The 49,049-nt window shown below is 58.4% G+C and carries 33 protein-coding genes; 14 read left to right on the forward strand and 19 right to left on the reverse strand.

Annotation, left to right across the window (positions count from 1 at the left end; genetic code table 11):
* Positions 1–155 precede the first annotated feature (155 nt).
* The 3 genes from PHI30_RS06870 to PHI30_RS06880 all read left to right on the forward strand — a co-directional run bounded on the left by PHI30_RS06870 (position 156) and on the right by PHI30_RS06880 (position 3,194).
* Positions 156–1,190, forward strand: a complete 1,035-nt coding sequence (locus tag PHI30_RS06870; protein ID WP_300025743.1) for an ABC transporter permease — start codon at positions 156–158, stop codon at positions 1,188–1,190.
* On the forward strand, positions 1,187–2,137 hold the full coding sequence (locus PHI30_RS06875; protein WP_300025745.1) for an ABC transporter permease: 951 nt from the start codon (positions 1,187–1,189) through the stop codon (positions 2,135–2,137). Before PHI30_RS06870 ends, PHI30_RS06875 begins: the two co-directional genes overlap by 4 nt.
* Positions 2,138–2,276: 139 nt before the next feature.
* Positions 2,277–3,194, forward strand: coding sequence for an amidohydrolase (locus PHI30_RS06880; RefSeq protein ID WP_300025748.1), 918 nt, complete (start codon positions 2,277–2,279; stop codon positions 3,192–3,194).
* A 162-nt stretch (positions 3,195–3,356) separates the two neighbouring features.
* Here PHI30_RS06880 and PHI30_RS06885 read toward each other — a convergent pair whose 3' ends face one another.
* Both PHI30_RS06885 and PHI30_RS06890 read right to left on the reverse strand, forming a co-directional pair.
* A complete protein-coding gene (locus PHI30_RS06885; protein ID WP_367186351.1) occupies positions 3,357–3,809 on the reverse strand; it encodes a sigma-70 family RNA polymerase sigma factor in 453 nt (150 codons plus the stop codon).
* Positions 3,718–5,418 carry a recombinase family protein gene (locus tag PHI30_RS06890; protein WP_300025754.1) on the reverse strand — a complete coding sequence of 567 codons (1,701 nt, stop codon included), beginning with the start codon at positions 5,416–5,418 and terminating at the stop codon, positions 3,718–3,720. Before PHI30_RS06890 ends, PHI30_RS06885 begins: the two co-directional genes overlap by 92 nt.
* 112 nt (positions 5,419–5,530) lie before the next feature.
* Between PHI30_RS06890 and PHI30_RS06895 the strand changes: the two genes are divergently transcribed.
* Positions 5,531–5,737 (forward strand): hypothetical protein, encoded by a 207-nt coding sequence (locus PHI30_RS06895; protein WP_300025757.1) that lies wholly within the window; start codon positions 5,531–5,533, stop codon positions 5,735–5,737.
* A 156-nt stretch (positions 5,738–5,893) separates the two neighbouring features.
* Here PHI30_RS06895 and PHI30_RS06900 read toward each other — a convergent pair whose 3' ends face one another.
* From PHI30_RS06900 to PHI30_RS06960, 13 genes are all read right to left on the reverse strand, one after another.
* Positions 5,894–11,182, reverse strand: coding sequence for a DUF5057 domain-containing protein (locus PHI30_RS06900; RefSeq protein WP_300025760.1), 5,289 nt, complete (start codon positions 11,180–11,182; stop codon positions 5,894–5,896).
* A gap of 132 nt (positions 11,183–11,314) precedes the next feature.
* The gene (locus PHI30_RS06905) at positions 11,315–11,869 is read right to left on the reverse strand and encodes a type II secretion system protein J (RefSeq protein WP_300025763.1); all 555 of its coding nucleotides are present in this window, start codon (positions 11,867–11,869) and stop codon (positions 11,315–11,317) included.
* Between the two features lie 15 nt (positions 11,870–11,884).
* Positions 11,885–12,376: a type II secretion system protein gene (locus PHI30_RS06910; RefSeq protein ID WP_300025766.1), complete on the reverse strand. Its 492-nt coding sequence runs from the start codon at positions 12,374–12,376 to the stop codon at positions 11,885–11,887.
* A gap of 27 nt (positions 12,377–12,403) precedes the next feature.
* Complete coding sequence (locus PHI30_RS06915; protein WP_300025768.1) at positions 12,404–14,494, reverse strand: hypothetical protein; 2,091 nt, start codon at positions 14,492–14,494, stop codon at positions 12,404–12,406.
* 41 nt (positions 14,495–14,535) lie between these two features.
* Positions 14,536–15,750, reverse strand: a complete 1,215-nt coding sequence (locus tag PHI30_RS06920) for a type II secretion system protein (RefSeq protein WP_300025770.1) — start codon at positions 15,748–15,750, stop codon at positions 14,536–14,538.
* A gap of 40 nt (positions 15,751–15,790) precedes the next feature.
* Positions 15,791–16,447 carry a hypothetical protein gene (locus tag PHI30_RS06925; RefSeq protein ID WP_300025772.1) on the reverse strand — a complete coding sequence of 219 codons (657 nt, stop codon included), beginning with the start codon at positions 16,445–16,447 and terminating at the stop codon, positions 15,791–15,793.
* A gap of 14 nt (positions 16,448–16,461) precedes the next feature.
* The gene (gene pilM / locus PHI30_RS06930) at positions 16,462–18,114 is read right to left on the reverse strand and encodes a pilus assembly protein PilM (protein ID WP_300025774.1); all 1,653 of its coding nucleotides are present in this window, start codon (positions 18,112–18,114) and stop codon (positions 16,462–16,464) included.
* Between the two features lie 126 nt (positions 18,115–18,240).
* A complete protein-coding gene (locus PHI30_RS06935) occupies positions 18,241–19,002 on the reverse strand; it encodes an A24 family peptidase (protein ID WP_300025777.1) in 762 nt (253 codons plus the stop codon).
* 25 nt (positions 19,003–19,027) lie between these two features.
* Complete coding sequence (locus PHI30_RS06940) at positions 19,028–19,483, reverse strand: prepilin-type N-terminal cleavage/methylation domain-containing protein (RefSeq protein ID WP_300025779.1); 456 nt, start codon at positions 19,481–19,483, stop codon at positions 19,028–19,030.
* Positions 19,484–19,565: 82 nt separating this feature from the next.
* On the reverse strand, positions 19,566–20,783 hold the full coding sequence (locus tag PHI30_RS06945; RefSeq protein ID WP_300025781.1) for a type II secretion system F family protein: 1,218 nt from the start codon (positions 20,781–20,783) through the stop codon (positions 19,566–19,568).
* Positions 20,784–20,828: 45 nt separating this feature from the next.
* A complete protein-coding gene (locus PHI30_RS06950) occupies positions 20,829–21,884 on the reverse strand; it encodes a type IV pilus twitching motility protein PilT (RefSeq protein WP_300025784.1) in 1,056 nt (351 codons plus the stop codon).
* A gap of 30 nt (positions 21,885–21,914) precedes the next feature.
* Positions 21,915–23,618, reverse strand: coding sequence for an ATPase, T2SS/T4P/T4SS family (locus tag PHI30_RS06955; RefSeq protein WP_300025787.1), 1,704 nt, complete (start codon positions 23,616–23,618; stop codon positions 21,915–21,917).
* A gap of 142 nt (positions 23,619–23,760) precedes the next feature.
* Positions 23,761–25,110 carry a VWA domain-containing protein gene (locus PHI30_RS06960; protein WP_300025789.1) on the reverse strand — a complete coding sequence of 450 codons (1,350 nt, stop codon included), beginning with the start codon at positions 25,108–25,110 and terminating at the stop codon, positions 23,761–23,763.
* Positions 25,111–25,500: 390 nt separating this feature from the next.
* On the opposite strand from PHI30_RS06960, the gene PHI30_RS06965 reads away from it, so the two are divergent.
* From PHI30_RS06965 to PHI30_RS06995, 7 genes are read left to right on the forward strand one after another with little or no spacing between them, the layout of a single operon-like run.
* On the forward strand, positions 25,501–33,171 hold the full coding sequence (locus PHI30_RS06965) for a non-ribosomal peptide synthetase (protein WP_300025791.1): 7,671 nt from the start codon (positions 25,501–25,503) through the stop codon (positions 33,169–33,171).
* On the forward strand, positions 33,161–34,294 hold the full coding sequence (locus PHI30_RS06970) for a histidine kinase N-terminal 7TM domain-containing protein (RefSeq protein ID WP_300025794.1): 1,134 nt from the start codon (positions 33,161–33,163) through the stop codon (positions 34,292–34,294). The genes PHI30_RS06965 and PHI30_RS06970 overlap by 11 nt, the downstream gene beginning before the upstream one ends.
* The gene (locus PHI30_RS06975) at positions 34,225–35,043 is read left to right on the forward strand and encodes a HAMP domain-containing sensor histidine kinase (protein WP_300025797.1); all 819 of its coding nucleotides are present in this window, start codon (positions 34,225–34,227) and stop codon (positions 35,041–35,043) included. Before PHI30_RS06970 ends, PHI30_RS06975 begins: the two co-directional genes overlap by 70 nt.
* Positions 35,040–36,590: an HD domain-containing response regulator gene (locus tag PHI30_RS06980; RefSeq protein ID WP_300025800.1), complete on the forward strand. Its 1,551-nt coding sequence runs from the start codon at positions 35,040–35,042 to the stop codon at positions 36,588–36,590. The genes PHI30_RS06975 and PHI30_RS06980 overlap by 4 nt, the downstream gene beginning before the upstream one ends.
* Positions 36,587–38,254 carry an AMP-binding protein gene (locus PHI30_RS06985; protein WP_300025802.1) on the forward strand — a complete coding sequence of 556 codons (1,668 nt, stop codon included), beginning with the start codon at positions 36,587–36,589 and terminating at the stop codon, positions 38,252–38,254. Before PHI30_RS06980 ends, PHI30_RS06985 begins: the two co-directional genes overlap by 4 nt.
* Before the next feature lie 16 nt (positions 38,255–38,270).
* Entirely contained in the window at positions 38,271–38,501 is a 231-nt protein-coding gene (locus PHI30_RS06990; protein WP_300025804.1) for an acyl carrier protein, read from the forward strand.
* A gap of 3 nt (positions 38,502–38,504) precedes the next feature.
* Positions 38,505–39,056, forward strand: coding sequence for a 4'-phosphopantetheinyl transferase superfamily protein (locus PHI30_RS06995; protein WP_300025806.1), 552 nt, complete (start codon positions 38,505–38,507; stop codon positions 39,054–39,056).
* A 119-nt stretch (positions 39,057–39,175) separates the two neighbouring features.
* On the opposite strand, the gene PHI30_RS07000 is transcribed toward PHI30_RS06995, so the two are convergent.
* A complete protein-coding gene (locus tag PHI30_RS07000) occupies positions 39,176–39,520 on the reverse strand; it encodes a sigma-70 family RNA polymerase sigma factor (RefSeq protein ID WP_367186352.1) in 345 nt (114 codons plus the stop codon).
* Positions 39,521–39,634: 114 nt separating this feature from the next.
* Between PHI30_RS07000 and PHI30_RS07005 the strand changes: the two genes are divergently transcribed.
* Positions 39,635–40,351, forward strand: coding sequence for a pyridoxamine 5'-phosphate oxidase family protein (locus PHI30_RS07005; protein ID WP_300025808.1), 717 nt, complete (start codon positions 39,635–39,637; stop codon positions 40,349–40,351).
* A 158-nt stretch (positions 40,352–40,509) separates the two neighbouring features.
* On the opposite strand, the gene PHI30_RS07010 is transcribed toward PHI30_RS07005, so the two are convergent.
* The 3 genes from PHI30_RS07010 to secA form a co-directional block, all read right to left on the reverse strand.
* The gene (locus tag PHI30_RS07010; protein ID WP_300025810.1) at positions 40,510–42,048 is read right to left on the reverse strand and encodes an ABC transporter substrate-binding protein; all 1,539 of its coding nucleotides are present in this window, start codon (positions 42,046–42,048) and stop codon (positions 40,510–40,512) included.
* On the reverse strand, positions 42,045–42,860 hold the full coding sequence (gene pgeF, locus PHI30_RS07015) for a peptidoglycan editing factor PgeF (RefSeq protein WP_300025812.1): 816 nt from the start codon (positions 42,858–42,860) through the stop codon (positions 42,045–42,047). Before pgeF ends, PHI30_RS07010 begins: the two co-directional genes overlap by 4 nt.
* Positions 42,861–42,981: 121 nt before the next feature.
* Positions 42,982–45,732, reverse strand: a complete 2,751-nt coding sequence (gene secA, locus PHI30_RS07020) for a preprotein translocase subunit SecA (protein ID WP_300025815.1) — start codon at positions 45,730–45,732, stop codon at positions 42,982–42,984.
* A gap of 345 nt (positions 45,733–46,077) precedes the next feature.
* On the opposite strand from secA, the gene PHI30_RS07025 reads away from it, so the two are divergent.
* Both PHI30_RS07025 and rlmD read left to right on the forward strand, forming a co-directional pair.
* Positions 46,078–47,679 carry an MBL fold metallo-hydrolase gene (locus PHI30_RS07025; RefSeq protein WP_300025818.1) on the forward strand — a complete coding sequence of 534 codons (1,602 nt, stop codon included), beginning with the start codon at positions 46,078–46,080 and terminating at the stop codon, positions 47,677–47,679.
* A 51-nt stretch (positions 47,680–47,730) separates the two neighbouring features.
* The coding region (gene rlmD / locus PHI30_RS07030) for a 23S rRNA (uracil(1939)-C(5))-methyltransferase RlmD (protein ID WP_300025821.1) at positions 47,731–49,049 on the forward strand (1,319 nt) is incomplete at its 3' end.

Consider the following 49,049-nt stretch of genomic DNA (forward strand, 5'->3'; position numbering starts at 1 on the left):
TACTGGGTTGTTTGGTCACTATCCAGTATAAGGAGTCTGAAAGGTTTTGGTAATGGCTTTTTCTTTTGAGCTGAGATTGGCTGTTTCTGCTGGGCCCTTAGCGGCTGTTTCTACTGGGCCCGAACATCGGTGAATTGCGGGGGGACGATGTCAGTGTGAAAAACATCGTCACGACCTCTTTCGAGTATGCGAGAAAAAGCAGCGCCGTAGAAAGCAAGGGCGCGGGAGAGAAAGCGCAAAACGGCTTTTTGCATACAGCCGGCAAGGCGCTGTCCAATCGCGCCACGCTGCCCATTGCCATCATGCTGCTGATTTTCATGATCAATGCATGGATCAATCCCCGCATTGCGTCCTATCGGGGAATCGACATGCTGTACAGCTCCGCGATTCCGTTGGTTTTGATCGCCTTGGGACAGATGTTCCTGGTGATTTCCGGCGGCATCGATATGGGTAACGGAATTGCAGTGGGCTTGACCAATATCCTCTTTGCGTTTGTGGTGGCGGAAAATCCCATCATGGGCACGCTGGGTTTGGCGCTCTTTGTCATTGCTTATGGCGCGTTGGGCGCGTTGATCTATGTAAAGCGGATGCCCGCGATTGTGGTGACGCTGGGTGCTTCCTATATCTGGCGTGGAATCGGACTGATCATTGCCCCCAACCCGGGCGGAGCGGAAGTGCCCTTTATTCGGGCGATCTTTGGCTTCAATTGCCCGCTGATTCCAACGCCCATCGTGATGGCGATTGTTGCGGGCTTTGTCTGCTGGTGGATTGTCAAACGCTCCAAGTATGGTATGATTATCTGTGGAAGCGGCAACAACCCAACGGCCATTTCCCGGGCCGGCTGGTCCCAGATGGTTGCCATGATCGTCACCTACATGCTGGCCGGCGGGATGCTGGTGCTGGCCGGTATGGCAATGAACGATATTTCAAAGGGCGGCGACATCAACTCCACCTCCACTTACCAAATGCTCAGCATCGCAACCATCATTCTGGGCGGCTGCGAATTCACCGGCGGCATTGCATCCCCGGTGGGGATCGTTGCCGCGGCGATGGCAATTTCCAGTATTTCCACCCTGCTCACGATGCTCAACGTTGACTCGAATATGCAAAGCGCGGTTACCGGCCTCATCCTTATTGCAGCGCTGGCGATGAAACTTGTATCAACAGTAAGGAGGGGGAAAAAGGCATGAACGCAACTGTGAAAAAATGGATCGGAAAATCCCCGTGGCTGTGGCCGCTGGTGGGCGCGGCGCTTTTGTGGCTGCTGATCGGCGTGATTACCGGGGGATTGAAGGTTGGCGTTTTAGTAACCAACCTGACGCTGATGAGCTACCTGACGTTCCTCAGCCTCAGCCAGACGGTCGTCATGACCGGGGGAGACGGGGCCATTGACCTCTCGATCCAGTATACGGTGGCGCTGGCCGCCTATCTTGCGTCCCTCTTGATGGCGTCTGTGGGATTGATCCCGGGGCTCCTGATTACCTTGGGGATTTGCGCGTGCGTTGGCGTTGTCAACGGCTTCGTCAATCTCTTTATTAAGGTCCCCCCCATGATTACCACGCTGGCTGTGGGTTACATCGTGTATTCCTGCGTGCTGCTTTTGGCGGCTAAAAATCAGGGAACCCCCCACAAGCAGATTTTGTGGTTTGCGCAAAAGGCGCGCATCGGTGCGTTCTCGCCGATTATCGTGATTTCCGTTTTGGCGGTGGTCGCACTCTACATTTTGATGTACCATACTTCTTACGGGCGGCATCTGCATGCCATTGGACAGAATCGGAAAGCCGCCAAGCTGGCAGGCATCAAGATTGCGCCCACGATCTTTGGCTCCTTCATCATCAGCTCGGTGCTGGCCGGTATCTGCGGAATCATGCTGGGCGGCTATTTTGGCGGCGCCTTTCAGGATATGGGCGTTTCCTATATGCTGACCTCCATCTCCGCAACGGTCATTGGCGGCACCAGTGCCGGCGGCGGAAAATCCAGCGTGATCGGCTCCGTCTGCGGCGCATTCATGCTGACCATGCTGGTCTCCTTCCTGAATGTTTCCCGTCTCCCCGCGGCAACGCAGGAACTCATTCAGGGCGCGTTGCTGGTGTCCATTCTGGTGGTGTCCGTTCCCAAAAAGCAGGTCAATATTTAAAGAATACTCCGCTGCCCCGGAGGGTATGGAGCATTCAGCCTTTCTTGAGATCAATCGAAACTTCACGGTGCCTGCGGCATGTAGATCTTGTTTAAAATCATGTGAGTAGCCTTTGAATTTTAAAATAGGAGGAAAGTATATGCGAGTCGTTGATGCACATGCACATATTTTTGATGTGGTGGCCGGAATCGGCGCCTGCGGTGAGCTGCGGGCGATTGGCAACGGCAGGGTCCGCTGGGCGAATGGCGATGAGATGGATATGATTCCCCAGGGAATGGGTGAGGACCGCTTCACCGCCGATACGCTGGCAAAGCTTTTGAAGGAAAACGGCGTGGAAAAGGCCGTTTTGCTGCAGGGCGGTTTGTACGGCTTCCAAAACGACGCCACGCAGGCTGCGGCACAGGCCTACCCGGACTTGTTTGTGGCGAGCGGCACCTTTGACCCGTTCTGCCTGAAATCTGCCGAGCTGGCGGATCGCCTGATTCACAAGCAGAAAATCTCTATTTTAAAGTTTGAATTGAGCAGCGGCGTTGGTCTGATGAGCATTCACCCCAAATTTGACGTGGATGGAGACGAGCTGGCGGATACGATTTCTATGCTGGAACAGGTGAACGGCACACTGGTTTTGGACATTGGCTGCTATGGTTCCCCCAGTTATCAGCCGGAGGCCGTTGCCAGAATCTCCATGCGCCATCCCGGGCTGCGCATTGTGGTCTGCCACTTGATGGCCCCCGGCCCCAAGGATGGGGAGCACCTGCGCCAGTCGTTGGAGTGCCTGAAGCGGCCCAACGTGTGGTTTGATCTCTCTGCAATTCCCTGGAACATATTCCCCGAACAGTACCCGTATCCCACCGGACAGGGCTTCATTCGTATGGCGAAGGAAATTGTCGGCAGTGAGAAGCTGCTCTGGGGCAGTGATTCGCCCTGCGTTTTGACACGGGACACCTATCCCCGCTTGATGGACTATTTTGCGGGCGCCGGTATTTTCACCTCCAGCGAGCTGGATCAGGTCATGTTCCAAAATGCCGTTACCGCATATCATCTGTCTGTGGGCTGAAATTGACCGGCTGGGCGTCCTCCCCCGTAGCTAAGACGGTATGCCGCACTTGTTTTTTCTGCCCATCTCCCTGCGGCTCCAAGCAAGAACAGCGCCCACATCATGATTTTATGTACGAACCCCGGAGCCTGATGAAAAGATCAGGCTCCGGGGTCCCTCCGCTTATTGCGTGCCTTTTTCAAACGCTTCCCGCAGCTTGCTCAGGGCCTTTGATTCCAACCTGGATACGTAGCTTCGTGAAATGCCAAAGGAGGACGCGACCTCCCGCTGGGTGAGCGGGATGGTCCCTCCAAGACCGTAGCGCAGGCGGATGATCTCCGCCTCCCGCTTGGTCAGGCGGTTTTGGATAAGGGAGTGAAGCTGTATGGCGCTGTCCCGGTCGTGAAGATCTTCCAGCATGGTGTCGTCCACGCCCACCACATCCATCAGCTGCAACACATTTCCCTCTTTGTCGGATTCAATGGAGTCGGATAAGGAGACCTCCCCCTGTAATTTTTTTTGACTGCGGAAGTACATAAGGATCTCATTTGCTATGCGCACATAACGGCTCCGCGCTGCCCTTGCTGCCGCCGGAGACAGTGGCAGCATCGTCGAAGGCCCCCGAGAGGTACACATGAGCCTCCTTGCCGTCCCACACGACCTTTTGAACGCAGGCGCGGATGGCGGCGCGCTGCTGCTCCACAGTCATGGCCTCCAGCGTTTTTTGGAAGGAGTGGAGTAACTCGTAAAGCGTGTCATATGCAAGCTCCAGCGCTTGCGTGCCTGCCGGGAGTTGCTGCATGCGGCGCAGCAGCTGCTGGCGCTGTTCGTGCAGCTGCTGGATCTGCCGCAGGATGTAATCCTCCGCCGCCGTGCCGGCCGCCTTGGTCAAGGAGGACACCAGCGTTTCGATGGCCTGTTCGGCGTCGGCAAGCTGTGCGCGCATAGCTTCCGGATCTTGCGTGCTGCTCTTTTCCCCTTTGGCGAGGTTTTTTTCCCCTCTTTTCAGCTGCCGCATAAGCTCGCTGCGGTCCTCCGGCAGCTTTGCGAGAGCCGCAAGGACCGCCCTGTCCAGCGCGTTTCCGTTTGCGTTTTTACTGTTGCAGCAGTCGCAGCGGCTGCGCTCCTTGGTGGAGCAAAGGTAGGTGTAAATCTGGACGCCATGGGCGTCCACGCGACTTGATAATTTCGGGCGCATGTAGTCGCCGCAGCTGCCGCAAAGCAGCAGGCCGGATAACAGCGCCACGTGACTGCGGGGCTTTCGATAGCTTTTGGACCGGTTTTGCGCCAGCAGCGCCTGTGCCCTGACCCACTGTGCACCAAGAATCAGGCCCTCGTGCTTGCCAACCGAGACGATCCACTCCGACATGGGGCGCGTTTTATTAGCCTTGCCCGCCTTCTGAAGGGTACGGTTATAGGCGATCACACCGTGCTTCCCGTCAAACTCCGCCTCTTCGGAAAACAGGTCCACGGCGTTTTCGGTCAGATAGCGGTAAGCGTCCTCGTCGGCAACCATGTAGACAGGGTTTGAAAGGATTCCCCTGATGGCAAAGCGGGAGAACGCCTTGCCGTTCTTTGTCGTGCAGCCGCTTTGCAAAAGAAAGGCGTCTGTTCGGGTCAGGGAATTGGTCTCCAAAAATTTGCTGAAAATGGTGCGGACGACTTCCACTTCTTCCGGAATGGTTTTCAGCTTGCACGCCTTGCGGACCTTGCCGTCCACGCTGACGCGCTGCACCTGCTCCGAGGCATAGCCCGTGGGCGTTGTGCCGCCAAGCCACCGCCCTGTTTTGGAAAGCTCATGCATGTTGTCCCGAATGCGCTCGGCAATGGTTTCCCGCTCCAATTGGGAAAATACAGAGGCAATATACATCATGGCCCGGCCCATGGGGGAGGAGGTGTCAAACTGCTCTTTCATGGACACGAAGGAAATGTTCAAATCGTTCAGCCGCTGGATCAGCGCCGCAAAATCTCCAATATTGCGGCTGATGCGGTCGAGGCGGTATACAATGATGGCGGAGAGCCTGCCTGCCGCAGCATCCGCCATCATCTTTTTAAAGTGGGGACGGTCCAAATTCCCGCCGGAAAAGCCCTCGTCCTCATAGAGCAAAGCGGACGCGGCGGCGGCTGCCCCCTCGTGGGCGGTGATGTACTGTCTGCAAAGCTCAATTTGGTTTTCGATGCTTTCCCCCTTGCCCGTAAAACGGGATTTGCGGGAATAAATAGCGATTGCCTTTTCATCACACATGCGCCGCACCTCCATTCACTGAAAAAAGAAGCCTGAGAAGAGCCGCGGACATTTCATGGAATTCAAAATACCCGCATAGAATTCATTATCAGATATATGGGAGAGGTTGGCTGTGTATTCTAAGCAAGGGGACAAGACGGTGGGGATTGTTGTGCAGGAAGCGGAGGGGGACGAGGCGGGGGAAGCAATGAAAAAGCGCATTGCCCGGCTCCATGGGGAAGTGATTTTGCACTTTCTTGCAGAGCTGCCCTGCACGGGGGAGGAAAAAACGGCGCTGCTTGAAAGAGCCATTGCCGCGCTGGAGACAAAAAAGAAATGACCCTTTGCGGCAGCGGGAGAAACCGGGCAAAAAGACCCGGAAGCTCCGCCGGGATACGGCGGAGCTTCCGGGTCTTTTGTTGTGATGAAATGGCTTGGAAACGGGTGCATGAGCCGCTTGCGCTCGGACAGGCCGACCTTGCCGCAAAGAGAGCCATCAACACAGCGACAGCAAACCAAGTTTTCGGAGTGTCAGGGTGTTGGAACCAATATAAGACGCCTGATCGATGGTTGTGACGGCTCGAATATAGATCTTCATGCTGGCCCCCGGACTGTTGCCGAAGCGGGTGAGTAAGGAATCCGGAAGGTAGATTTTATACAGGATGCCGCTGCGCAAAGCCGCGTTGGCCACAGCCGTTTCCGTGGAATTGCTTACCTGATAGATCTGCACATCCGATAGAGCGGACGCCTTCACGGTCTCGTCCCCGATGAGTACATCGCTGCCGGATGCATCCTCACAGTAAAGCTCCACGGCGGTCTTCTTTCCGGTGGCGAGGTTGGGATCATTGATCGTGAAATAGACCGCCCGCTCTTCGGAATGGCCCGCATTGACCAGAATGTTTCCGGAGTAGTTATTCGCGTCGGAACTGGTATACTCCGTGGAAAGGAAGAAGGAATCCATGGGGCTTGCGTTGGACGACGTGAACTGAACGGTGGGATTGACTGCCGCGGCGCGGTATGCGGCGATCATGGTGTTGACAAAGAGCTTTGCCTCGTCCCGTGTGACTTCGTCGGGGCGATGCCCGGCACCGGAGTAGGTCACGTTGCCGCGGTTGTAAATGTAGTAATTGTTGATGACGTCGTTTTCCATGTAGTCAAAGCGGCTTCCCGACAGGCAGTACCACACGACAATATCGTCCGAATTCATATTCAGCTGATAGTACTGCTCATGGGTTTTGCCCACAGTGAGGGCGGCGCGGGTGCCCCCGAAATCCGCGGTGTTGAGATTATAGGGGAAGGTGGTGATTTGACCGCGGTTGACCTGAGACACCGTGGTGACTTCGGTTGAACTTTCGGAGGTGGGACAGGAAACCGTTTTGAGGGGTGTTTGCTGTCCGGCACGATTGTTTGAATACCGCAGCAGGGTGAGGGCGGTATAGCCCTGCGTTTCCGGAACGGTGGTTGCGCCGCCATCTCCCGGCTTGTAAGCAATGGAATAGCCCGCGTCCGTCAGCTTCTTGGCCAACGTGGAGTCGAATCCAGAGTAAGCGTTTGCGACGGGGCCGCTTTGGGACTTGTTGTTGATGGGGGAATAGCGGCTGACGCCGTAAACGGGGTCGGTCACGCCGTACCGGTCCAGACCGACGGCGCTGCGGACAACAGAGTTGAAGTAATAGCCCCAGTACCACTGATCCTTATAAATGCTGCTGGTTTTATAAGATTCCGGCAGGTTTACAAAGGAGGTGGTATCGTGGGTAAACAAAACGGCTTTTTTGCTGTCAATATACTGGACCACCGCCTTTGCGCCCATCTCCGACAAGCCATCCTGCGTTTCCTTGTACCCGTAGCCATCGCCAAAGCCGATGATCAGCATGTCGAAGCTGCTGAGGTAATTGTAAAGCTCGGACTGCGTATCCAATTTCCGGTTTTTGTTGGCGTCAAAGGCCAGCTCGCTGGCGTTAAGGGTCCAGTCCGTGCCGTTGATCTGGGAGACGGAGCGGGATTGGATTTGAAGATCGTAGAGACCGTCGCCGCGAAGCTCATCAAACAGCGCGCCGTAAGTGGAGCTTTTGTTGTTGTTTTGCGCTTCCAAAGAAAAGCGGGTCCCGCCTCCCCCGGAGAGAGAGGAAATTTGCAGAATGCGTAGCGTCTGCATGGCGGGACGAATGTAGGTGTATCCGGTCTCGGAGGCGTGAATCTGCTTTGCGCCCACCTTGACAATTTCCAGCTTCCAAGGAATGATGCCGCTGAAGCTGTCAGGAAGGGTCCGTTTCACCGTATAGGTCACTGAACCGGAGGCGGTGGAGGCCATCAACGCATCGGCGTCCACCAGCTGTTTGCCGTCCTGCGTCGTGATGACCAAATCGGTCAGCTCCTCGTCGGACACATAGCGGCCGTCGGCGTTTTGGTCCAGATACAGCTTGCAGGCGTAGCGAGTGGACGTGGGCGTGCTGTCCGTGGGGTTGAGGATTTGGAAGGAATAGCTCAGCGTCTGCCCACTGACAAGACTTTGCGTTCGATTTCCATCGTAGTCCCGGGGCTTACTGCGAAAATCAATGCTGGGTTTGGAAAGATTCAGATACTTTAGGACGGTCTCCCGCTGGCCCATGGCCTCGGACACCGGCATGACGTTGGGCTTGGAGAGAATGTCGCTCAATGTGCCATAAAGAATGGAGCTGTTGTCGATGCGCTCTGCGCTGATGGCGGAGGCAACGGCGGCTTTCCCGGGAATCATGCGCTTGGTCCCCCCGTCCTTCACGGTGCCTGAAAAGCCGCTGGAGACGGTGTAGCGTCCGCTTTCCAGCGAGTTGCCTGCGCACTTTACCACACAGTAGTAGGTGCCATCTTTCAACGGGCCGCTCGTTGTGCCGGAGTTTAGGTAGCCGTTATCACCGTACCAATTGTAATTGATGCTTCTGGAAAATACGGATGGCGTGACGGTAGCGGCTCCGGTAAAGGTCGCACCGTTCTCGCCAATCGCGTAGGTGATGCCAAGAGAGAGGGTGGCGGTGGTGGTGGAGTAGGTCCCCGTAAAGTTGGAGACGGGGTAGCTCCAACTGTTTTGCTTATAAATTTGCGGGCTGTAATACTGCTGCCCGCCAATGGTGACACGACACATGTAGTAGTCCTTGTCATCAAAATAGAAGCGATCGGAATTGGTATTCCCCATGGGGGTCCAGCTTTTGTTCAAGTTTTGCCGGTAATACCACTGGTACGCCGACACAGATGCGCCAGACACGGACACATAATAGTAGTCGTCGTACCAGGCACTCTTGGCAATGGAAATGGGATAAAATGGGGGGGATTTTGTCTCCGGGTCGTCGTCTGAGGTGACCTGCCAGTTGCTTTTCTCCACGGTGATATAGTTGCTGTACACGCTGTAAGAGGCGTCCGCCGTCTGCAGGACGATTTCACAGTAGTAATCCCCCGGTGTGGTGGGGATGTAAGTGGAGTCGGTCTTTCCGGAAATCGATCTGTTCCAATCATCACTGGGCTTTCCGCTATACCACTGATAGCGATAGGTGGCGCCGGGGATGGCATTGGTCAGCTTCGGCACCGCGTATAGCTTCACGCTTCCGTTTGTCTGGATAGCGAGAGCCTGCGCGGTGAATTCCGAGGCAGGCGTTGCGGCGCTGCCGGCCTCCACCAGATTGCCGGCGAGGATCACAGGGAATCCGGAGTCGGCAAAGTTTTTAAGTTCCGTCTCCTTCTTAGCGGTGATATCGTTTCCGGAAAAACGGAACGTGCGGGAGGCGTTGGTATTGACGTTCCCACTGTATGATGAATAGTCGCGGTCCAGCAGACCGGTCAGCCGCAGGTTGCTCTCGTAGAGATCGCCGATATTGGAATAGAGCTTGCCTTTGAGCTTCGGGTCGTTGTAGACCGGCCAGTCATTCTCCAGATAAAATCCGGCGGTGCTGTCTCCGATGTAAACCAAGTCGTATTGCTCGTTGATGTCCTCAATTTTTCCGATAAACTCGGAGGTTGACATGGTGGTGATGTTCACGTCTGCCACGCTGTCGAACGACCCGGTGGGCAGCCAGCGAAACACATTATAGGGGGAGTCGTAATTTGAATTGGCCTGATCGAGGGTTTTCGTCAGCTGGGAGGCGTGGGCGTTGGGCTGCACCTCCAGAATGCGGATGGAATCCTTCACGTTTTGAACGCGCTGCCCACTGTAATTGATGATATAGCGGACGCAGTTTGCCATGGTCACGGCGGTGGGCAGCGGGTCAACGCCGGAGGATTGGCTGCGCAGGAAGTTTTCGTAGCTGATCTCGTCCATCACGGCGAAATAAGGCTCGCCCTGGGTGGCATAGCCGCTGTCAAAAGGCAGGAAAAAATCGGAGGTGACCAGTGCTTTCCGGGTGACGCCGGAAGTGTCCGGAAGGAAGCAGTACAGGCCCCCCTGCACGAAGGCGGAGGACTTGCCCGCCATCATCTGGGCCGCCAAGGCGTTGATTTGGCAGCTTCCGTCCTTTAAGCGCCCGTCCAGCCAGACGGGCCGTCCGTCTTGCAGCGCCTGGCCCACGATGGCGGATTGCTCCGCCGTCAGATCATTGGTTTCCCCGGCATAAAGATCTGCCAGGGAGGCGCCGCCGCGGCTTACATCAAAACCTGCGGAAAGCACAATCAGGTCGGCCTTTTGCAGCATGTTGGTGAGCGTGGCCGGCGCCGTTTCACCCGGCACGACAGAGTAAACCCGAATGGCCAGCCGGGCATTCCTGTCATCAAAAACGTGCTCCAAAAACCAGTTGTTGTTCTGATAGCCGCCGGTGACATAGACGGAGTCATATAAAACGGATACCGCTTCGGCGTCTTCCTTGGGAGTAAAAGAATAGTTGCCCTTTCCGCTGTCCATGAAGGTATATCCGCTGACGGTCATGTTGAAATAACCGTTGCTCTCCTCGGCAAAGCCGTCCGCTTCCGCCCGGTAGGGCGTCCCGGCGCTCCAGACAGCGGAGGGGCGTCCGGTTTTGATGAGAGAGAAGTAGCTCTTTTCCCGATCCAGAGCAAACCCGCCTTGCCCAAGCGTTCCCGCATAGCGCTTGACCTCTATGGGGGAGGCGGAACCGTAGGTGGGGTTGGTGGTATCCTCGGGGGAGATGGTGATATAGAGGGGCTTGCCGATGTAGGCATCAATTTGGTTCAAATCAATGGCTTCAAAGGAAGGATTATAATAATAGAAGCCGTTTTCCTGGGCCGTGGCATAAGAAAACTGCAAAATGTGCTGGACGTGGGTGCCGGACTGGCCGTCCTCCAGCAAAACAGGAGAACTGACCTGATCAAAGGAAGCGCCATCCACGCCTTGAAACTGGAAGCTGCCCCGGACGAGGGTGCTCTCCTGCCGCAGGTTTCCCCGCTGGTCCGTCAGAAACAGCTGTGTTCCGGCGGGACTTCCGTTGTTGGACCAGGGAAAGGCCTCCGCGTAGGGCGCGGCGGCGGTAAGCGGGGTGGTTGCGCCGTCACTGAGAAGGCCGTTGGCCCTCAGATTCTGAAACAGGGAATTGACCCACGCCTTGCGAGCGTCCGGACCGGTCACACCGGCGGAAGGGCCGATGGCTGCGGCCCGGGAAAGCCAGTCCGAGGTAGGCTCCTGCCCCTGCGCATAGTAGCCGACGCTGCCGCTTCCGGATTTCGGGACCACTTCCAGCACCGTGAATACGGATTCTGTCTGCTTGATCGTTTCAATGTGGGATAAAGAGCGGTAGGCCGAAGCGGTCAAGAAATTGGCGCTCAAAAATAGAACTAGGCACACCACCGGCACCCCGGTAAACACAGCCATGCGTTTACGGGAGTGATTCTTCCTCCTGAGGAGTTTCATCAAAACCATTCCTTTCCGTCCATGGAACAGGAAACGTGAATTGCTGTTCTCACTGTCTCCAAAAGTTAACATAGATCTTGTTTTTGATGGGAATCAGGGATATACGGCGTCTAAAAGGTCACTCACGCTGGCGGCGGTGAGGGGCTGATTGCGCAGCGCGACGGACTGACTTCCGGTGTGGGTTTTGCTGCGGCGCTGAAACGTCAATTCCAGATCAGCCAGTTTCACATGATTGGTCTCCGCGCCGGGGCGAAACGATACGGAGAAGGCGCTGACGTGCTCTGCCAGCAGATCCTCGGCAAGAAGCGTGGCGGCATGGGGAGAGTTGCTGCCGTAATAAATGCACTGCTCAGCGCTGTCGTAACGAAAGAGCTTCAGCTCATCGTTGTCCGGATTTTGCGAATCGGTGTTGAGGATCGAGAGCGTGCTGCCGTCCCAAACGATGCCGGTGTTGCAGTCCATCATGGCGTCTTGCAGCTGCGCCATGGCCAGCTGGGATTCGTATTGCAGGCGCAGCGTATAGCCGACCGCGGTATAAGTGCGAGCGCCGGTGGTCATGAAGCCCATGGCGATCAGGGCGATCAGCCCCATGATTGCCACGGAGACAATCAGCTCCACTAAGGTAAAGCCCTTTGAATTCCGTTTCATATCCATTTCCACCTCTCAGGAAACCAGCGTATGATAGCCGGTGGAGGGCGTCAACGCAAGGGTGTAGCTGCCGACGCCGATCTCGGTGCAGCTGCCCGAGGCCGTATTGCCGGATACCTCGTCCAGACTGCGCAGAGCGCCGGTGGTCCGGTCAAACGCCAGATAAAGGGCCGTGTCCGACAGGTTGTAGTCCACGTCGTCGGCGGTGAAGGTGATTGCCGTCTGCGGCGGACCCAGCCGCTCCTGGGCCCGTGAAACGCCGCCGCATTCAATTGTGCCGTAGCACCCGTCGCGCTCGACGTGCAGTTTCAGAACGGGGCTGTCCGCCCCACTGAGTGTCAGCACACGGCATTGGGAGAGCATGGAGTCAATGCTGGCGGCACATTTGCGGTTTTGCGTAGACGAAACGGTGGAAACCGAGACGCCGGTCACCGCGGCTAAAATCCCAACAATGGCGACGACGACGATCAGCTCGATCAGCGTGAAGCCTTTTTGATTGCCTTTCAAGTCCGTCGCCTCCTTGTGATGCGCAGATTAGTGTTTTAACCAATTTTGGAAAGAGACCAATCCATCCAACTTCCAGCTGCCCAAGTTCCCGGTGGATTCGGTGTGTCCGCCACTTCCGATGGCGTCGTTGAGAAAATCGCCGAATTTCAGATCTCCGTTGGTGGCAGAAAACGCGGAGACCACGCCTTCCTCGCTGGCATATACGGATTTTTCCATGGTGATGGCGCCGCCGGAGACGATCAGGCCGCGAAAGTCGCGGGAGACCTGCACATCCCCGGACGCCAGAATGACCCGAAGGGAAGATGGCGTGCTGTCGGTTATGGTGTAGGAATCGTTTACTACAAGTCCCAAAACGTCGCCATCCACATCAAACCACTTTCGGCTCCCGGGGGAAAGCTCGCGCGCAAGCTTGTCCGTGTTCACAATGTACTCGTAGGGGTCACGCGCGGAGGTGGTGACCGGATTGACGGAGAGCGTTTGGCCCAGCTGGCGGAACATGGTGGTAAGCTGGGTGGAGGTCGTGGTCAGGCTGTCCCGGGCGGCATAGCCCCGCAGCTGATAGCCCTCCTGCGACTGATAAACCACATATCCGCTGGTTTGCGCAATGCCGTCCAGCGTGGATAGATCGGTATACATTTTCAAATAGCGGGAAATGTCCCCCTGATTGGCCGCAAAATAGTCCTTAAAATATTGGTTGGCGTCTGCGGTGGAGGCAAATTCCATGAAATAGTACACGATGCGCTGGCTTCCGGCGCCGTTTCGCCGCAGCACGACGGTTTTCGGCGTGATATGGTAATCTGCCAGACTCATAGGCGTGCCGCCAATCGTCCAGAGGGGGGCGTCGGTAAGGGTTGGCGCAGGGATCGGGTCAGAGGCAGCGAGCACGGTGGGGTTCAGGGCAACGCCCTCCAGGTATGCGGGCGGAATCAAATACGCCTGCTGGTTGCTCTTCACGGAAAGAGATTCTCCCATAAGGACCTGTCCGCTGGGTGCGCCGATGGTGGAGGCGGTATCGCTGATGAAGCTGTGCCCCGCCAGCATCAGCCGGCCCGCATGGGAAAGATCCAGCTCGGTATGTTTGCCGTTGACCAGGATCGCGCTGCTTTGAGAGGCGTCCGTAAGGCTCTGGCCGAAACCGTAATAGCTGCCGCCCACCGCTGCGGAGGCATCGTCCCCCTCCAGCGCCAGATCGTCCGCAATATAGGCTTTTCCGTTCAGGGACAGAGAGCCCGCAGTGTTTAAATTGATTCGGTTGGCCCAAAGCGTCGCGTTGTCCGCCACGGTCAGCCGGCTTGCTCCGCTCAAAGGCCCCTCGTCCTTCACGGATACATCACCGCGGCAAATCAGCGTTCCGCCTGTGACGGACAGAGAGCTCTGCGCACCGCTGAGGTCCATGCTGCCGGCATAGGCGCTGCCCTTAATATTCAGTTGGCTGTTGCCGATGGTCTGGGAGAGGGCCGTGCGGGCAATGACCGCAAATTCGGGAATGCCGGAAATGCTGTATTCCGATGCCAGATAATAGAAGTCCGGCATTTTGATGACGAGATCGGAGGTGACATTGCTGGTCAAAAGCGTTTTGGGATTCGTGCAGGAGACCTGAAAATCCCGGAGGAGCATCGTGTCTGAAACCGGGTCATACTGCGCCGCTCCGGCGGACAGGACGGTGCTCTCGGGGTGGGTGAGAAACGTTTTCAGCACATCGGTATTGCAGGTGTGGGTGCCAAGCCGCAGGGGGAACAGCGCGCTGTCCCCGTCTGTGGGGTCCGATTTCCAGGAAAAGACCTCCTCGCGAAACAGCTCGTGAAACTTGTCCGTCAGATTTGCGCCGGTATAGGCCGTGTCGCTGTAATGGACCAGCATATCATCGTAAGCGGCGGCAATGGAATTGCTGACGACCTGCTGAATCCCGGATTGCAGCTCCGTCATTGCGGCGGCGGCGTCATAAAACGTCTCCTTGCCGTGACGGTCCGTGACCTTGATGAGATATCCCGTGTAAGACATGTACAGCAGGGCCGCGCCCAGAATGGATAGGAACATCATACTTACCACGACCATGATGATACTGGAGCCCCGATTGTCTTGAAGCTTGGCAAAAGCGGTTTTCCAAGTTGATTTCATATCCTGCACGCCCCTTTCCTTTTTCCGTCCGTACACGGAAATTATTGCAGCTTTGTGGTGCGGAGACTGTAAACCGGCGACCCGGTGTAGTCTCCGTCGTAGAGATCCACGGTGACTTCATAAATGCGGTTTTCCGGCGCCTTTTTCACTAAATCGCCGGAAAAAGTCCCGTTGACATACAGATAATCGCCTTGATAGATATGGTAGGTGACGCCGCCGATACCGGTTTGTCCGGTGACCAGATTTCGCGCCGCGTTGGAATAGATCAGCGCGCCGTCCGCGGCCTCACAGCTTTGCCGCAGGGAAATGGAGGCGGCGTAGGTGTTTTCCTTCGCTTGAAGCTCGAAGGCCGAAGCGTCGGGGTCCCACTGCTTGACTAAAAACAGGGAGAGGGGAACGTTGCCGCGGTTGTTGATCTGAATATCGTCCGGACTGCCGGAGACATACCACGGATAATACAGCAGATAGAGCGTCGGCATTCCGTCGGACAGTTTGTACCCGTTGGGAAAGAGCGTATAGACAACGCTGTCCTCAAATCTGGCGTTGGAAACATGGACGGTTTCGGCATTGCCGAAATCGTCGTATTCTTCCCGGTCGTAAGAATAGGTGTATTTGTACTGGTAGGTTACGGTGGCGGAGAGCGTCGATTTGTCGGCGCTGGGCGTAACATCCATCAAAATGGTTCGTGCCTTCTGGCTGAGCGTATAGGTCCCGTTGCTGACAACATTGGCCTCTGAGCGAAAGGCGGCGTCTACGATCTGGTCAGGGTCCTCGCCGGCGTCCCGGGTCTGGGAGAGAACGGCATCCATGGGGGAATAGTTGGTGATGGCCTGACCATTGATCGCGGCGTATGCATCGTCGGCCCGCAGAGAGATCATCGCGTTGAAAACAGAGTTCCCCGCTCCCCCCTGACCAACGCCGCTCACCCCGATATAATAGGCGTCCGCCCGCTCTGCCTGGGCGTCGGGAGAAAGCTGGTATGCGCTCCCGTCGTAGGAGTAAAAGGCAGCGCCGGTACCACCCAGCGCAGAGAGGGGATTGGTCCGCAGCGTGGAGAGCGTGGCGCTCTCCACACTCTCCGCCAGATTTTGCGCCGTCAGGGTGGCGTCCGCCAATTGGCCGCTGCGTCTGGCCGTATTGGCGGAGGTGACGAAGGCGTGCAGCAGCGGCGCGGCTACCAGCCCTAAGATCGTGATGCCAACCATCAGTTCCACCAGAGAAAATCCCCGGTTATCCGTGCGTTTTAAAACGCCCACGCGTGCAGCCTCCTATCCTCCTGAAATTTTTCAACTACATTCAAGTTGTGCCGAACAAGTCGGAAACGCCCTTGCCCGATCCGGGCAATGCAGCGGGCATATACTTTGCGCTGTCCCAGGTAAGATAGTACTTGGAAATATTGAAGCTGCCGCTCAGCAGGCCGGTTTCGGCGTTGTAGCTGACGGAAACGGTGTCCAGCGCGGTGCGCGTGGGGCTTTCATAGAGATAGCGGATGCACTGCTTGAGCTGCGGATAGGACAGCTGGCCCGTCATCACCGCACCGATGCGGTAAGCCGTCAGGTCGGCGATTTCGTCCGCGCCGTCCTGTTCCACCACGCAGGGAAATTGCAGCAGCATACCGGGTGCGTCAAAGGTGACGCTTTCCATGGTAAAGCCGATTTTTTTCTCCATATCCAGCAGGTAGACGAGGAAGTCCTCGTCCTTGACGTCTGCGGGATAGAAGGCGAGTTCGTTTTTGATGGTCCGGCGATAGTCCTTGACGCCCTGTTCATAGGTGGCAAGGTCCCGGTTATAGTCCTCCAGCTCCGCAAGCTGCGGCTCCAGTTGACTGATGGCTGCGTTGACAGTCTCTGTTTTTTCCTGAAAGGGGAGAAAAATGCCAAAGTACAGTGCGAGGAAAACCACCAGGCCCGCCAGCACCAGGAGCATTTTCAGGTCATTTCTTGAAATTTTCATATGCTGCGCCTCCCTTACTGGGCTGCTTCAGGCTGCTGGGCCTGAAGTGTCTGATCCTCGGTGGTTTGCGGGGCGTCGCCCGCCTGGGCAGTCTCCTCTACGGGGGCTGCCTCGTAGCCGCAGCTGACAGAGAAGGAGGCGGTGGTGAAGCCGGTGTCGTCCACGGCCTCCGTGATGGTGCTGACGGTCATGCTGACGATGCTCTCAAAGGAGCGCAGTTGGGAGATGACCACAGCGGCTTCTTCCATGCCGGGCGTTGTGATGTTCATTGTGACGCCCTCTGCGGAGCAGGAGGCGGAGAGCAGGAGGAGACTGGAGGGCATCTTGCGCTCCAGCTCTGTTAAAAACGCTTCCAGCTGTGCGTTGGGGGAGTCGGCGTATCCGGCCACCACCTGCAAATTGCCGGTCATGCTCTGATATTCCAAATAGGTGTCGTGGACCTGCGCCACGTTGGACAATTCCTCCATCCGCGCCTGCATGGTGTTGCGGCGGTTCACCGCCAGCAGATAATTGGCCACGGCGAAAACCGTGAGCGCAATGGCGACCGCGGTACATGCGGCGCACACGGCGACCCCGAAGGTGATGGAGTCTGGACTCCGCTGCCGCTTTTTCTGAAGCTGTTTTTTCCGCCGCAGCTCTTCCGGCATCAGCTCCAGCGGGGAGAGAAGGCTGCCGATGCAGGAGATGTAGGAGGAAACGCCCTCAATGGAGTCCGCCAGAAATTTGACGCCGGATACGCTGGTCAGCAGGACGGTTTCCTTTCCCAGCGCCCGGGCGATTCGCTCCTGCAACCCGGCAAGCTGGCAGCAGGTGCCGATCAAAACCACCCGCGATACGGGGGAATTCAACCGGCTGGACTTGAAGAAATCCGCACTGCGGGCAATTCCGCTGATGAGGCGGCTGAGGCAGTTTGCCTGCTCCTCCTCCGGAAGGACGGTGTTCAGCCACTGGGGGTTTGTTGCTTTTTCCAGCGTCTCCAGATACTGCTCGTCGGACATCCCGGCGGCTCGCTGCGCGGCAAACACCAATTCGTCTCCGCCAAAGCCAAAACTGCGCTGCAGGAGCAGCACGCCGTCTTGAACGAAGGAGACCATGGTGCTGTTGATGTTGACGTCCACATACATCACCGGGTCCTGACCGGGGATGGAGCGCAGAACCTGATACTGGCTGTTTCCCGAGTAGTCCAGATTGTCCAGGATCAAACCGGCCTCGTCGGCCAGACGGGCATAGCTCATCAGCAGGGGCTTGGGCGCGGCCATCACCAAAACGCGGCAGCCGGGCTCCGGCTCCTGCACCCGCTGGAGCAGATTGTGAGCGATCTGGTAGTTGCTCAGGTCCACGGGAAAATAATCGGCGGCGTTGGTTTCCACCACGGCTTTGAGCCGATTGTCCTTCACCGGAGGCAGCAGCACCTCGCGGCTGGCAATCTTGGAGGAGGACAGCGTAAAGGTGGTGTTCTTTACATCACTGACGCCGTGAGCGGACAGCGTCTCCTTCAAAAGAAGGCCCAACGCCGTGGGATTCATGATTTGCCCGTCGCTTACATACTGGTCCGGAATCTGGAACATAAAACTCTCTTTGATTTGATAGTTTTTGCCCAGCTTGTTGGACTGGCATACCTTGGCGAGGCGGTCTCCGATTTCAATATTCAGTACTTTAACGGCCATGTGGAATGGTCTCCCCTCTATCGTTGGTTACGCACACACAAATATGATACAGCTCGCATGGAGCGAAATTACAAATTGAAATGCTATGGGATGGCAGACCCTGACAAACAGAGTCGGTTTTAAAATTCAGGAAAACAAAAGGGACAGATACCAGCCTAAAAAGGCGTCGCCCCACAAAAAAGAGAGCATTGCGCCTGCGGCCAGATAAGGGCCAAGCGCCAGGTCCCGCTTTGCCCCGCCGAAGCACATCCGGGTGAGGTGAATGACGCTGCCCAGCACGCAGCCCAGGAAAAAGGCCAGCAAATTGAGACGCAGGCCCAAAAACAGGCCGCAGCCCGCCATCAGCTTGATATCTCCGCCGCCGATGGCCGCGCCGCCGGACAGGATAAAAATCAAAAGCAGTGCGCCGCTGACGCTCACCAGTCCCAAAAGATGGCTGGGCCAGTCGCCGCCCGGCAAAAGAAGCCGGAGAGCGCCGAGGACGGCGACGGTAATCGTCGTCCCCGGCGGGATCTCGCGGGTGCGGGCGTCGATGATCGACGCCACGAGCAGTGCTGAGGCGAAAAAACAGCCCAGCAAGGTATCGGGTGAAAACCCAAAGCGATGGTACGCCAGCAACCAAAGCGCGCCGTTTGCCGCCTCAATTAGGGGGTATTGGACGGAAATGGGGCTGTGGCATGCGGAACACCGACCCCGCAGGGCAAGGTAGCTGAACAGTGGGATCAGCTCCCACCACTTCAGACGCTTGCCGCAAGTGGTACAGTGAGAGGGCCCGGTGACGATGCTCTCTCCCGCCGGGATGCGCAGGATGCAGACATTGAGAAAGCTGCCCACGGTGATCCCGAACAGAAATACAAATATGTAGTTGAGTATCGTCACGGAGTCCATTCAAAGAAGTCCTTTCAGGGAGAGATTAGGCGGCAGGCAAGGAGGCTTCCACAGAATAGCTCTTGGTTGCAGCCGTGTACTTGACTGTTATTGTAATAGTCTTTCCAGCATAAGTTTTGGATTTCGGGAATTGAGCCTTCATGGCAGCGGGAGTCAGCGTTTCGGTAACCTTGCTTGTCAAAGTGGCATCGCAGGTACCACCGTAGGCAGACTCGCCAGCTTTGTAGGTCAAAGTCGCAGTTCCACCATCGGCAGAAGGCAGCTTTTCATAAACGCTTGCATCAACAATTGCGATTTCCACTGCGTGCTTCAGCTCGTCACGGGTGTTTTCGTCAACAGCCATTTTAGAATTCTCCACATACTTGATGTACTGGGGAGCGATGACGGCGGACAGCACCGCGATGATGGCAATGACGATGATCAGTTCGACCAGCGTAAAGCCCTTGTTGTTTTTGCGAAATTTGTTCAGCAGATTCTTCATAAACAAATCTTCCTTTCTCTTTTCTGTCTTTTATAAACCCGGCCGTTCCCCTAAACGGCCGCTGGTTTCCAATAGGAGGCGCTTACAGGTTGTCCAGTCCCGAGTACATGGAGCCCATGGGCATGATAACGGCAAAGACGATGGTTCCCACCACCAATGCCAGAAAGACGATGATCATGGGTTCAATGAGGGCCATCACCTGCTGGGTGGAGAGCTCCACCTCTTCGTCATAATAATCAGCCAGTCGGTTAAGCATATGATCCAAGTCGCCGGTTTCCTCTCCGATGCCGATCATATGATGCACCAAAGAGGGAAACAGGCTGCTGCGAAGCAGCGTTTGGGACAGCGGCTCGCCCATGCCCACATCCTCTTTGGCACTGAGGAGGGCATCCCGGAAATAGACGTTGGTCATGGTGTTTGCGGTGATCTCCAACGCGTCGATCAAGGGGATACCGGCTGCCAGCAGGGTGCTCAGGGTGCGGGACATGCGGGCGGAGGCGGTTTTGACGGTGAGCTTTCCAATCACCGGAAGTTTCAGGCCCAGCCTGCCGAACAGGTGCTGGCCGCCCTCCGTTCCCCGGGCGTATTTGATGCCCGCAACCAAACCCGCGATCAGCAAAAGCACCAGCCACCAATAGCCCTGCATGAATTTGCTGGCGCCCAGAACAAATTTGGTCACGGCGGGCAGCTCCACGCCAAGGTCCGTGAGCATACTTTCAAAGGTCGGAATGACGAAGGTCAGCAAAACCATTACCACGACCACGGCAACCACGCACACGACGATGGGGTAGATGGAGGCTTTTTTCACCAAGCCCTTTAATTTGGCGTCCTTTTCAAAGTGGTCCGCCATGCGGGTGAAGGAGACGTCCAGACTGCCGGACACCTCGCCAGCGGCCACCATGGTGACAAACAGCGAGGAAAAGATCCGGGGATAGTCCCGCATGGAATCCGACAGCGAGGCGCCTGCCTGAATCGCCATGCGGCAGCCGCTGATCGCCGCGGAGAGGGCACGGTTTTCCGTCTGGTCGCTGAGCATCTCCAGCGCGGTGGTCACCGTGACGCCGGCGGATACGATGCTGACAAACTGCCGGCAGAAAACGGCCATGTCCCGGGGTTTGGGCCGACCCTTGAAAAAGCCCAGCTCCAGATTTTTCGACAGCGCCCCCGCCTCGTTCAGGGAGATCAGGGTGTCACCGTCTTTTTTCAGGGCCGCGGCGGCGGTTTCCCGGCTTTCGGATTCCAGCGTGCCCTTGCGCTCCTTGCCGGCGGGGGTCAGAACGATATAAGAAAAACTAGCCAAAGTATCACATCCAAACTGTAAAAATGGGCAAAAGGGGAGAGACCATCACAGCAGGCGCTTTGCCAGCGTGGGACGGTCCTGCGCAAAAGAGAGCGCATCCTCCCGGGAGATGGCGCCGGAGCGGAACAGGTCCAAAAGCGCGTCGTCCATGGTGCACATCCCAATTTTGCGGTTGGTCTGCATGACGGAGTGGATCTGGAAGGTTTTGCTCTCGCGAATGTTGTTGCGCACGGCGCTGTTGGAGAGCATGACTTCGATGGCGGCAACGCGGCCCTTGCCGGATGCATTAGGCACCAGCTGCTGGGAGACCACACACTCCAGCACGTCGGCCAGCTGCGTGCGGATCTGCTGCTGCTGATAGGGCGGGAATACGTCGATGATACGGTCAATGGTGTTGGCCGCGCCCACGGTATGCAGCGTGGAGAACACCAGATGTCCCGTCTCCGCGGCGGTGACCGCGATGGAAATGGTCTCGAGGTCCCGCATCTCTCCCGCCAAAATCACGTCGGGGTCCTGCCGCAGGGCCGCCCGCAAAGCGCTGGCATAATCTCTGGAATCGCTTCCCATCTCCCGCTGGTTCACAATGGATTTGCGGTGCTTGTGCAGGTACTCAATGGGGTCCTCCAGCGTGATGATGTGGTGGGTATAGGTTTCGTTGATAACGTTGATGAGCGAAGCCAGCGTTGTGGATTTGCCGCTGCCGGTGGCGCCGGTGACAAGCACCAGCCCCCGCTTTTTGGCGCACAGGTCCACCACCACCTGGGGAATCCCCAGTTCCCGCGGCGTGGGAATGCGAAGGTTCAGCACGCGCACAGCCATGGCGATGGACCCGCGCTGGCGGAAGATGTTGATGCGAAATCGACCGACCTGCGGGGAGGAGTAGGCAAAGTCCACCTCGCCGCATTCCGCCAGAGTTTCCTTCTGGCGCTCGTTCATAATACTCTCTGCCACAGACCGCACATCGTCCGGCGTGCATTTTGTCTCGCCCATGGGCGTCAGCTCCCCATCCACGCGGACGGTGGGAGGGATGGCAACGCTCAGATGCAGATCGGAAGCGCGCATGGAAATCGCGCTGGCGATCAACTCTTCAAAACTCTGCATGAATATCCATTCCTCTTTTCACCGGAGCGTTCACCCTTCAAAGGAAACCTTCAGCATTTCATCAATGGTGGTGACGCCGTCCAACACATATTTTGCCGCGCTCATGCGCAGCGTACGCATTCCCTGTTTCAGCGCTTTTTCTTTGATTTGTTCTGCGGAGCCCCTCGCGGTGATGATTTTCTTCAGCTCCGGCGTCATCTCCATGATTTCATAGACGCCGATTCGCCCGTAGAACCCGGTTTCTCCGCAAAGAGGGCACCCGCAGGGCGTGTACACCGTGATATCCTCCGCCTCGGAGACGCCCAGGAGCTGTTTTTCGGCGGCGGACGCCTTCCGGGGCTTCCGGCAGGATTTGCACAGCTTGCGCACCAGGCGTTGGGCAATGACGCCGACAACGGAGTCGGCAAGGAGGTAGGACTCCACGCCCATGTCCAAAAGACGGGTAATGGTGGATGCGGAGCTGTTGGTATGCAGGGTGCTCACCACCAGATGGCCGGTGATGGACGCCTGCACGGCGATAGAGGCTGTTTCGTAATCCCGGATCTCGCCGATCATGATAATGTCCGGGTCCTGCCGCAAAATAGCGCGCAGCGCCGCCGCAAAGGAAAGATCGGCCTTTGGATTCACCTGCACCTGATTGATGCCGGGAATGTTGGCTTCCACGGGGTCCTCCACGGTGATGATGTTCACGCTCTCCCGGTTGAACTCCGAGAGCGCGGTGTACAAGGTGGTGGATTTGCCGCTTCCGGTGGGGCCGGTCACCAAAATGATGCCGTTGGGGTTGGAAAGAATGTGGTCAAAGCGCTCCAGCTCCCAGTCCTGCATACCCAGCTCCGCTTTGGTGCGGGTAAGGGCCACGGTGGAGGCCAGCCGCATGACGATCTTTTCGCCGTAGGAGGTGGGCAGCACGGACACACGGATGTCGTATTCGTTGCGGTCCACGGTGGTGGTGATGCGCCCGTCCTGCGGCTTTCGCTTTTCGGAGATGTCCATTCCGCCCAAAATCTTGACGCGGGTGACGATGGCGGGCAAAAGAGAGATGTCGTACATCATTTTTTCGCTGAGCACGCCATCCACGCGATAACGGACCCGGAGCTGTTTTTCCAGCGCGTCAAAGTGAATATCGCTGGCCCGCTGGCGCACCGCCTGCTCAATGATGGAGCGCACCAGCTGCACGATGGGGGCGTTGTCCAGCTCGGATTCCTCGCTGGCTGTGGCTGCGGCCAGCTGCTGGAGCTGGGACTCCCGCTCCTTGGAGTACTGCTCTGCGGCGGACATGGCCTCGTCCGTGCCGAAATACCGGTCCAGCACCGTGTTGATTTCGCCCACGGTGGCAATACGCGGCTCAATGGAGCAGTTTGTAATAATCGAGATATCGTCCTGAGCGACCATGTCCATGGGGTTTGCCATGGCCAGAATGAGGACGTTGGAATGGCCCTCGGCAAAGGTGATGGGCAGCACGGTGTGCCTGCGCAGCACGGAGCCGCTGACAAGACCGATGACGTTGGGGTCAATCCGGATGCCCCGCAGGTCGATGCGGGAAATTCCCAGCTGGACCTCCAGCACGTTGACGATGTCATCCTCCGTCACGGCGCCCAAGCTGACGAGACACTCGCCCAGCTGCCGGTGCGCCTTCTGCTGCATGGCAAGCGCCGCCTGAAGCTGTTCTTTTGTAATGATGCCGCGCATCACCAGCAGGTCGCCCAGCCTGTAATTCGTATTGGATCGATCCATGTCATTCACACACCTTTATGCACACGATGCGCACGAAATTTTAAATGGCCCCGCCTATGGCAGCATATCGGGTTTCGTTTAACCATTTGCGGATTTCAAACCAGTGATTGCTCCCGTCTTGGCGCGATCCCGGACGGACGCCCTATTTTTCGTGAGAGTCCTCGTGGAACAGGAAGCGGACTGTTTGCTGCTTGTCGTCCGTCCGGCGTTTTTTCACCGGGGTGGAGGGACCCTTCCCGGCGCCCCGGCGCCGCAGCAATAAGAGCAAACAGATCCCGCAAACCACTGCGCCCAGCAGGAGGGCGCCGAGAAGAACCACGCTCGTCATTCCGGCGTCTGCGTCGCCCGTGTCGGCGGCAGTCTGCGGCTGCGGGGCAGCGCCCGGCGCTGCCGTTTCCGATCCGTCGGCCAGAGAAAGCGTTATCACAGGCAGCGGATTTTTTTCCATGGAGGCGTCTGTCAGCCCCGATAAGGTGAGGGTCCAGCCGTCCCTTTTGGAAAGCCCTGCGGCAAGCAGCTTTACCGTGTCGGCGGAGGCAACTTGTTCCACAGTTACCGGAAAGTCCTGACCGGAGGGATTTTTCAGGAGAAAATGCGCGCCGTCCTCCAGCCCCAGCATCGGCTTTGAGAACTGCACGGTCATGGCGCCGGCGTCATCCGCTTGGAGGGACGCGACCTGCGGGGCCTTGTGATCGGGGACCCAGTGCTCCGTGGTTACTTCGGTGAGAACGGGGGCGGCGTCCTTTAGCCGGATGGACAGCGTGTGGGCCTGCCCGTCCGCGATGTTCGTATCTGCCGTCAGCTTGAGATGCCACACGGTTCCGATCCGCCCCAGCAGGTCTGCGGCAACGCTTTCCGCGTTGGCGGGACCAAATGAATACAGCTCCCCGCCGGAAAGGCGGATGAAACTGCGGAATGTCTGCGTGGTTTGCTCGCCCGCGCTGTCGATGGCCAGGGCGTAGACGGCGATGCCGCTGCGCCCAAGCAGCTGCTCCAGCTCGGACTGTGTCATTCCCGCGTCCGTATCGTCGATCCCGTCGGAAATCACGACGGCGACGCGCCGCATGTTTTCCGTGGCGCCGGCGGTCTCAATCAGCATGTCCATCGCGTCGTAAAATTTCGTGTGGGCATCCTGGCAGGAAAGCGCGTCCAGCGCGTCGTAAACCTGCTGGCGGGACTCGCTGCCGCTCAATAAAAGCGATACTTCGTTTCCAAAGGTGATCACAGAGAGCTGGTCTTGGGGCCGCATGGCCGCGTAGGCGTTTCGGATAGACTTCTTGGCGGCTTCAAAGTGCGCTTGCGGAATGGATGCGGACACGTCCAGCATGAAAAAATAGAAAATACCCTGTTCGGAAGGGGCCAGACTCTCCACATTCAGCGGCAAATCCTCCAGTTGGACCTGAAAATCTTCCGGCGTGCAGGATGGAAGCTCTTTGGACTCGTCGTATAGATATACATCCATTTCCGGCATGAGCGCCTGCGCCTGTTCCACAGAAAATGCGTTTGCGGCTGGGCTCCATAAAAGCGCCAACCAAAGCACCCATGTAAGCGTGATAATTTTTCTTCTCATCAAAGGCCTCTCCCACTTGATTGAGGTGGTCAGGATGCCCGTTCCAAACGGGTTTCCATAAACTTCTGCAATTATAACACAATTATGTCAAAACGCAAGGTTCTGTGTCAATAAATGGATAAAGTTCCAGCAATAGAAACGGGGAGGGTACTCGCTTTCCGTCAGGCGCAAACAGCACGGCACGAGGGAAACGGCGGGCGCTCTTTTTGAATTCCGACGAATATTTACTAGAATCGACTTGTAATGTAGGGCGAAAAATGGTAAAAATAAAGTAACTTGCGAAAAAATGCAGGAAAAACGGCAGGAGGCGGTATGATGGACGTGTTCCAGACGGGAAATTGCGGCGAATTTCCCCTGTCCCTCAGTCAACAAAATATTTGGTCGTTGGAGCAGGCGTGTCCCGGAACGTCCATCAATAATATTTGCACCACTCTGCGCATTCGCGGCAGAGTGGATTTGACTGTTTTACAGCAAAGCGTGGATTTGGTTTTGGCGGCGGATGCGTCGCTGCGCACCCGGATTGCTTTGCACGACCGCCTGCCGGTGCAGTATCAGGCTGCTTTTGTACAAGAGCAGTTCCCGGTGTACGATTTCACCCAGACCAGCCGGGAGGGGATTGAAAACTGGGAAGCGGCGGTGACGCGGGAAACGATTCCACTGCTGGAGGGGCCGCTGTACCGGTTCCTCCTCTTTCGCGCGGGGGAGCAGGACGGCGGGCTTGTGATGAAGCTGCATCACATCATTTCCGACGGCTGGACGCAGATTCTCCTGTGCAATCGAATCGGACAGGCGTATCTTGATTTGCTGGCAGGCAAAGAGGCCGCGATAGACCCCTGCCCAAGCTATGAACTGCACGTCAAAGAGGAGACGGAGTATCTCAAGTCCCGGGCCTATGGGCGGGACGAGGGGTACTGGTCGTCCGTGCTGGAGCGCTCGGGGGAGCCGTCCGTGCTGAAAAGTGTGAAAAGTGCCGCTGCCAGTCCTGTGGGACGGCGGAAGAGCTTCCGGCTGCCCCAGGCGCTGAACAACGCGATCTACACCTACTGCGCCCAAAACCGCGTGGCGCCCTTTACGGTTTTTTATCTGGCTCTGGCCATCTATTTCAAGCGGATGGGCGGCGCGGAGCGGTTCACCATCGGCGTGCCGATTTTCAACCGCACCGACTATCGCTTCAAGCAGACCAGCGGGATGTTTGTAAATACCCTGCCGTTTTTCAATGAACTGCATGGGGACTGGACGCTGCGCCAATGCGCGGAGAACCTTGGCGAGCAGTGGCTGGAAATGCTCCGCCATCAGCGGATGCCCTTTCCTCATATCCAGCGCCTGGCCCAGCGCTCCGGCAGCGGAGACGGGCGGCTTTTTCATATTGCCCTGTCCTATCAAAATGGGCAGATGCGCTCCAGCCGGGACGCGTCGGTGTCCTTTTCCGGGCGCTGGCATTACAGCGGCTACCAGATGGAGCAGCTTTGCATCCATCTGAGCAACGTGGAGGAGGGGCACCGCTACGCGGTGGACTACGACTATCTCACGCAGTTTTTTTCCCAGCGGGAGATTGAGGACCTGCATGGGTGCCTCATGAACATCCTGCGGGAGAGCCTTGCCTCGCCGGATGTGCCCGTGTGCCGCCTGCCAATTCTGGAGGTGCAGGAGCGGGAGCGGGTGCTCTACACCTTCAACCGCACGGACACGCCCCTGTACGATGAGGATTTGTATCAGCGCTTTGCCGACGCGGCGGCCCGCCACCCGGACCGGGCCGCTTTGATCTGTGCCGGTGGGCGCACCACATACCGCCAGTTGGAGGAAGTTGCCGCGCAGGTCCAGTCGACGCTGGAGCCTGTTAGCAAGCAGCCCGGACTGGCGGCCGTTTTGCTGCCCAGAAAGCCCGGATTGTTTGCCGCGATGCTGGGGATTCTGCGCGCCGGGTGGGCGTTTGTTCTGCTATCGCCGGACCTGCCGGAAAACCGCTTGCGGGAAATCCTGCGCCAAAGCGGCGCGGCAGTCCTCATCACGGAGGGGACGGCGTGCTCCGCAGCGGTGGATTTGGGCCTGCGCATGATCGATATGGAGCATTTGTCCGCCGGAACCCTTCCGGCGCGCTCCGCGCAGCCCTCCGACCTTGCTTATGTGGTGTATACCTCCGGCAGTACCGGTGCGCCCAAGGGCGTGGAGATCTCCCGGGGGAGTCTTTTGAATCTGGCGGACGCCATGGCTCCGGTGTATGGCTCCGGTGCGGTCGTGTCCCTTTGCAGCGTGGGTTTTGACGCGTTTTTGCTGGAAAGCGCGGCGGCGCTGCTCAACGCCCGGACGATCCTTCTGCCGGAGGACCGTGATCTGGAGTCCCCCGGACGTCTGGCGGAGCTGATCGAAGGATACGGCGTGGGCTTTTTGTCCATAACGCCCTCCCGCTTGTCGGCGCTCATGAAGCACCCGAACTTTCGTCGGGCGCTGCGCCGGATGGAAAGTCTGGTCTGCGGCGGAGAGGCCTTTCCCAGCGATCTTTTGCAGCGGCTGCGCCAAGCCACCCATGCCTCGATTTACAACCAGTACGGCCCGTCGGAGGCCACGGTGGGCGTGAGCTTGAAGCGGCTGAATGAGGCGGCGGCCATTACGGCGGGCGCGCCCATGCAAAATTGCCGGCTCTATGTGCTGGACGCGTGGATGAACCCGCTTCCGGTGGGCGTATACGGCAATCTCTATATTGGCGGACTGTGCGTGGGACTGGGTTACCGCAACCGCCCCGACTTGACGGAGGAGTGCTTTTTGGACAGCCCCTTCGAGCTGGGCGAGCGGCTCTACCGCACCGGCGACACCGCCTGCTGGACGAGCGAGGGCGAAATCGTTTTGGGCGGTCGCACCGATCGGCAGGTCAAGCTGCGGGGACTGCGGGTGGAGCCGCAGGAGGTCTCCGCCTGCCTGTGCACGCATCCCCAAGTCAAGCAGTGCGCGGCGGTGGTTTTGGAGCAGGCGGGCGAGAGCGTTCTGGTGGCGTATTATACCGCCGAGCGCCCGGTTCCGGAGGAGGAACTTCTCTCCTTTGCGGCCTCGTATCTGCCCCACTATATGGTCCCCGCCGCCATCGTGCGGGTGGAGACCATCCCGCTAACTGGCAACGGCAAGGTGGACGAGGCCAAGCTTCCCGTTCCCTCGTTTACGGTGAGCGGAAATTCCGCGCCGGAAACGGAGACGGAGAGGACCGTGCTGGCAATTTTCGCACAGGTGCTGGGAAAACCCGATCTGGGCGTGCAAAGCGACTATTTCCTCTGCGGCGGCAATTCCCTCAACGCCATGGAGACCATCAGCCGCATCGCGGAGACCGTCGGCCCCATGCTGCGGGTGGCGGACCTCTATACCTGCCATAACGCGCGGCGCGTGGCCGCGCTGCTGGAATCCCATCGAGGCGCGGCCGCGCCCGCGCCCCATCTGCGTCCCGCGCCCAAGGCGGACCGCTACCCCCTCTCTCCTGCCCAGCAGGGGATCTACGTCCAGTCCTGTCTGGACCCCACGGGCGTTGCCTATCAGATGCCCGGCGCTTTCCGGATGGCCGGCGTACCCGACCTTTCCCGCTTGCAGCGGGCCTTTGCCCGGTTGATCGAGGAGGAACCGCTTCTGCGCACGGCGTTTGTGCAGGAGGCCGACGGCATCTTCCAAAGAGTCGCGCCGCAGGCTTCCTTTGAGCTGACCGCCCTCTCCGGCGGGGACTTTGCGTCCGTCTGCAAGACGCTGCTCGCGCCCTTCCATATGGACCGCGCGCCACTGCTGCGCGCCACGGTGTGGGAAGAGGAGGAAGGCAAGTGGTCCCTGCTCATCAATTTGCACCATATCATCGGGGATGGGCTGACCACCCCTGTTTTGATGCGCCGTCTGGACGCTTTGTATCAAGGCGGCGCGCTCCACGAGAGCACGTTAAGCTATCTCGATTACGCGTGGCAGCGCTCTGCGGAAAAGCGCGGCGACGAACGCGTGGAGTACTGGAAGCAGCATCTTTCCCCGCTGCCGGAGCCGATGGAATTGCCCACGGACTTTGCAAGAGGGCATCACTTCGATTACCGGGGCAATACCGCCGCCCTTACCCTTGACCCCAAGCTCAGCGCGGCGTGTGACGCGTACTGCGCGCAGATGGAGCTTTCGCCCTACATGCTGTTCCTCGCGGCTTTCGCCCTGCTGCTCTCCCGCCTTTCCGGCCGGGAGGATCTGATCGTGGGCGTGCCTTCGGCGGGACGGCTGCTGCCAGAGACCCGGGAGATGTGCGGCCCCTTCATCAATACCCTGCCGCTGCGCCTCGCCCCCGCCGCCAATGTCAAAACAGCGGAATATCTCCACGCCGTGCGAAACGAGGTCAACGAAATGCTGGATCATCAGCAAATCGGACTGGAGGAGATCGTGGCGGCGCTGGACCTGCCCCGCAGCCTGGCGCAAAGTCCCCTCTATCAGGTGATGTTCACCCAGCGCCCGCTGGACGCGGACGCCTTTACACTGGGCGGAGAGAAGCTGACGTACCGCCCCATTCCCACCGGAACGGCAAAGATGGATTTGGTGGTGGAGCTGGCCCGGGAAGGGGACGCGTATACCTTCCAGGCGGAGTATGCCTCCAGTTTGTATGAGGCGGAGACGGTGGCTTATTGGTTCCGGTGTCTGGAGCAATTGATCCGCTCCTTCCTGACCGGCGCGGAAAAGCCCCTGTGCGAGCTTGGCGCGCTGGCACCTCAGGACCGGATCGCGCTGATCGACGCGCCGAACCATACGGTGACGCCCTTTGTCAATTTGCCGCTGCATGCCTTTATCGCGCAGGAGGCGGAGCTGGACCCGGACGCCGGCGCGCTGATTTTCCACGATACCGTGTATACCCGCGCCCAGCTGGAGAGCATGGCCTGCCGCATCGCAAACCTTCTTTGCGCGGCGGGGGTGCAGCATGGCGGGAAGGTTGGCATCGCCGTGAAACGGGGACCGCTGCTGGTGGCCTCCATGGTGGGTATCCTCAAGGCGGGCTGCGCGTATGTCCCGCTGCTATCCTCCTTCCCGGAGCAGCGTTTGCGCTATATGCTGGAAACCGCCCAGATCACCCATGTGCTCTGCGACGAAGAGACCCGGTCCGCCCTGCCGGGGGACCTTCCCTGCACGCTGGTGGACGTGGCGGGGCAGGCGGAGGAGACCTTTACGCCGGTACCGGTCACGGACGGCGACCTTTGCAATATCCTCTTCACCTCCGGGTCCACCGGAAAGCCCAAGGGCGTGATGCTCTGCCACCGGTCCGTATCCAATATGTTTTTGAGTATGCGCCAGCTGATGGCCCGGGCGGACGGTCCCATTCTGTGCACCACCAATCTGGTGTTCGATACCTTTGTCGCCGAGACGCTGCTCTCCCTCGCCATGGGCAAGCAGCTGGTTATGTGCGACGAGGAGGAGATGATGCTCCCGTGGAAGCTGGCGGAGATCATTTTGCGCCACCATGTGGAGATTGTGCAGTTTACCCCCGCCCGCTTCCAGATGTGCCTGAGCAACGACGCGTTTTCTCAGGCGACGAAGCACCTGAAGCTGGTGCTCTTCGGCGGGGAACTGCTCACGCCGCTGCTGCTGGGAAAGACCTGCGAAGCAACAGACGCCATTACCGTCAATATGTACGGCCCCACGGAAGCCACCGTTTACATGACGATGGTGGACGTGCGTCCGGGCAGGCCCGTCAGCATCGGCCGTCCGCTGAAAAACGGGCGGATCTACGTGCTGGATGACGAGGGCCGCCCGGTGCTGCCCACCGCCTACGGCGAGCTGTGGCTTGCCGGCGAGGTGCTCTCGGCAGGATATATCTCCCGTCCGGACCTCACGGAAAAGGCGTTTTTGCCCGACCCGTTCTTCCCCGGCGAGCGCATGTACCGCACCGGCGACATCGCCCGGATGCGGCTGGACGGCTGCTATGATTTCCGGGGCCGCCGGGATAGTCAGGTGAAGCTCAACGGCCAGCGGGTCGAGCTGGAGGAAATTACCGGGGCCATCATGACCTCCGGCTGTGCGCTGCTGGCAGCCACGGTGCCGGTGCGCCACAGCGACGGGTCCATGCAGCTTTGCGCCTTCTATCAGCCAAACCCCAACGGGCGCGGCGGCAAGGAGGAAATTCTCAGCCACATGCGCGCCGTGCTGCCGGTCTATATGCTGCCCTCCCGCATTGTGGCGCTTTCCGCAATGCCGCATACCGCCTCTTCCAAGATCGACCTGCGCACGCTGACGGAGATGGCCGCGTCCTACGACGGCGGCGCGGAGGAGCCGAACGAGACTGCTCCGGAGGAGCGCACACCCCAAATGGTTCCCGTGCAGGCTTTGCAGACCCCGCCGCAAGCGGCTCCGGTGCAGACACTGCCGCCGGTGATTCCTCCGCAGACCGCGCCTGAGGCGGTTTCTCCCAAGGCTGCGCCCCAGACGATTCCTCCGCAGGCTGCGCCCCAGGCGGTTCCTGTGGCTGCGGCGGCGGAAGCTGCCCAAACGCCGCCTGCCGGGCAGGAGGACGATCTCAAAGCGCTGTTGCTGGGGCTTTGGGAGCAGGTCCTCGGCCGGAAGGGACTGCGGGACGATTTGCCCTTCTTTGCCCAGGGCGGCACATCTCTTGCGGCGCTGAGCGTGCTCAGTCACTACCATAACCACAAGCTGGTCATGTCCCTTCAGCAGTTTTACGATCATCCCACAGCGCGGGAACAGGCCGCGCTGCTAGAGCCAAAGGGCGCGCCCATGGAGCATGCGCGGACCATAGAACTGTGCCGGGCGGAACCCCCGGCCCCCGTCGCGCCGTCCGGGGACGAGGGGGCGTCCGCCGCCCACATGGAAAAGGCGGCTGCGCAGTATCCACGCCTGGTGCCGGAGCTGCCCCGGGGAAAAACGATTCAGAAAAACGTGGGCACGGTGCTGCTCACCGGGGCCACCGGCTTTTTAGGTGCCCATGTGCTGCGGGAGCTGCTGGACGCGGGCGCCCAGCGGGTTTTCTGCCTGCTGCGGGGCGGAGACCGCCAGAGACTCCTGGATACGCTCTCCTGGTATTTTGGAAGCGGCTGGACCGGCGGCTGCGCCGATGGGATCGAGGTTTTGTCCGGCGACATTACGAAAGCCGGACTGGGCCTCACACCGGAGGCGTACCGGCAGGTTTCGGGCAGCCTGTGCGCGGTGTGGCACTGCGCCGCCGATGTGCGGCACTATGCCGCCGATGAAGAGGCGTTTTTGCGCACCAATCTGGCCGGTACGGAAAATCTCATCAAGCTGGCCCGCGCCGCCTGCGTGCCGCTCTACCACATGTCCACCGGCAGCGTTTCCGGACAGCGGCTGGAGGGAACGGACGAGTCGGCCGTCTTTACGGAGGCGGATTTCTGCATCGGGCAGGACTGGCGGTCCAATTTGTACGTGAGAAGTAAATTCCTGGCGGAGAACGCGGTGATGGAGGCGGTGCGTGCCGGGCTCACGGCGCGGATCTTCCGTCTGGGGCGGCTGGTGGGCCGCAGCAGCGACGGAACGTTCCAGAAAAACCCCGAGAGTAACGCCTTCTGGCTGACCATGCGCGGCATTCACGCGCTGGGCGCCATTCCCGCTGGGATGGCGTCGGCTCCCGTGGAGCTGACGCCGGTGGACTGGTGCGCGGGGGCGGCGGTGGCGCTGCGCAACGCGCCGATGACCGTTTATCACCTTCAAAATCCGGAGCCGTGCACGCTGGAGGAGTCCGCCCGGGCGATTGCGCCCTGGCTGGAGGTTTTGCCCGACGGCGAATTTTCCCAGTGGATGGAGCGCGCCTTGAAAAAGGAGAACAGCGCCCTGCTCTCCCCGCTGATGGACTTCCGCCAGCGTGCGCAGACTTCCCCCGCCACCGTTGCGATTACCAATGAGCGCACGATGGAGCAGCTGGAGAAGGCGGGCTTCCACCGGAGAATTCCAGACCCTGCGCGTATTTTGCGCGCATTCCGCTATGACGAGGCCCAGCGGCTGGATCGGAGGGAGTGGGACCATGATATCTGACCGGATCACCGTTGTATGCGTTCTCCTGTTGGGCGTCATTGCACTTTTTTTCATCTGGAGTCTGAAAAAGCGGCAGCGACTGCATTTGCTGCATCGCATCTACCTCTATTTGATGGGCTTTTATGCAATTTGGATCTCGACGCTCATTGTGATGCGATTTACGCCTCTGGAGCACGAGACGATGTTGTTTATTCTGGATGGCTTTACCCAGTCGGCGTATTTTTGCGCGGTGCTCTACCTGTGCATTGCCATTGTGTTTGCCCATGGCTGCGAAAAACTTCCACGCTGGTGCTGGCTGCTGTTCATCATGCCGGTGGCCACGCTGCTGGTTTGCTTCACAAACCCGCTGCATCATCTGCAATATGTCAAGTTCTCCATCATTCGCAGCGAGGTGATACTGGGCCCCTTCATGAAGATATCCGGCACGTACTGTTACCTCTGCATCATCGCAAGTATCGTCCTGATGATCAATTTTGCCCGGAAAAACACCAGCGGGCTTTACCGCAAGCAGGCACTGCTGTTTTCACTGGGCGGTCTTTCACCGCTGCTGGTAAGCGTCGCGGCCACATGGACCAACGCAAACCTTTCCATCGCGGCCACGGCCATGGGATTCATTCCTCTGATCGTGTGCAACGGCATTGCCATCTATCAGCTCCACCTGCTGGATATTATGCCGGTGGCCACGCAGCGTCTGCTGGACTGGATCTCCGACTGCTATGTCATCCTGAGCGAGAAGGGACTGGTCATCAGCTACAACAAGCCCTTTGCGGAGATGTTCGCCTCTCAATACGGCATTGCGGAAAACCGGTATCTGCGGGACTGCGTCAAAGAGGAGGACGTGTCCAAAAAAACGGCGATTTACAACATGATCATGGCGGTGGAAGCCTGTGAAGAGGCGCAGTCCACCATCTCTTATGAGCAGCCAGCCACCTTGGTCCAAGACGGCGTGGTGCAGAAAAGCTATTACATCACGGACGTCTCGCCCCTGGTCATCAATGAAAAAGCGGCTGGCTATATCATCATTTTCAAGGATATGACCCAACTGAAAAAAGTATGCAGCAGCTCCAAAGCAACGAAAAGCAAATGCTGGAGCATGAGCGCTTTGCGTTTTTGGGCCAAATGATCGGCGGTCTGGCGCACAACCTGAAAACGCCCATTATGAGCATTTCCGGCTGCATTGCGGCGGCGGACGGGCTGATCGACGAGTGTTTGCAAAGCCTGGACGATCCTGTGGTCACGGCGGACGATTACCGGGAGATTTACGGCGAGATTCGCGACTGGCTTGGAAAGGTGCAGGACGCGTCTGCCTACATGTCCGATATCATTACCGCCATCAAGGGGCAGGCCACCAACGTCAGCGCGTCTGAGGAATCCGTGTTCACGCTGGACGAGCTGATCAAGCGCACCACGCTGCTGATGCGCCACGAGCTGGTCTCCAGCGGCTGCACGCTGATCCCGGAGTGCGACACCCGGAAAAACATCACCCTGCGGGGCGACATCAACAATTTGATTCAGGTGATGGGCAATCTGATCTCCAACGCCATCTACGCGCAAAAACAGGTGGGCGGCGGAAACATCATCATCGGCATGAACGAAGAGGACGGGCAGCTGATGCTCTATGTAAAAGATACCGGCACAGGAATCCCGGAAAATGTTCGGAAACGGCTCTTCAAGGAGATGGTCACCAGTAAGGGCACCCAAGGCAGCGGACTGGGCCTTTATATCTCCAACGCTGTGGTCCGCGGAAAATTTGGAGGGTCCATGTGGGCGGAAGAAAATCCGGGTGGAGGAACGATCATCGGGATGACGATCCCGCTGGATGAAACCAACCACGGACGGGCCAATGTCGTAAAAGGAGGCGATGCGTTATGAGACAGCATAAAGCAAAGGCGGCGGAAAACACGTTTTCCATCCTTGCGCTGGACGACGATCCCATCATGACCTCAACGGTGCAGGCGTATTTCCAGCGTTCGGGCTATCATGTGGACGTTGAAAACAATCCGCTGCAGGCGATTGAACGGGTGCGGAACGGGCAATACGATATTTTGCTGCTGGATTTTTTGATGACGCCCATTTGCGGCGATCAGGTGGTAGAAGAGATCAGAAAATTCAATCGGGAGCTTTTCATCATTTTGCTCACGGGCCACAAGACGATGGCTCCGCCTATCCGCACCATTCGCGCACTGGATATTCAAGGCTATTATGAAAAAAGCGACCGATTCGACCAGCTGGAGCTGTTGGTGGAGTCCTGCGTAAAATCCATCCGCCAAATGCGGACGATCCAAAGCTATCAAAACGGCCTTTCCTCCATTATGGAGGCGCTGCCCGGCATCTACCAGCTGCAAAGCGCAGAGCATATCATGGAAAACGTGATACAGGAAGTGACGGGCTTGCTGCACTGCACGGGCAGCGTCCTTGTGTTGGATCTGGTCCGCTGCGGAATGCGCCATGACGAGGCGGGGACGCGCCGCTATCTTTCCTCTGCCGCCGGAACGCAGGTGTCTGCGCCGGAGGAGAGCGCGCTGGAGCCGCTTTTTCAGGAGCTGGAGAAAAACGGACGGGTGACGGCGGAAAAGAAGATGACTTTTCCGCTGACCAACGGGACGCAGGCAATGATCGGCTTTCTAAGCGTTGAGCTGAAGGAAGCGGTGGGATACGATCATCTCCAGCTGCTGGAGGTGTTCACACGTCAGGTGTCGGCGGCCCTTTCCAACATTTTTCTTCACGAACTGGTGCAGGAAAAAAGCAAGGAGCTGGATCGGGCATACAGCCGCCTGCGGAACAACTATGCCGAGATCATCACCACGGTGCGCGACATCGTGGACGCAAAGGATTTTTACACCCGCAATCATTCCGACCGCGTCTCCTTTTACGCGGTGGAGCTTGCAAGGCGCCTGGGACGGAGCGAGACCTACTGTACCCGGCTGAAGGTGGCCGGACTCTTTCATGACATTGGCAAGCTGTCGATTCCGGATGAGATCCTTTCGAAAGCGGATACGCTGACGGACGAGGAATTCGCCGTCATCAAGACGCATCCGGTCCGGGGAGAGAAGCTGCTGTCCGGAATCACCGGCTTTCATGATATCCTCCCAACGGTTCGTGCCCACCACGAGCGATACGACGGCCATGGGTATCCGGATCAGCTTGCCGGCACGGATATTTCGGAGCAGGCCAGAATCATTACCGTTGCGGACTCCTTTGACGCGATGACGTCGGATCGCAGGTACCGCGACAGTTTGGGCTTTGAGCGGGCAATTGAGGAACTAAAGAGAGAAAAAGGCGGCCAATTTGATCCTGCGCTGGTAGACGTATTCGTGGGACTGGTAGAGGAGCCGGGCTTTCTTGAGCGGGCAGCCAAAGCGGACCATCAGGGATACGACGCTGCCATGTGGGATAAAATAGAGGAGCTGAAATCATGATAAACATGCCAAATGAAAAGCCGGACTATCAAGCTCCGTGCTATGATACCTTTCCTGAATTTTTAAACGGGATCGGTGCGCTTTTTGCAAAAAGACCCGCCCTCTCCTGGTATACGCGGCGAAAAGAGGAATACGGCTATACATACCGGGAACTGGTGGATCGGGTCCGCGCCCTGCGGGAGGCCATCTGCGCCCAAGGTCTTGCGGGGGCGCACATTGCCATTGCCAGTGAAAACAACGCGGAGTGGCTGGTGACCTTTCTGGCCGCCGTTTCCTGCGGCTGTGTGGCGGTGTGCCTGGATATTGAACAGTCGGATGAAGGCATCCGGGATATGCTCCGCAGGGCGGATGTCCGGGCTGTTTTTCTGTCGTCCACCTTCCTTGGCATCTGTGAGCCTCTGCTTGCAGAGGGCACGGTGGAAAAGATCGTGCTGATAGAGGGAACGCAGGAGGGCGTGGCCACCAGCGAGGAGCTGTGCGCGCTTGGCTTTGCCCGTCTGAACGCCGGGGAGGACAGCGCGGCGGATATTGTGGTCCGGCCGGATCAGACTGCCGTGCTGGTGTTCACGTCCGGCACCACCAGCAAATCCAAAATCGTCATGCTCAGCCAGAAGGCGGTTTTGCAAAACGTGTATGACGGCGGCTCCTACGTTTGTTTTCAGGAAAAGGTGTTCACCGCGCTGCCGTTCTACCACGCCTACGGACTCAGCTGCGCTGTGCTCATCTCGTTTCAGCAGGGAGCGCACCTTTACATCAACGGGAATCTCAGAACGGTCATGGCGGAGCTTCATATGGCGCAGCCGGACACCATGCTGGCAGTGCCCTTGATGGTGGAGACCATCCACAACCAGATCTGGCTGAACGCGGAGCGGGCCGGGAAAGCCGCCGGGCTGCGGAAAGTTCTGAAAATGAACGCGGTCACCAGAAAGGTGGGCGTGCCATTTTGCGGGAAGGTTCTGGAGGATATCCGAAAAAAAGCGGTTGGAAATTTGAGCCTGATTATCTGCGGCGGCGCGCATCTGAGCCGGGAGATCTCTGAGGAGTTCGACCTCTTTGGCGTGCAGATCCTGCAAGGTTACGGCATCTCGGAGTGCTCTCCGCTGATCTCGGTCAACCGCAGGAAGGCCAACAAGATGGGCTCTGTCGGTTTGCCGCTGCCAACCGCGCAGGTGAAGCTGGTGGAGGGCGAGGTGTATGCCCGGGGTCCCTCTGTGATGCAGGGGTACTACCACGACGACGAGGAGACCGCCGAGGCGATGGAGGACGGCTGGTTCAAAACCGGAGACCTTGGATATCAGGACAAGGACGGATTTTTGTATTTGACTGGCCGGAAGAAAAATCTGATTGTCTTTAAAAACGGAAAAAAGATTTCCCCGGAAAAGCTGGAAAACCTTTTTGCGTCCATTCCGCTGGTGAAAGAGGTCATGGTGTACGGAGCGGCCAGCGGCACCTCGGTGGATGATGTAAAACTGACGGCCAGCATCTATCCGGACCCCGAACGGATACAGGGCATGACTTCCTATGAAATTTTGAATCTGCTGCAAAAGGAAGTTGCTAAAATGAACGCGGAGCTGCCCACCTATCAGCAGATTCAAATGGTGACCATCCGGGAGAAGGAATTCCCCAAGACCGGAACAAAAAAAATTAAACGCTACGTGGAATGACAGGAGAGATTGCTCAATGCTGCAACTGATTGAGGAGATTGTTTATCAGGTCACCGGAAAGAACGGGCTTACCTACGATACCGATTTCGTTCAGGACCTGGCGCTCAATTCCTTTGATGTGATGAATATTATCGGAAAATTCGAGGACCACTTTGATACCACCATCCCCACCCGGGATGTGTGGCATCTGCATCAGGTAAAAGATGTGATTGATTATTTAGCCGGCAGAGGCTTTACCCAGCCTTAACCGATGAACGATCAGGGAGCGGATGTGCTGATTTACACCTGTCCCTTCGGCGGCGGCGCGGAGGAATCCCACCGCCTGCTGTACCGGGCGGCAGCACAGTATACCGGCGCGGCGGAATGCCGCTGGACCATTTCTCACGGGCCCAAGGGCAAGCCGCATTTCACCCAGATGACCGACGTGCACTTTAGTATCACGCACAGCGGCGCTTTTTGGATGTGCGCCTTTTCCGACCGGCCGGTGGGACTGGATTTGCAAAAACACCAGCCCTGCCAGCGTGAAAAACTGTCGAAACGGTTTTTCCATCCATGGGAGGACGCGTTTTTGAACCGGCGCGGCTATTTGAATTTTTTTGAGTTGTGGACCGCGAAGGAAAGCTACGTAAAATATACCGGGCAGGGCATCACGGAAGAATTGGAGAATTTTTCGGTGGTAAGCCAAACGGGGGAATTCCCGCATTTGGCGGGGGTTCAGTTTCGGCTGCTGCCCTGGCAAAAGGAGTACGCGCTGTGCCTGTGCGCACAGGAAATCGGCGCCGTGCATCTGACGGAGCTGTAAAGGAAACGGCGGCGCGGAATACGGATGACGGAAGCGTCATCCGTCCTATATGGCGCTATGCAATCAAACGGGACCGCTCTGCCATGGCAGGGCGGTCCCGTTTTCATATGGTTAAGCCGCTATGATAGCATAGCATTTTCAATGCATCTGGCAGCATATGTGGCAAGGCGCGCGCCTTTTGTGGCGTCGAAACTGGAGATGGCTTTGATGAGACCGATGGTGCCGATGGAGATCAAATCTTCCTGATCGGTGCTTTGCGTATAATACTTCTTGACAATGTGCGCAACCAGGCGCAGGTTTCGTTCGATCAGCGCGTTCCGGGCTTCGGCGTCCCCTTTGGCGCAGCGCTGCAGGCAATCCTGTTCCTCTGCGGCGGAAAGCGGCTTTGGAAAGGAACCGCCGCCGGACAGGCGCAGGGTAAACAGGAGCGTGTTGGCAAATAACAGCAATGCGGCAGACAGCATAGTATCTCCTCCTTGCTCCTTTCTATGCGGGCAAGGGAAGTCCTCATACGGGTTTTGCACTGCTTGCGGAGATATGTTATACTGATTTGCAAACAGGAAAGGGAGGCGGCGGCAGTGGCGTGGTTTGTTTATATGCTTGCGTGCGGAGACGGGTCGCTGTACACCGGCTGCACCGACCATGTGGAGCGGCGGCTGGCAGCGCATCAAAGCGGCAAAGGCGCCAAGTATACCCGTAGCCATCTGCCGGTCTCTCTGGTTTATCAGGAGCGGGTGCCGGATAAGTCTGCCGCGCTGCGGCGGGAGCTGCAAATCAAAAAACTCAGTCGAAAAGAGAAGTGGGAACTGATCAAAAAGGAGGAACATTGCAAAATGGAAATGCGCAGAAAAGACCGGCAGCAGTCCGCGGAATTTGCATGGAGCGTGGTGGACAAGTGCGCGTATGCCTTTTTGGCCATGACCGCAGTGGATGGCAGAGCCTACGGCGTGCCGCTGACCATCGTCCGGGATGGGGAGACGGTTTATTTCCACAGCGCGCTGACCGGACGGAAGGCGGACGCCCTGCGAAAGAATCCGAAGGTGTGCTTGAACTGCGTGGGACAGGCGCAAATTCAGCCCGAGTGCTTTTCGGTCCGCTATGAATCCGCCGTCGCCTTTGGCAGCGTGGCGGAGATCACCGACGCGGCAGAGAAAAGGAAGGCGCTGCGGCTGCTGTGCCTCCGACACACGCCGGAGAGCATGGACCGCTTTGACTCCGCAGCGGACGCCGCCCTCGCCCAAACGGCGGTGTGGCGTCTGGCGGTGGAGGAGATCACCGGCAAGGCCAGAACGTAACACGGACGCGCCGAAAAACGGATACAAACAAGGCCACACAGCTTTCGCTGTGTGGCCTTGTTTGTCATTTTGCTTCCCCAAAGCTGGAACGCTTTCCGGAAAACCATAAAACCGGACTGCGGGCTGTTTGGGCACGCGAGAGCGGCAGGGCGCGCCTTTTATTCCGCTTGCAGGTGGATCACGCACTCGCTCAGGTTATAAAAAGGCTCTGCCATGGTGGGGGTCAGGCCGTCCAGCACATCTGTCTGCATGAGGACGGAGGCGGATTTGAAGCAGACGGGCAGGATGGGGGATTGCGCCCGCAGATGGGTGCACAGGGCCTCCATCGCTGCGGCGCGGTCTGTGGCGGCGGACAGGGCCAAAAGAAGCTGGTCCGTCTGGGGATTGGACCACCGTCCGTAATTCAGCGCGCCGCCGGTGGAGAGAAGCCCTGCGAGATTCCAATCGGCAGTGAGCTTCACTTCGCCGAAATAGAGGTCGAAGTTTCCCGCGGACAGGGCGGCGGCGTAAGCTTCCCATGGAAGGGCGCTTACCTTCACCGGAACGCCGGCCGCTGTTAAAAAGGAGGAAAGATACTCCGCCACGGAAACCTTGAAGCTGTTTTCCTCGTTGACCAGCAGCGTGAGTGTGTGGCTGGGGGTGTATCCGCTGGCTGTAAGCGCGGCAGCGAAGTCGTCTGCCGAATAGCGCGCTTCCAGAGAGACGGGATAGAGGGAGGAGCGGGGAGAAACGGGAAACTGCGCCGCAGCGCCATGACCGGAGAGAAAGGCGCTGACCACATAGGAGCGGTTGAAGCCCTTCCAGAGCGCCTGACGGAAGGCGGCATTGTCCAGCGGAGCGCGGGTGGTGTTGCAGCCAATATACAAAAGGGTGGTGGTATCGGCGTCCAGATAGCTGGTATTTCCAGTGGCGCTGATGGAGCTGGTACCGATGAGGTCGGCGGTGATGAGCTGGACGTCGTGAGAGGTGAAGCGGTAGAGCATGGTGTCCCGGTCCGCCGCCTCCACAAGGGCGATGCGGTCTATCGGCTGCCTGCCGCCCCGCCACCAGGATTGATTTGCCACCAGATAGGCCCTCCCGTCGCTGACGGAAAAGAGATAGGGACCGGTGCCCACCGGCGCGGCGTCCTTCTCCGTGCCGGCCTTTACAATGGGGACGTCCAGCAGGGCCGGAAAGCCGGTGTTAGGTCCGCTGAGAGAGATGGTAACGGTGTTACCGGCGGCGGAGATGGAGACAATCCCGGCAAAGCGGGCGCGGTAGCGCTCGGCGGAGCGGGCGCGGTCCAGCGTGGCCTTTACGTCGGCGGCGGTCAGCGGCGCGCCGTCGGAAAAGGTGATCCCCGATTTCAGCACGAAGGTATAGACGTATGCGGCGGAATCGTAGGTGTACTGCTGGCACAGCCATGCTTCCGGTTCCAGCGCTTCGTTCAGGCGGAACAGCCCTTCGTACAGAAGGGAAGAGACCGTCTGCTGCATGCCGTCCGGGCAGGAGACCGGGTCCAGAGACTGGTCGGGCGCATAGGGGAGAGCGAATACCTTGGGGAGAATGGACCGGGTCTCGGTGGTTTGGGGGGCGCTTTGACCGGATTGGACGGGGGTGAGGCCCTCCACCTCGGGAGGCGCCTCCTGCCAGCAGCCGGTCAAAAGGACGGCGGCCAGCGAAAAAGAGAGAAGCACCTTCAAAAAATGGCGGTTCATAGACCCTCTCCTTCGGTCAGGGCGATCATGGCGATCTGGGCGCCCCGGCGTTCACCCATTTTTCGGTGGGACCAGAACAGGTCCGGACGGCAGGCGGTGCAAAGACCGCAGGTGTCGATCCGCTCCGGCGAAAGCCCGGCCCGGAGGAGCCACAAACGGTTCAGTCCCGCGAGGTCCACGTGGTATTTTGCACCCCGCTCCACGAGATAGGGCGCGGCCTCAGCGCCCAGCGCCTGCACCATGGCGTCCGGCACGTCGCCGTCGGTTTCAAAGCAGCAGGAGCCGATGCAGGGACCGATGGCGGCCACCAGATCCCGGGGGTGGGAGGAAAAAGCGTCCTGCATTGCCTGGACGGTTTTTTCCACAATGCCCGCCGCGCAGCCCCGCCAACCGGCATGAATGGCGCCGACGGCGTGTTGAACGGGGTCGTGGAGCAGCAAAATGCCGCAGTCGGCGGAAAAGACCACCAGCGAAAGACCGCGCTCCCGGGTGATCAGCGCGTCCGCCGTGTAGTCCCGGGGGGACCACAGGCCCTTCCCGGCGTCCTCCGTATGGCAGACGCGGACAGTGGCCTCGTGGACTTGGCGGCTCAGCACCACCTGGGCGGGGTCGGTCCCGAGAGTAGCGCAAAAGCGGCGGAAATTCTCCTCCACGGCGGCGCTTTCGTCTCCCCGTCCCACGCCCAGATTCAGCGTGTCAAAGGGGGGCGCGCTGACGCCGCCCAAGCGGGTGGAAAACCCGTGGGCAATGCCCGCTTGCGCCGCGAGGAGGGGGGATTTCAGGCAGGAGAGGGTGTGGGATTCAAAGGACATCGGCGTTCCTCCTTGAAACGAGAGAACGCCCCCCGCCCTCCGGCAGGAGAGAACAGGGGGCGTTGATGATTTGATTGCAGTGCTTTCCGGAATCCGGGCCGACTTGCAGAGGAGGGGACGCTTAGTCCGGATGGTATTCCTTGCAGTCGCACTTCTTCCACTTCAGACCGCTGCCGCAGGGGCAGGGATCGTTGCGGCCGATCTTCACGGTCTTTACGGGCTGCTTTTTGGGAGCGGTGTCGTCGCCGCCCACATTTTCCACCATGCCCTTGGCCACGCGCTCCCGCTTGACTTCCTCGTCCTTCTTCAGCCGCACGGAGTACAGCCGACGGACGGTCTCGTCCTGCAGGGCGGAGACCATCTCCTCGAACATGGCGAGGGATTCCCGCTTGTAAGCGTCCACGGGGTCGTTGTTGCCGTATGCCTGCAGGCGGATGCCCTGCTTGAGATCGTCCATGGCGTCGATGTGGTCCATCCAGTACTCGTCCACCACCCGCAGCATGATGACCCGTTCCAGCTCCCGCATGATGGGCGTGGTGATTTCGGATTCCTTGGCGTCGTAGGTGCGCTCGGCGGCCTCGGTAAAGAGGTCCGTAAAGTCCTGCGCGCTCTTACCGGAGAGTTCCTCTTCGGTAAGGGAAACGGCGCCGGGGAGGAAATAGGTGCCCTCCAGACTCCGCAGCATTTCCTTGAAGGCCGCCATGTCCGGCGTGGGATGCTCCGCCAGCACCAGCGCCACATGGCTGGAGATGGACGCGCGCATCATGCTCAGCACGGTCTCCTTGAGGTCCTTGCCGTCCAGCACCTGACGGCGCTGCTCGTAGATGAGCTCCCGCTGCTTGTTCATCACGTCGTCGTATTCCAAAACGGATTTCCGGGACTGGAAGTTCCGGGATTCCACGGTGGTCTGGGCGTTTTCAATGGCCTTTGTCAGCATCTTGTTTTCGATGGGGGTATCCTCGTCGAGGTCGAACTTCTCCATCATGTTGGTGATGCGCTCGCCGCCGAAAAGACGCATCAGATCGTCTTCCAGAGAGATATAGAACCGGGTCTCGCCGGGGTCGCCCTGACGGCCGGCACGGCCGCGGAGCTGGTTGTCGATCCGGCGGGACTCATGGCGCTCCGTACCGATGATGAAGAGACCGCCGGCAGCGCGGACCTTTTCGGCCTCTTCGGCAATCGCGGCCTTGTGCTGGGCCATTTTTTCGGCGAACAGTGCCCGGGCGGCGAGAATTTCCTCATCGGCGGTTTCGGCATAGCCGGTGGCGTCCACAATCACGTCCTCGCTGTAACCGGCCTTCACAAGATCCGCCTTGGAAAGATATTCCGCGTTGCCGCCCAGCATGATATCGGTGCCGCGGCCCGCCATGTTGGTGGCCACGGTGACAGCGCCCAGCTTGCCGGCCTGCGCAATGATCTCGGCTTCTTTTTCGTGGTTCTTGGCGTTGAGCAGATTGTGCGAAATGCCCTCGCGGGTCAAAAGTGCGGAGAGCATCTCGTTTTTCTCAATGGATACCGTACCCACCAGAATGGGCTGTCCCTTTTCGTAGCACGCCTTGACCTGATCGATCACGGCGCGGAATTTGCCCGCTTCCGTCTTGTACACCACGTCGTGGTGGTCGTCTCTCTGGTTGGGGCGGTTGGTGGGGATCTCAATGATATCCAGATTGTAGATGGTGCCGAATTCCTCCTGCTCGGTCATGGCGGTGCCGGTCATGCCGGAGAGCTTGTCGTACAGGCGGAAATAGTTTTGGAAGGTGATGGTGGCGAGGGTCTTGTTTTCGCTGTTGACGTTCACGTGCTCCTTGGCCTCAATCGCCTGATGAAGCCCGTCGGAGTATCGGCGGCCGAACATGAGACGGCCGGTGAACTCGTCCACAATGATGACCTCGCCGTCCTTGACGACGTAGTCGATGTCCCGCTTCATGGTGCCGTGGGCCTTCAGCGCCTGATTGATGTGGTGGCTGAGGGTGGAGTTGGAGGGGTCGGAGAGGTTTTCCACGTGGAAGAATTCCTCCGCGCGGGAGATGCCTCGGGCGGTGAGCGTGGCGCTCTTTCCCTTCTCGTCCACAACGTAGTCGGCGTCGATGTTGCTGTCCTCTTCTTCCTTGTTGTCCATCTGGACAACCACCTGCTTTTTCAGGCGGGAGACGAACATCTCGGCCATGTCATAGAGCTGGGTGGATTTTTCACCCTGACCGGAAATAATCAGGGGCGTGCGGGCCTCATCGATCAGGATGGAGTCCACCTCGTCCACGATGGCAAAGGCGTGGCCCCGCTGGACCAGCTCCGTGGAGTAGATGCACATGTTGTCCCGGAGGTAGTCGAAGCCCATCTCGTTGTTGGTGCCGTAGGTGATGTCCGCGGCGTAGGCCTCCTGCCGCTCCTTGCTGTTCAGCCCGTGGACGATGAGGCCCACCTTCAACCCCAGGAAGCGATGGACCTTGCCCATCCACTCGCTGTCGCGCTTGGCGAGGTAATCGTTGACGGTGACAATGTGGACGCCGCGGCCCGAGAGGGCGTTGAGGTATGCGGGGAGGGTGGCGACCAGCGTTTTGCCTTCACCGGTTTTCATCTCGGCGATGCGGCCCTGGTGCAGCACGATGCCGCCCACCAGCTGCACGCGGTAAGGACGCATGCCCAGCACGCGGTCGGATGCCTCCCGCACGGTGGCAAAGGCCTCCGGCAAAAGATCGTCCAGCGTCTCGCCGTTTGCGAGACGCTCACGGAACGCGGCGGTTTTGGCTTGCAGCTGCGCATCGGTCATAGCCTTGTATTCGTCGGCCAGGGCCTCGATTTTATCCGCAATGGGATAAATGGATTTCAACTCACGGGAGCTGTAATCCCCAAACAATTTTTTCATCAGACCCATAGTATTCAAAAACATCCTTTCCGATTTCGGCTCTTTCCTGAGAAAGGGAAGAAAATAGACTCATTATAAATAAAGAAACTCGCAAAAAAGCAAATGTAGCATATCACAATTTGGCATGGAATGCAAAGAAAAAAATGAAAACAGAGAAAAGTTCACAATCGGCGGGCAAAGTAAACGAAGCACCCGGCCTTTTTTCAGCGGTTCTTTGAAAAAAATGCGGCTGCGCTCGCCGCAAAATGGCGGGAGAGGCCGGGAAAACAGACAATCGACCGCAAACGTCGATTGTGCTTTCCTGCGAGGTATGGTAAAATACTAACAATATCATTTGAGCAAGGAGGACGTCCTATGAAACTCAGCTTTTTCGGCGCAGATCAATGTGTAACTGGCAGCTGCCACTGTCTGGAGGTGGGCGGCAAACGCATTTTGGTGGATTGCGGACTCCAGCAGGGGCGGGACGAGGTATCCAACGCGGAGTTTCCCTTTGCGGCGAACTCCATTGATTATTTGCTGGTGACCCATGCCCATATCGACCACACCGGGCGCATTCCCATGCTGATCAAGCAGGGCTTTCAGGGGCGCATCCTCACCGCCCGGCTGACGGCGGACCTGCTGGACATCATGCTGCTGGATTCCGCCCATATTCAAGAACAGGACGCGGAATGGAAAAACCGCAAGGCGGAGCGTTCCGGAGCGCCCAAGGTGGAACCGCTCTACACCATTGAGGACGCTTCCCGGGTCCGGGAATTTATGACGACGTGCGAATACCACCAGCAGGTGGCGCTGTGCGAGGGCGTGACGGTGGAATTCGTGGATGCGGGCCATCTCCTTGGCTCCGCCAGCATTCTTGTCACGGCCACCGAGGGCGGCGTGACGAAAAAACTGGTGTTTTCCGGGGATCTGGGCAACGTGGACCAGCCCATCATCCGGGACCCGACGCCGCTCACTGGCGCGGACTACGTGGTGATGGAATCCACCTACGGCGACCGGAACCACACGGAGGTCTGGAGCTATACCGACGATCTGGCGAAAATTATTGACAAGACCATCGCCCGGGGCGGCAACGTCATCATTCCCTCCTTCGCCGTGGGCCGCACGCAGGAGCTTTTGTACTTCATCCGGGAAATCAAGGACAAGCGTATGGTCAAAAGCAATCCGGATTTTCCGGTGTATATTGACTCGCCCCTTGCCAAGAAGGCCACCACCATCTTCACCGGCAATCTCCATGGGTATCTGGATGAAGAGGCGCTCTCGCTGGTGGCGGACGGCACCCATATGTTCAATTTTACGAACCTCAGAATGACGGAGACCGGAGAGGAGTCCAAGGCGCTGAACATGGACCCCACGCCCAAGGTCATCATCTCCGCTTCCGGCATGTGCGACGCGGGCCGAATTCGCCATCACCTCAAGCACAACCTCTGGCGCAAGGAGAGCACGGTGGTGTTTGTGGGCTATCAGGGCGAGGGGACTCTGGGCCGGACGCTGCTGGAGGGCGCGAAGAGCGTCAAGATGTTCGGCGAGGAGATCGCGGTCAATGCCGAGATCGAAAACTTCCAGGGCCTGAGCTCCCATGCGGACCGGGACCATCTGCTGGGCTGGATCGCCGGATTCAAAGAACCCAAGCCCCAGCATGTGTTTGTGGTCCACGGCGACCGGGAGGTCGCGCCCTTCTTCGCACAGACCATTGCCCAAATGGGCTTTTCCGCCCACGCGCCGCAGTATACGGAGGTCTACGATCTGATTGCAGACGCTGTGGTTTCCGCCGGATATCTGCCTGAGCGCAAGACCAAGACGGCTGCCGGCGTCAAGAGCGCGCCCGCTTACGAGCGATTGGTGGCGGTTGGACAGATGGTCATGGAGGCCATTAAACGCAGCAAGGGCCGGGACAATAAGACGCTTGCCAAGTTTGCCGATCAGCTTCGCCAGCTGCTGGAGAAGTGGGACGTTTAAAAAGCGCGGACGCCCGATATGGGCGGGCGCGGAAAGAGTAAAGGAACCGTTATGGAGAAACTGCTTTTAAATAAGGTCTACACGGGGACGGTAGAGGGCTATTCCAGCGAGGGGCTGGGGATCGTCCGGCTGGATGGGGCTGTGGTGTTTGTGCCGCAGGCTGTGCGGGGAGAAACCGTCGATCTGCGGATCACCAAGGTCATGAAAACCGTGGCGACGGGGGAGATCGTGAAAATTCACACGCCTTCCATGGAGCGGGTCAAGCCGGAGTGTCCCTATTTCGGCAAGTGCGGCGGCTGCGATTTCCAACACCTCACCTATCCGGAAGAGCTTTGGGCCAAACGGGCGCGGGTGCAGGACGCCTTGGCGCGCATCGGCGGCACAGACGTCCGGGTAGAGGAAATCCTGGGGGCCCGCGACCCGCAGCACTACCGCAACAAAAGCCAGTACCCCGTCGGACCTGACGGCGCCATCGGCTTTTTCGAGGCCCGGAGCCACCGGGTGGTGCCCATCCGCCGGTGTCTCATCCAGTCGGAGATCTCCGACCAGATCGCCCAGGCAATCGGGGAGTGGATGCGGCGCTATAAAGTTTCTTCTTACGACGAGACCACCGGCAAGGGGCTCGTGCGCCATATTTATGTCCGGGTGAACAAAAAGGGCGAGAGCCTTTGCTGTGTGGTGGTCAACGGAAAGCAGCTGCCCCGGGAGCCGGAACTGGTGGCGGCAATCTGCGCCGCCGCGCCCAAGACGGTGGGCGTGGTTTTAAACAGCAACACCGAACAGGGAAATGTGGTCCTGGGGCGGCGGTATCGCACGCTCTGGGGGCAGGATTTCCTAATCGATACGCTCTGCGGCCTTCAGTTCAAGCTGTCCGTGCCGTCCTTTTATCAGGTGAATCGGGAGCAGGCGGAGGTCCTCTACGGCAAGGCGCTGGAATTTGCCGCCCTGACCGGGGAGGAAACGGTGCTGGACCTGTACTGCGGGACCGGAACCATCACACTGTGCATGGCCGCAAAGGCAAAGCAGGTGATCGGAGCGGAGATCGTGCCGCCTGCCATCGAGGATGCACGGGAAAATGCGAAGCGGAACCAGGTCGAAAATGCGGAATTTTTCTGCGGCGACGCGGCGGATATGGCGGAAAAATGGAAGCAGGAGGGCCTGCGGCCCGACGTCATTACCGTGGACCCGCCCCGAAAGGGCCTGACGCCGGAGGTCATTGCCGCGATTGCGGAGATGGGCCCCCAGCGGGTGGTGTATGTTTCCTGCGACCCCGCCACGCTGGGCCGGGATATCAAGCTTTTTTCCACCTTTGGCTATCAGGCCGTCCGCGCCGCGGCGGTGGATATGTTCCCCGGCACACGGCACGTTGA

The sequence above is a fragment of the Oscillibacter sp. genome, from assembly GCF_028693505.1.
In the GTDB taxonomy this organism is placed as follows: Bacteria; Bacillota; Clostridia; order Oscillospirales; family Oscillospiraceae; genus Oscillibacter.

Bases quoted from the DNA above. Each gene is read 5' to 3' on its own strand.
- PHI30_RS06990 (WP_300025804.1), top strand. From the start codon at position 38,271: ATGCTGCAACTGATTGAGGAGATTGTTTATCAGGTCACCGGAAAGAAC.
- pgeF (WP_300025812.1), bottom strand. From the start codon at position 42,860: ATGTCCTTTGAATCCCACACCCTCTCCTGCCTGAAATCCCCCCTCCTC.
- PHI30_RS06885 (WP_367186351.1), bottom strand. From the start codon at position 3,809: ATGTGTACCTCTCGGGGGCCTTCGACGATGCTGCCACTGTCTCCGGCG.
- PHI30_RS06985 (WP_300025802.1), top strand. From the start codon at position 36,587: ATGATAAACATGCCAAATGAAAAGCCGGACTATCAAGCTCCGTGCTAT.
- PHI30_RS06950 (WP_300025784.1), bottom strand. From the start codon at position 21,884: ATGCAGAGTTTTGAAGAGTTGATCGCCAGCGCGATTTCCATGCGCGCT.
- PHI30_RS06995 (WP_300025806.1), top strand. From the start codon at position 38,505: ATGAACGATCAGGGAGCGGATGTGCTGATTTACACCTGTCCCTTCGGC.
- PHI30_RS06975 (WP_300025797.1), top strand. From the start codon at position 34,225: ATGCAGCAGCTCCAAAGCAACGAAAAGCAAATGCTGGAGCATGAGCGC.
- pilM (WP_300025774.1), bottom strand. From the start codon at position 18,114: ATGGCCGTTAAAGTACTGAATATTGAAATCGGAGACCGCCTCGCCAAG.
- PHI30_RS06890 (WP_300025754.1), bottom strand. From the start codon at position 5,418: ATGTGTGATGAAAAGGCAATCGCTATTTATTCCCGCAAATCCCGTTTT.
- PHI30_RS07010 (WP_300025810.1), bottom strand. From the start codon at position 42,048: ATGAACCGCCATTTTTTGAAGGTGCTTCTCTCTTTTTCGCTGGCCGCC.
- PHI30_RS06965 (WP_300025791.1), top strand. From the start codon at position 25,501: ATGATGGACGTGTTCCAGACGGGAAATTGCGGCGAATTTCCCCTGTCC.
- PHI30_RS06980 (WP_300025800.1), top strand. From the start codon at position 35,040: ATGAGACAGCATAAAGCAAAGGCGGCGGAAAACACGTTTTCCATCCTT.
- PHI30_RS06905 (WP_300025763.1), bottom strand. From the start codon at position 11,869: ATGAAACGGAATTCAAAGGGCTTTACCTTAGTGGAGCTGATTGTCTCC.
- PHI30_RS06970 (WP_300025794.1), top strand. From the start codon at position 33,161: ATGATATCTGACCGGATCACCGTTGTATGCGTTCTCCTGTTGGGCGTC.
- secA (WP_300025815.1), bottom strand. From the start codon at position 45,732: ATGGGTCTGATGAAAAAATTGTTTGGGGATTACAGCTCCCGTGAGTTG.
- PHI30_RS06900 (WP_300025760.1), bottom strand. From the start codon at position 11,182: ATGGCTGTGTTTACCGGGGTGCCGGTGGTGTGCCTAGTTCTATTTTTG.
- PHI30_RS06955 (WP_300025787.1), bottom strand. From the start codon at position 23,618: ATGGATCGATCCAATACGAATTACAGGCTGGGCGACCTGCTGGTGATG.
- PHI30_RS06880 (WP_300025748.1), top strand. From the start codon at position 2,277: ATGCGAGTCGTTGATGCACATGCACATATTTTTGATGTGGTGGCCGGA.
- PHI30_RS06940 (WP_300025779.1), bottom strand. From the start codon at position 19,483: ATGAAGAATCTGCTGAACAAATTTCGCAAAAACAACAAGGGCTTTACG.
- PHI30_RS06875 (WP_300025745.1), top strand. From the start codon at position 1,187: ATGAACGCAACTGTGAAAAAATGGATCGGAAAATCCCCGTGGCTGTGG.
- PHI30_RS06935 (WP_300025777.1), bottom strand. From the start codon at position 19,002: ATGGACTCCGTGACGATACTCAACTACATATTTGTATTTCTGTTCGGG.
- PHI30_RS06925 (WP_300025772.1), bottom strand. From the start codon at position 16,447: ATGAAAATTTCAAGAAATGACCTGAAAATGCTCCTGGTGCTGGCGGGC.
- PHI30_RS06915 (WP_300025768.1), bottom strand. From the start codon at position 14,494: ATGAAATCAACTTGGAAAACCGCTTTTGCCAAGCTTCAAGACAATCGG.
- PHI30_RS07000 (WP_367186352.1), bottom strand. From the start codon at position 39,520: ATGCTGTCTGCCGCATTGCTGTTATTTGCCAACACGCTCCTGTTTACC.
- PHI30_RS07025 (WP_300025818.1), top strand. From the start codon at position 46,078: ATGAAACTCAGCTTTTTCGGCGCAGATCAATGTGTAACTGGCAGCTGC.